Origin of the sequence: Aequorivita sp. KMM 9714 (genome assembly GCF_011065475.1) — a bacterium.
Classification (GTDB): Bacteria; Bacteroidota; Bacteroidia; order Flavobacteriales; family Flavobacteriaceae; genus Aequorivita; species Aequorivita sinensis.
Map to the genome: position 1 here is coordinate 1 of NZ_JAAGRO010000003.1, position 57,671 is coordinate 57,671.

At 35.2% G+C, this 57,671-nt stretch carries 51 protein-coding genes and 1 tRNA gene (1 of these 52 running past the window's edge); 23 read left to right on the plus strand and 29 right to left on the minus strand.

Translation table 11 applies throughout. The features are described 5' to 3' along the window. Positions 1-205 (minus strand): hypothetical protein (locus G3A46_RS14255; RefSeq protein WP_206735993.1); only part of this gene is annotated, 205 nt, incomplete at its 3' end. 10 nt (positions 206-215) lie between these two features. Then, positions 216-3,647, minus strand: coding sequence for an RHS repeat protein (locus G3A46_RS08795; RefSeq protein WP_165148968.1), 3,432 nt, complete (start codon positions 3,645-3,647; stop codon positions 216-218). A gap of 368 nt (positions 3,648-4,015) precedes the next feature. Between G3A46_RS08795 and G3A46_RS08800 the strand changes: the two genes are divergently transcribed. From G3A46_RS08800 to G3A46_RS08805, 3 genes are read left to right on the plus strand one after another with little or no spacing between them, the layout of a single operon-like run. Then, positions 4,016-4,171 (plus strand): prepilin-type N-terminal cleavage/methylation domain-containing protein, encoded by a 156-nt coding sequence (locus G3A46_RS08800; RefSeq protein ID WP_165148971.1) that lies wholly within the window; start codon positions 4,016-4,018, stop codon positions 4,169-4,171. A 28-nt stretch (positions 4,172-4,199) separates the two neighbouring features. Continuing rightward, on the plus strand, positions 4,200-4,481 hold the full coding sequence (locus G3A46_RS14350) for a transposase (RefSeq protein ID WP_241836877.1): 282 nt from the start codon (positions 4,200-4,202) through the stop codon (positions 4,479-4,481). Next, the gene (locus G3A46_RS08805; protein ID WP_241836883.1) at positions 4,439-5,362 is read left to right on the plus strand and encodes an IS3 family transposase; all 924 of its coding nucleotides are present in this window, start codon (positions 4,439-4,441) and stop codon (positions 5,360-5,362) included. Before G3A46_RS14350 ends, G3A46_RS08805 begins: the two co-directional genes overlap by 43 nt. Positions 5,363-5,422: 60 nt before the next feature. On the opposite strand, the gene G3A46_RS08810 is transcribed toward G3A46_RS08805, so the two are convergent. From G3A46_RS08810 to G3A46_RS08865, 12 genes are all read right to left on the minus strand, one after another. Continuing rightward, positions 5,423-6,619, minus strand: a complete 1,197-nt coding sequence (locus G3A46_RS08810) for an IS256 family transposase (RefSeq protein ID WP_165148977.1) — start codon at positions 6,617-6,619, stop codon at positions 5,423-5,425. Between the two features lie 113 nt (positions 6,620-6,732). Then, positions 6,733-7,653, minus strand: coding sequence for a leucine-rich repeat protein (locus G3A46_RS08815; protein WP_165148980.1), 921 nt, complete (start codon positions 7,651-7,653; stop codon positions 6,733-6,735). Positions 7,654-7,662: 9 nt separating this feature from the next. Further along, a complete protein-coding gene (locus tag G3A46_RS08820) occupies positions 7,663-8,583 on the minus strand; it encodes an RHS repeat-associated core domain-containing protein (RefSeq protein WP_165148983.1) in 921 nt (306 codons plus the stop codon). 720 nt (positions 8,584-9,303) lie between these two features. Continuing rightward, positions 9,304-10,524, minus strand: a complete 1,221-nt coding sequence (locus tag G3A46_RS08825) for a site-specific integrase (RefSeq protein ID WP_165148986.1) — start codon at positions 10,522-10,524, stop codon at positions 9,304-9,306. 230 nt (positions 10,525-10,754) lie between these two features. Next, a tRNA-Asp gene (locus G3A46_RS08830) sits at positions 10,755-10,828 on the minus strand. 258 nt (positions 10,829-11,086) lie between these two features. Next, entirely contained in the window at positions 11,087-12,016 is a 930-nt protein-coding gene (locus G3A46_RS08835) for a DUF58 domain-containing protein (protein WP_165148989.1), read from the minus strand. A gap of 183 nt (positions 12,017-12,199) precedes the next feature. Then, positions 12,200-12,655, minus strand: coding sequence for a copper resistance protein NlpE (locus G3A46_RS08840; RefSeq protein WP_165148992.1), 456 nt, complete (start codon positions 12,653-12,655; stop codon positions 12,200-12,202). A gap of 70 nt (positions 12,656-12,725) precedes the next feature. Next, on the minus strand, positions 12,726-13,271 hold the full coding sequence (locus tag G3A46_RS08845; protein ID WP_165148995.1) for an ATP-dependent Clp protease proteolytic subunit: 546 nt from the start codon (positions 13,269-13,271) through the stop codon (positions 12,726-12,728). Between the two features lie 157 nt (positions 13,272-13,428). After that, a complete protein-coding gene (trxA, locus tag G3A46_RS08850) occupies positions 13,429-13,746 on the minus strand; it encodes a thioredoxin (RefSeq protein WP_068761863.1) in 318 nt (105 codons plus the stop codon). A 150-nt stretch (positions 13,747-13,896) separates the two neighbouring features. Next, a complete protein-coding gene (gene dnaE, locus G3A46_RS08855) occupies positions 13,897-18,306 on the minus strand; it encodes a DNA polymerase III subunit alpha (RefSeq protein ID WP_165148998.1) in 4,410 nt (1,469 codons plus the stop codon). 200 nt (positions 18,307-18,506) lie between these two features. Next, positions 18,507-18,956, minus strand: coding sequence for a PA2169 family four-helix-bundle protein (locus tag G3A46_RS08860; protein WP_139854404.1), 450 nt, complete (start codon positions 18,954-18,956; stop codon positions 18,507-18,509). Between the two features lie 174 nt (positions 18,957-19,130). Then, positions 19,131-19,928, minus strand: coding sequence for a DUF6252 family protein (locus G3A46_RS08865; RefSeq protein WP_165149001.1), 798 nt, complete (start codon positions 19,926-19,928; stop codon positions 19,131-19,133). 138 nt (positions 19,929-20,066) lie between these two features. On the opposite strand from G3A46_RS08865, the gene G3A46_RS08870 reads away from it, so the two are divergent. The 5 genes from G3A46_RS08870 (at position 20,067) to G3A46_RS08890 (ending at position 24,108) form a co-directional block, all read left to right on the plus strand. After that, complete coding sequence (locus G3A46_RS08870; RefSeq protein ID WP_165149004.1) at positions 20,067-20,594, plus strand: 30S ribosomal protein S16; 528 nt, start codon at positions 20,067-20,069, stop codon at positions 20,592-20,594. Between the two features lie 11 nt (positions 20,595-20,605). After that, the gene (gene rimM / locus G3A46_RS08875; RefSeq protein ID WP_165149007.1) at positions 20,606-21,130 is read left to right on the plus strand and encodes a ribosome maturation factor RimM; all 525 of its coding nucleotides are present in this window, start codon (positions 20,606-20,608) and stop codon (positions 21,128-21,130) included. Positions 21,131-21,162: 32 nt separating this feature from the next. Continuing rightward, complete coding sequence (locus tag G3A46_RS08880) at positions 21,163-21,876, plus strand: methyltransferase (RefSeq protein ID WP_165149010.1); 714 nt, start codon at positions 21,163-21,165, stop codon at positions 21,874-21,876. A 51-nt stretch (positions 21,877-21,927) separates the two neighbouring features. Next, complete coding sequence (locus G3A46_RS08885) at positions 21,928-23,106, plus strand: acyl-CoA dehydrogenase family protein (protein ID WP_139853864.1); 1,179 nt, start codon at positions 21,928-21,930, stop codon at positions 23,104-23,106. A gap of 105 nt (positions 23,107-23,211) precedes the next feature. Next, entirely contained in the window at positions 23,212-24,108 is an 897-nt protein-coding gene (locus G3A46_RS08890) for a metallophosphoesterase (RefSeq protein WP_165149013.1), read from the plus strand. Between the two features lie 4 nt (positions 24,109-24,112). Here G3A46_RS08890 and G3A46_RS08895 read toward each other — a convergent pair whose 3' ends face one another. The 4 genes from G3A46_RS08895 to G3A46_RS08910 all read right to left on the minus strand — a co-directional run bounded on the left by G3A46_RS08895 (position 24,113) and on the right by G3A46_RS08910 (position 27,009). Continuing rightward, positions 24,113-24,442, minus strand: coding sequence for a 2Fe-2S iron-sulfur cluster-binding protein (locus tag G3A46_RS08895; protein ID WP_139853861.1), 330 nt, complete (start codon positions 24,440-24,442; stop codon positions 24,113-24,115). A 61-nt stretch (positions 24,443-24,503) separates the two neighbouring features. Next, complete coding sequence (locus G3A46_RS08900; RefSeq protein WP_139853860.1) at positions 24,504-25,556, minus strand: NAD(P)/FAD-dependent oxidoreductase; 1,053 nt, start codon at positions 25,554-25,556, stop codon at positions 24,504-24,506. A 72-nt stretch (positions 25,557-25,628) separates the two neighbouring features. Continuing rightward, on the minus strand, positions 25,629-25,868 hold the full coding sequence (locus G3A46_RS08905) for a NifU family protein (protein WP_139853859.1): 240 nt from the start codon (positions 25,866-25,868) through the stop codon (positions 25,629-25,631). A gap of 1 nt (position 25,869) precedes the next feature. Next, entirely contained in the window at positions 25,870-27,009 is a 1,140-nt protein-coding gene (locus G3A46_RS08910; protein WP_139853858.1) for an Mrp/NBP35 family ATP-binding protein, read from the minus strand. Positions 27,010-27,254: 245 nt separating this feature from the next. On the opposite strand from G3A46_RS08910, the gene gldJ reads away from it, so the two are divergent. The 6 genes from gldJ to G3A46_RS08940 all read left to right on the plus strand — a co-directional run bounded on the left by gldJ (position 27,255) and on the right by G3A46_RS08940 (position 33,521). Then, complete coding sequence (gldJ, locus tag G3A46_RS08915; RefSeq protein ID WP_165149489.1) at positions 27,255-28,934, plus strand: gliding motility lipoprotein GldJ; 1,680 nt, start codon at positions 27,255-27,257, stop codon at positions 28,932-28,934. Between the two features lie 73 nt (positions 28,935-29,007). After that, on the plus strand, positions 29,008-29,562 hold the full coding sequence (locus tag G3A46_RS08920; RefSeq protein WP_165149016.1) for a nitroreductase: 555 nt from the start codon (positions 29,008-29,010) through the stop codon (positions 29,560-29,562). 138 nt (positions 29,563-29,700) lie between these two features. Further along, on the plus strand, positions 29,701-30,069 hold the full coding sequence (locus G3A46_RS08925) for a BlaI/MecI/CopY family transcriptional regulator (RefSeq protein WP_165149019.1): 369 nt from the start codon (positions 29,701-29,703) through the stop codon (positions 30,067-30,069). After that, the gene (locus G3A46_RS08930) at positions 30,066-31,481 is read left to right on the plus strand and encodes a M56 family metallopeptidase (protein WP_165149022.1); all 1,416 of its coding nucleotides are present in this window, start codon (positions 30,066-30,068) and stop codon (positions 31,479-31,481) included. Before G3A46_RS08925 ends, G3A46_RS08930 begins: the two co-directional genes overlap by 4 nt. Before the next feature lie 66 nt (positions 31,482-31,547). After that, positions 31,548-32,687, plus strand: a complete 1,140-nt coding sequence (locus tag G3A46_RS08935) for a hypothetical protein (protein WP_165149025.1) — start codon at positions 31,548-31,550, stop codon at positions 32,685-32,687. Positions 32,688-33,041: 354 nt separating this feature from the next. Beyond that, positions 33,042-33,521 (plus strand): hypothetical protein, encoded by a 480-nt coding sequence (locus G3A46_RS08940; protein WP_165149028.1) that lies wholly within the window; start codon positions 33,042-33,044, stop codon positions 33,519-33,521. Here G3A46_RS08940 and G3A46_RS08945 read toward each other — a convergent pair whose 3' ends face one another. The 3 genes from G3A46_RS08945 to G3A46_RS08955 form a co-directional block, all read right to left on the minus strand. After that, complete coding sequence (locus G3A46_RS08945; protein ID WP_165149031.1) at positions 33,522-34,406, minus strand: hypothetical protein; 885 nt, start codon at positions 34,404-34,406, stop codon at positions 33,522-33,524. Positions 34,407-34,605: 199 nt separating this feature from the next. Then, positions 34,606-35,679, minus strand: a complete 1,074-nt coding sequence (locus tag G3A46_RS08950; RefSeq protein WP_165149034.1) for a glycosyltransferase — start codon at positions 35,677-35,679, stop codon at positions 34,606-34,608. A 41-nt stretch (positions 35,680-35,720) separates the two neighbouring features. Then, on the minus strand, positions 35,721-36,692 hold the full coding sequence (locus G3A46_RS08955) for a lysylphosphatidylglycerol synthase domain-containing protein (protein WP_165149037.1): 972 nt from the start codon (positions 36,690-36,692) through the stop codon (positions 35,721-35,723). A 111-nt stretch (positions 36,693-36,803) separates the two neighbouring features. On the opposite strand from G3A46_RS08955, the gene ruvC reads away from it, so the two are divergent. After that, positions 36,804-37,355 (plus strand): crossover junction endodeoxyribonuclease RuvC, encoded by a 552-nt coding sequence (gene ruvC / locus G3A46_RS08960; protein ID WP_165149040.1) that lies wholly within the window; start codon positions 36,804-36,806, stop codon positions 37,353-37,355. A 117-nt stretch (positions 37,356-37,472) separates the two neighbouring features. Here ruvC and G3A46_RS08965 read toward each other — a convergent pair whose 3' ends face one another. Then, a complete protein-coding gene (locus G3A46_RS08965) occupies positions 37,473-38,534 on the minus strand; it encodes a transporter substrate-binding domain-containing protein (RefSeq protein WP_165149042.1) in 1,062 nt (353 codons plus the stop codon). Positions 38,535-38,663: 129 nt separating this feature from the next. Here G3A46_RS08965 and hemW point away from each other — a divergent pair, with 129 nt between their 5' ends. The 6 genes from hemW (at position 38,664) to G3A46_RS08995 (ending at position 44,712) form a co-directional block, all read left to right on the plus strand. Then, positions 38,664-39,842, plus strand: a complete 1,179-nt coding sequence (gene hemW, locus G3A46_RS08970; RefSeq protein ID WP_165149044.1) for a radical SAM family heme chaperone HemW — start codon at positions 38,664-38,666, stop codon at positions 39,840-39,842. A 157-nt stretch (positions 39,843-39,999) separates the two neighbouring features. Then, complete coding sequence (locus G3A46_RS08975) at positions 40,000-40,746, plus strand: cyclase family protein (protein ID WP_165149046.1); 747 nt, start codon at positions 40,000-40,002, stop codon at positions 40,744-40,746. A gap of 139 nt (positions 40,747-40,885) precedes the next feature. Continuing rightward, entirely contained in the window at positions 40,886-41,497 is a 612-nt protein-coding gene (locus tag G3A46_RS08980; RefSeq protein ID WP_165149048.1) for a DUF4230 domain-containing protein, read from the plus strand. 41 nt (positions 41,498-41,538) lie between these two features. Continuing rightward, complete coding sequence (locus tag G3A46_RS08985; RefSeq protein ID WP_165149050.1) at positions 41,539-41,916, plus strand: MmcQ/YjbR family DNA-binding protein; 378 nt, start codon at positions 41,539-41,541, stop codon at positions 41,914-41,916. A 17-nt stretch (positions 41,917-41,933) separates the two neighbouring features. Continuing rightward, positions 41,934-43,706, plus strand: a complete 1,773-nt coding sequence (locus G3A46_RS08990) for a DNA mismatch repair protein MutS (protein ID WP_165149052.1) — start codon at positions 41,934-41,936, stop codon at positions 43,704-43,706. A gap of 10 nt (positions 43,707-43,716) precedes the next feature. Then, a complete protein-coding gene (locus G3A46_RS08995; RefSeq protein WP_165149054.1) occupies positions 43,717-44,712 on the plus strand; it encodes a metal-dependent hydrolase in 996 nt (331 codons plus the stop codon). Here G3A46_RS08995 and G3A46_RS09000 read toward each other — a convergent pair. After that, positions 44,709-45,137, minus strand: coding sequence for a nuclear transport factor 2 family protein (locus G3A46_RS09000; RefSeq protein WP_165149056.1), 429 nt, complete (start codon positions 45,135-45,137; stop codon positions 44,709-44,711). The two genes, G3A46_RS08995 and G3A46_RS09000, sit on opposite strands and share 4 nt — an antisense overlap. A 30-nt stretch (positions 45,138-45,167) precedes the next feature. Next, complete coding sequence (locus tag G3A46_RS09005; protein WP_165149058.1) at positions 45,168-48,194, minus strand: aminotransferase class III-fold pyridoxal phosphate-dependent enzyme; 3,027 nt, start codon at positions 48,192-48,194, stop codon at positions 45,168-45,170. Between the two features lie 246 nt (positions 48,195-48,440). Here G3A46_RS09005 and G3A46_RS09010 point away from each other — a divergent pair, with 246 nt between their 5' ends. Further along, on the plus strand, positions 48,441-50,114 hold the full coding sequence (locus G3A46_RS09010; protein ID WP_165149061.1) for a BCCT family transporter: 1,674 nt from the start codon (positions 48,441-48,443) through the stop codon (positions 50,112-50,114). A 32-nt stretch (positions 50,115-50,146) separates the two neighbouring features. Then, the gene (locus tag G3A46_RS09015) at positions 50,147-51,025 is read left to right on the plus strand and encodes a universal stress protein (protein WP_165149064.1); all 879 of its coding nucleotides are present in this window, start codon (positions 50,147-50,149) and stop codon (positions 51,023-51,025) included. A 92-nt stretch (positions 51,026-51,117) separates the two neighbouring features. Here the strand turns inward: G3A46_RS09015 and G3A46_RS09020 are convergent, their stop codons facing one another. The 5 genes from G3A46_RS09020 to G3A46_RS09040 all read right to left on the minus strand — a co-directional run. Beyond that, complete coding sequence (locus G3A46_RS09020; protein ID WP_165149067.1) at positions 51,118-52,290, minus strand: ABC transporter permease; 1,173 nt, start codon at positions 52,288-52,290, stop codon at positions 51,118-51,120. A 122-nt stretch (positions 52,291-52,412) separates the two neighbouring features. Beyond that, positions 52,413-53,369: an efflux RND transporter periplasmic adaptor subunit gene (locus G3A46_RS09025; protein WP_165149070.1), complete on the minus strand. Its 957-nt coding sequence runs from the start codon at positions 53,367-53,369 to the stop codon at positions 52,413-52,415. Between the two features lie 97 nt (positions 53,370-53,466). Then, the gene (locus tag G3A46_RS09030) at positions 53,467-54,840 is read right to left on the minus strand and encodes a TolC family protein (RefSeq protein ID WP_165149073.1); all 1,374 of its coding nucleotides are present in this window, start codon (positions 54,838-54,840) and stop codon (positions 53,467-53,469) included. Between the two features lie 205 nt (positions 54,841-55,045). Then, on the minus strand, positions 55,046-55,606 hold the full coding sequence (locus G3A46_RS09035) for a Crp/Fnr family transcriptional regulator (protein ID WP_165149076.1): 561 nt from the start codon (positions 55,604-55,606) through the stop codon (positions 55,046-55,048). Positions 55,607-55,716: 110 nt separating this feature from the next. Then, on the minus strand, positions 55,717-57,671 hold the 3' portion of the coding sequence (locus tag G3A46_RS09040) for a CHAT domain-containing tetratricopeptide repeat protein (RefSeq protein ID WP_165149079.1). 1,300 nt of this gene lie beyond the right edge of the window; only the last 1,955 of its 3,255 coding nucleotides appear in the window; its start codon lies beyond the right edge, outside the window; it ends in the stop codon at positions 55,717-55,719.

Consider the following 57,671-nt stretch of genomic DNA (forward strand, 5'->3'; position numbering starts at 1 on the left):
CGTCGTAATAAACGATGTTCTCTATCTTCTTGTCGTTGTTTGAAGGGGAATTTGCCGCGTTGATAGCCACAACCTGTGCTTCGTTAAGTTCGGTCTGGTAGCTTATCTGCCGGACGTAGTTCTGGTCATGGGTGGGGCTGGTCTGCCCGAGGGCCACCAACGGAAACAAAAAGAGAAATAGCAGGGTGTACAAAAAATATCTCATATTTGGATGGTTAGTCGTTTATATAGTGGTATTGGTTCTCGCTCAGGACGTTATTGTCCATATCTTTTACGAATTGGAGTCTGCCGAAGTCATCATATTTATAGGTCATGGTATAACCTTTAGGATCTGTAATTGAAGTCACACCTACCAATGGGCTATAGGTATAGGTGAAAACCTGGGTATTTGGCAGTAAAGCACGGAGGTTATTGAGGGCTGCTAAATTTGTTTCGTCGTATGTTAACAAGGTGGCAACCGAGATATTTAATGCAGAAGCAATTGCTTGATTCGAAGCATTTTCAATCTTTGCTATAGGATACTGCTTTCCATAACCCCATATATAAGAAGTGAACACTCCATCCTTAGATTGTATTTGTGTAGGCTTACCTTCATCAATTAAATAAGAGACTTCAAGCTTATAATCTGATGGTACATAATTAGGGCCGTTATGGGAGCCAACACCTTTGTTGTAACGGTAGGTGTTCTTTATGTTCCCCGCAGTATCATACTCATAAAACTCTCCGACCACTTTTGTGGTGCCGTTTTTAACTTCCTTGCTGATTGGGAGACCATCGGGGATGGTTACTGGTAGTGGTGGTGTAATCGAAGAGTCTCTAGTATACTTGTAGTCGGTCATAATAACCTCCCCATTGTCGTTGTTCAGCACATAGCCCGTGATCTCACCGCCGTTGACTAAAGCTGTAAAGCGAGTGTCGATAATCTCCCTTATGACCAAAAGTGGAGAAGTCTTATAAATATATTTTTTGACAGTTGTAACAGGTTTCAATTCATTATTATGCTTTAAGAATTGTGTAGTGATAGTAGAGTCCGGTACTCGCCAACCGCCCCTATAATACTGAGTTCCTGTGTTGTTGCTGTAGTCACCGTATGGCCAGTCATCTGACCATACTAAAGTTTGTCCCCCAACTTGATATATGCAAGTTTTAGTCCTATCGTTTACGTAAGGTGTGTCTTGCGTTGATGGAACTGCGAATGTTAAATTGTAATCAAATATTCCTGATGATTTAAAATCAGTTTGTTCAACGGATTGGATGTTTCCGTCCTTATCAAATACCTCTTTTCGGTATAACTCCCCTCCATAAACATTCCTAAAAGATCTGTTTGCCATATAATACTCCTTAATCATCCCTTGTGCTCCAGAGCCAAGTTTCTCTATTTCCACTTCAGAGTAGCAATATCCATTAACAACATTTGTATTTGGCATCCATTGTCTTTCAGGAGTAAAAATATCTTGTCCCCCCAATGTTTGAATATTATTAGCCGTTTGAACGGGATTTAGGATTATATCTGAATCATACTTATACTTTGTGTGATTATAGGTGTTTCCATCAACATCTACATCTTTAATTTCCTTTATACGAAGACCACCAAAATAGTGTTTTTGGAAAATCACATTCCCAGAACTATTCACCGCTTTTTTATTCCAATCAAGGTTTAATAACATTGGATAGTCATCTGATCCGTTATAGGGTGAGGCCGAACCGCCAAGTTTCATCATAATAATATATTTATCCGTATTTGGAGAAGGATTAAAGTCCATATAATTAGGCGTAGTTGAATTTGATTCTTTAATAGGTTCTTGTGCGACAATAACCCCCACTTTACTATAATCAATAGGATCATCTAATAATTCTCCAAAGTACTCATATATATACAACACTGGTTGTTCAAGGGTTCCTTGACAATCAGAACAAGGGCAATCGGGACAGATGGAACTGGGGTCTAAAATTAGTCGAATTCGACCAACAACATTATCCATTTTTACCAATTGGCTATATACATAAGGGTAAATCCCATTGTAAGGAGTACTGGTACCTTCATTAAAATGATTGGTCATCAAAAAACTACGGGTCTCAAGCAATGGTTCTTGATCATTTATTCCAATTGCATTAGCTTCATATGAAAATTCTGTTTTCCCACCAGTTGGATACTCTATCTTTATCAATGAACCTATTTTGAGAAAAGGCTCCGAATAATATCTGTCAGACAATTTTTCATATGCTGGATACTCATGTATAGTATACTGCATTGTATAAGAATATTTACGATTAAGGGTAAATTCAGTTTTTGGTAAAAGAGATGTGTTTTTTGGATAGTCTCGACCATTATAATATCCTTTATAATCCTTTCCAAATGAATTGGGGTTAGGTAAACCGAAGTAGTTGCTGGGGTCATAAGTAAACTTATAAGATGGCTTCCATTTATTGTTGTATCCTTTTTCCTGGATTTGAGTGAGTTTCAAACGTGGATCACCATCAAAAACGTCATAAGTAAAATGAAATTCCTTTTCTTTGTTTTGAATTCTGTCCCTTATGATTATCCTGTCAATGCGTTCATCCCATCCCGATACACTTTTACCATTGACGGGACCATTGGTATATACGAATTCCACTTCCACATTGTCAGTTCGAATAAAGCGCACCAATTGATTCTTGGTCTCATTGTCAATTCTGGTAGCGGTAACCCTATGATCAAACTTAAAAGCAGCACCTTCATTTATCGAACCGAAAGGAGCTCCTACTCCACATTCCCACTCTGGTGCCGACACCAATTGTTGTGAAGCAAGATTGTATCCATAATCAAAATCATACTCATCATATATAAAATTAATGGTTTTACCATTTTTGGTCGAAATACTGCTGAGCATCCATCCCACATTATCCTCAGTCCGATTACTTGTAAATTGATCCCCTCCTTCAATAAAAGTATTTGTCACGACTTTATTTTTCTCTAGGGTATTAAAATAATATTTATTTCCATATATGTCATTAAATTCAAAATTATTTTCATCCACGCTTCCCAATAGCAAATTATCTTTATAGTCTCCCTTAATAATATCCCCGTTAGGTTTAAATACAAAAGTGTTTGAGTAACTAAGAAAACTGTAATTAAAATTATCAGGGAAGTTATCGTGTGATTCTATAAAAGGTTTTAATATATTATTCCTGTTATATTTAACGCTATAATCGAAAGGATCATTTTGCTCCATCCATTCGTCAAAATGACTTTTCCCATTAGCATTATTTATCACCCATCCAAAATTTCCAGAAGCACTAAAATCATTAAGATCATTGATTGTCCTAGAAATCATACCCCCCGCATTGAGGGTCCATTTTAACCCCACAGTTGAGGATACATCATCAACTTTTATTCCTGAGGCATTATAACTGAGGGTAATAGGCACCTGAACCCCATCCTCTTCAATAGTAAAAATTGGAATGGAAATGATAGGCAGTCCAGTAGAAGCGTTTACGGGCATATTTCCATAATGCATAAAATTGGCCGCATTGGGCGTAGGAGGAACAATATTCGCATAAGGATCTGTGAAATAGGAATTAAAATTGTTGCCATCAGAATTCTGAGCGAATGCCCCTAGGAAAGAAAAGAGCATAATTACGAGGAGTGAAATAAACTGGTTTCTCATTGGGTATACTTTTTTGGTTGTTAAATATGGATGCTCCACTTGGCAACTTGAAACCAAGAGAACAATCTTATAAAATTTATTAAAAAGGGGAAAGTTTCAAATATATAAAAATTAAGATTTTATTAACAAATAAAAGAAGATTTTTTCAATGAAATGCATCCTAATAAATAATGTAGATTTTTGTTCAAAATTTCAATTTAAGATACAAATATCTGTATTTAAACTGTTTATAAAATTTTTCTTTCTTTTTAGGAGCCATTTCAATTTTTAAATTTTTTTCGAAAGAATTTTTAGTTATGAAAATTTTAATACTTTATTATAGTTATTATATATTTGGATATTATTGAATCAGTAAGATGTAATTTGAGATGAAATTTAAAAAAGTAAAAGCCTTTACCCTAAACGAAATGCTAATGGTATTGGCTATTATTGGCATTCTTTTGCTATTGGCCCTTCCTACATTTATGCCCCTCATTTCGAAGACAAAGGCACATGGAGTGTCTATATTTGTTGTGACAACTTAATTAAGCCCTAAATGATTAAATTTAACATATGGCAAGAAAACATGAAAACGATTTTAAGGTTCTAATCGTAGAATTAGTAAAATCAGGCAGACCAATTAAAGAGGTATGTACTGAGTACGATCTAAATGACAGTATGGTAAGGCGATGGAGAAGAGAATACGAAGCTAAATCAGGTGACTTTACTAAGAAAAAGGAGTTGTCTCAAGAAGAAATAGAATTGAAGGCCTTGAAAAAGGAGCTTCGAGAAATAACCATGGAACGCGATATATTAAAAAAGGCAGTAAGCATCTTCTCCAAGAACGACAGGTGAGGTATCAATTTATTTCAAATAACATTGATAACTATACAGTCGAGAGGATGTGTAAATGCATGGACGTTAGTAGAAACGCTTATTATAATTGGGAAAAAACAAAAGATCAGATTCTTGAGAAAGCATCTGGTGTTCTATTGAAAGAACACATACGTTTGATTTTTAATAGAAGCAGACAAATCTATGGTAGTTATAGAATTCAAAAAGCGCTGGAGAGAGAAAAGCTTTTCTATAGTCGTTCATATATAGCCATATTAATGAAAGAAATGGGTTTGAAGAGTGTTTTAAGAAGAAGGCACAAAATAACAACGGACTCCAATCATTCATTTGGGATTTCAGAAAACAAGCTAAATAGGGAGTTTGATAGCTCGAAACTTGGGCAGAAATGGGTCTCTGACATAACATACATTAGAGTTAACAATGATTGGAACTACTTAACGACAATAATAGATTTGGCTGATAGGAAAGTCATAGGTTGGTCATTAAGTGAGGATATGACTACCGAAAATACGATTATCAAAGCATGGCTTCACGCTAGATCAAGCAGAACTATTAGTCCTGGGCTTATTTTTCATTCGGATCGTGGAGTACAATATGCATGTAATAAAATGGTTAACCTCTTTTCTTTCAACAAAAAAGTTGTCCAGAGCATGAGTAGAAAAGGAAATTGCAGGGACAATGCTGTGGCTGAGAGCTTTTTTAAAACAATTAAAAATGAATGGTTATACCGTTTTAAATACACCACTTACTCCCAATTGCATAGTTCTGTAGAAGATTATATAAACTGGTATAATAATGAAAGACTACATTCATCTCTAGGGTATATTTCCCCTCTAGAAATGGAAATTAAATTAAGAGGGAAAACTAATAAAGTGGCTTAAAAAAAATGTCAGACACTATCCCGTAAAGTGTGTAAGTTAAAAATCGAGGGTTTGGCTTTTTTAAAGTTGAACCCTTTTTTCAAATATAGTTAAAAATTGGTTTAAAATAATGCCCCAGTTTCTAATGGGCATAGACCATTTCTTAGTTGCCTCTCTAAGGGCTAAAAAAGTAGACTTCATAACAGCCTCATCCGTTGGAAATGAGAGCTTGTTTTTAGTGTATTTCCTAATTTTTCCATTAAGGTTTTCAATAAGGTTGGTAGTGTAAATGATTTTCCTGATTTCGATAGGGAATTCATAGAAAGCGGTAAGTTCTTCCCAGTTATCATTCCAGCTTTTAATAGCATATGAGTACTTGTGCTCCCATTTTTTAGCAAAGTCCTCCAGAGCTGCTTTAGCGGCGCTCTTGGTGGGTGCATCGTAGATGCTTTTCATGTCCTTTGTAAATTCCTTCTTGTCTTTCCAAACCACATAGCGACAAGCATTTCTAATTTGATGCACCACGCAGATTTGGGTTTTAGATTCAGGAAAAACGTTTTTAATGGTATCGGTAAAGCCGTTAAGATTGTCTGTGGCCGTGATAAGCAGATCCTGAACGCCTCTGGCCTTAATATCGGTTAGCACACTCATCCAAAAGGCTGCCGATTCATTCTTGCCCAACCAAAGTCCCAAGACTTCCTTTTTACCATCTCTGCGCAGTCCTACGGCAATGTACATGGTTTTGTTGATGACCTTGGAGTTCTCCCGAACCTTAAATACAATACCATCCATCCAAGTAATTAGATATACAGGTTCCAATGGTCTGTTCTGCCAGGCAACAATATCATTGGTGACTTTATCCGTGATGCGGGATATGGTGGATGTAGACACATCAAAATTGTAAACTTCTCGGATTTGTTCTTCTATATCTGAATTACTCATGCCCTTAGCATAAAGGCTGATAATCACGTTTTCTATGCCATCAACCATGTTGGTGCGTTTTGGAACAAGCATGGGATTAAAAGAGGCTTCCCGGTCTCTGGGAACTTTAATATTAGTCTCGCCCAATGCTGTTTTTATCTTTTTGGAAGCATAGCCGTTACGGGTATTGCTGTTATCAGATTGTTGGTGTCTATCATAATCCAGATGAGCATCAAGTTCGCCTTCGAGCATCTTTTCAATATCTCGCTTTTGGATGGACTTTAGAAAGGAGGTCAGTTCGCCTCCTGTTTTGAACTGCTTTAAAAAATCGTCGTTTAGAAAATCTTCTTTCTTCATAAGTGTGTAAATTTTAAAACCTGTCTGCCGACAGGCAAGATTAAACAAAAAAATATCGAGGGTTGCAACCCTCGATATTTTATACTTTACACACTTTGTGAGATACTACCTTTTTATTTTTTACGAAAAATATTTGCTACAACATCTGGCACCTCAAACCCTAAATCCTGTGGTTTGTGAGTATAATGTCTTCTATTTTTAAATATAGCTTTTTTTAGTTTAGCCTTTTGAAATAAGTATTCTAAGTTATTCAAATTACCGTCTTTAATATTCGTATTGTCAGAGAAAAATATTTCTTCCAAATTACTGAGTGAGTTAAGATATACTATAGATGATAGACTCCCTATATTGTTGAACGATAAATGTTGTAATTTCTGTAAATTATTTACTGGTTTAAGAGTAGTCAAATTCTTACAATCATCTAAGCGTAATTCCCGTAGACTTGTTAATTCATTTATCTTTTCTATGTCTTCAAGATACACACAACCCGTGAGGTCGAGCTTTGTTAAATTTTTTAAACGACTAATTCCTTGTAAGTTAATAATAGTAGCATAATATAAGGATAGCGAGTGCAACTTCTTTAAATTGGATATTTCGATAATCTCATATTTATCATAATTGTCTATTCGTAATTTAAGCAATGACAAAGTATCAAATATTGTTTCGCTCCCCCGTATCCCCCAAACAAAAGAGCATTCCTGTAAATTTTTGAAAGATTGAAAATCTAGTTCTCCTTTTAATTTATGTTCAATGTTTAAAGTTTTTAAATTTGTTAATATCTGGATAGGGGATATGTCTTTTATGATTGAACTTATAATTGTTAATCCCTCTATAAAATCAAATTTGCGCAAAAAGTCGAGATGATTTTCTTTAAAAAAATTAGAATTAATCTCTAAATTATTAATGCTATCTTTTTTCATAATCTGGATAGCTCCATTATAATCATCAGAGTTAAGGATTAATGCGTTGTTCGACTTTCTAAATAAAAACCCTTTATACTCTATTGGAAGTCTTTCCTCTATTTTTAAATTCATATTCACTAATTAAAAAATACTACCATAATTTGTTATTCCTAAATTTAATCGTACATTTCTTGCTGGGCTTACAGGAAAAATCTTATTAGCAGTACCAAGCTTTCCACCAAGATGATTCATCATAATTGTTTCTTGTACTTCAAGAAAAATACTGTTACCAGACAAAGGTTTAAAATAAACTTGCCCCCCAATTCTACCAGCATTATAATGGCTATTAAGCCTTGAGGCAATACTTACATTTGATTTACCAACGTAAGGCAGCATTCCTCTTGTAGCATCATCAAAAACATATAAGCCACTAACTCCGTCAACATCATCTATGTGATTAAGGGCTTGAAAACCATATTTTGACAATTGATTAACGCTTTTATTGGTGGTTTGAAAGGCCGTAGAAATCGCTCTCGCTCCTCCAGAAATTCCCAATGTTCCAATTAATTGGGGTGGTTCATCATAACCCAAATCATTCCAAAGCATACCACCGTTTAGAGCCCATACTAAATTGCTCGCAACATCATAAAAAGATAATGACGTACCCTGTAATGTGCCAAGGTCTACGGCATCAAGAGCGAAACCATCATTAAGATCAAGTTCATATTCTCCTGAAAGATAATTGAATACAGTGGATTCCCCTTGATTACAAGGCGGATTAGGGCAGTCCGAACCCCCATCAGGGTCGATATTTGAAATAGGATTATTCCCCATTCCCATATAAGGCGATGCATATTGCCCATAAGGGTCAGTAGTTAACCACCTACCAATCCTCGCATCCCAGAGCCTAAGCTCGAACGCCTCCATTCCGGTCTCCGCATCTTTCTCCTGCCCTTGGTAGGCGTAGCGGTACGCGCCCTCCTGGTTTCTGTTTGGCATCGGCATCCCGAAGGGATAGTAATCTTTATACGCCAGCCTCAATAAATAAAAGAACTTTCCCATTATTAAGGAGTTATAAAGTTACACTTTTAGTTCAAAAACCGTCAAAAAAATCAGGTCTTTTATCTTATTTTTTCTCCCTAATCTCGGACATCATTATTACTCTGTTTATCTTGTTTCAAATTTTAATAGAGTATGATTTTGGTAGGAATGGATATTGACGTTTAAAATAAAGGAGTTTAATTGGTAAACAATTACTCGATTATTAAAATACTACTACCAACGTTTTTCGGCCTTATATCTCCAAAAAGCATACAACCACAGTGAATCGCTATATCATTATATAGAAAATCTCTTAATAATACATGTCTGCCAAACAGCTCAACAGAACCTGTAATGGCATCCTGCTGACAAGAAAGACCGTCCACCATAAATTCACGAAAGCTTCCGACATTACTGAAAAACAATACTGTTCCTATTAGTTTCTAAAGTAGATCCTTGAGAGCTGAATATCGGAAAATATGGATAAGGTACCCGAAAGATCATTGCCAAGGCACGGTAAATAAGAGGTGCCGGATCTCATAAATAATAAGTTTAACCAGTAAAAATCCCATCTTCTTAGAAGGTGGCTTTGGCTAGCTCCCATAGGAGGCCAATAAGGCCAGTTCTGAAAAATGAAACTTCTTGAAGGTTCAACTTATGGAGGCGCCCGTTTTTCCAACATACTGAACAAAAAGGCATAATTATCAGAACATTTCCACCTGCAAAGCAGGTGGAATTTCATTAGCCAATCTTTGACTTGAGAAGCGCCATATCATCACTAACTTTTCTCTCAACGACCCTCGCATAGATCTGAGTAGTGGACAATTTAGTATGTCCTAATAATTTAGATACAGTTTCTATTGGAACACCATTACTCAAAGTTACCGTAGTAGCAAAGGTATGACGGGCCATATGGAAAGTTAGGTTTTTTTTGATACCACACAAATCAGCTATTTCCTTTAAGTAACTGTTCAGTTTTTGATTGGATAACTTGGGCAAAAGATTCGATGTATTATTGGTTCGATAGTGGTCTTTGTATTTATCTATTAAGTTTGCAGCTTTAGGCAGAAGTGGGATTTTAAACGGCGCACCTGTTTTTACTCTTTTAGCCATTATCCAAGGGCTGCCGTCGATGCCGGTAACAATATTATTTTCAGTTAACTGAACAATATCTACGTAGGAAATACCGGTATAACAGCTAAAAACAAACAAATCTTTCACTACCGCAAGACGTTCTATAGAAGAAGACAATTCTTCAATACTCAATAATTCAAAGTTGGTAAGAAAACTGCGTTCCTTCTTTTCTATTTTCATTTTAAAATTGACAAAGGGGTCTCTTTCAATCCATTTCATTCGGTAGGCAAGAGTAACCATTCTACGTAAACGTTTAATATGCTTCATTGCAGTATTATTGCCAATTTTGGATTGACCATTCTTTGGTATATACGAACGTAGGAAATCTTCAAACCCTATTATAAAGCTGTATTCGAGATTGGAAAGTGGGAAGTCTGTCAGTTTGTATTCTTTTAAAATAAATTCCAACATATACCGCTGACTGGTCTTATATTGAGACATCGTATTCTTATGCAATTTGTGTTGCATCTTTTCATTGTAGTAGTCAACAAGGTTTTGAAAGGAAAAACGTGTTTTGTCCTCGCCCAAAAATTTGGCTTTAACCATCTGGGAAGTAAAAGGCACTTCTTCCCTCTTGAAATCTTCGTAAATCCTATATACCTTAGATTGTACTTCGTTTAAATAAAGATTGAGAATACGGGAATCTTTATCGGTTCCATTTGCTCTTTGTAATTTCTCATCCCAAGTAGAAACGTTGATTTTCCTTTTGAGACTGATATTAACACGTTTGCCGTTTAAGGTAACCCGAACGTAGATATTTGCTTTGTTGTTTACGGCACGTTTTCCGTATACCCAAAACAATATTGAAAATGTTGATGAAGTTCGCATAGTTGTCGTCTTTAATGGTTAAACATTTATTGAGACGAAAGTCAAATCAACTTTACTAATATGAGCAAGTTACGTTATTCTGTCAACATAATCGAAGATAAAAAAATATGTTGACGATTTGTGACCTTTTAGATGCAAATGATATGAAATTATATGATTGCCCTAAAAACATAAAACCTTGCAAATCATAAGATTTACAAGGTTTTGAGGGTTTTTGATAACCCCTTTAGCGGTCTGGACGAGACTCGAACTCGCGACCCCCTGCGTGACAGGCAGGTATTCTAACCAACTGAACTACCAGACCAATTTTTTCAATCTTCCTTTCGGGAGACCCTAACAACAGTTAGGCATTGTGAAAAATTGTTACCAATACATTTTGGAACTTGTTCCTTGCTGTATTAAGCGGTGGCAAATATACTACTCCAATTCGTTTTCACAAACTATTTTTTGAAAAAAATTAAAAAAATATTTCTTTTAATTGCAATTCGCTAGTTTTCAGTGAGTATCAAACGGTTTAAATTTCACAAAAAACCCACTGCTACCGATAGTAGACGATATTTTATCATCCAAACTTCTGCCGTTCTACCAAATAAGTGGTCAAAATCTTATTAAAGCTCTCGTTGGTATCTGCTAAAACGTACTTTATACGGTATTGTGCACAACGCAATTCTAGTTCTTTAAAATAATTTTGAACTGCTTCTTCGTATTGCTCCTTTATATTTTCGGCGTAAAGGTTTACATATTCGCCAGTCTCAACATCTACAAAACGTTTAGGGCGATTGGAAAAATCGAAATTTACTTCCCGCTTCTTATCGAATGTATGGAATAGAATTACTTCGTGTTTGTTGTATTTTAAATGTTGAAGTGCTTCAAATAGTTTTTCTTCTTCAGTGTCGTTTTGAAACATATCAGTAAATAGAAACACTAAAGAACGTCTCTTAAGCTTTTCAGCGATTAAATGCAGATGCTCATAGGTTTTAGTCTGTGCTTTCTCTTTAGGTGAAAGCAAGGCTTCATTTAGCTTTTGAAGCAGCATTTGATGATGGCGCTCGCTTCCTTTTTCCGATGCGTAAAATTCGTACTCATCACTATAAATACTTAACCCAACGGCATCACGTTGGCGTTTCATTAAATTCATAATAGCTGCTGAAGCTAAAACCGAAAATCCAATTTTGTTTAATGAGTTGATGTTAAACTGCTTGAGTTTTGGGTAGTGCATTGAGCTACTATTGTCTACAATTAAGTGACATCGCAAATTTGTTTCCTCCTCGTAGCGCTTAGTATAGAGTTTGTCTGTTTTAGCGAACAACTTCCAATCTATATGCTTGGTGCTTTCGCCATTATTGTAAATTTTATGCTCTGCGAATTCTGCGGAAAATCCGTGAAATGGACTCTTATGAAGTCCAGAAATAAAGCCTTCTACCACTTGTTTTGCAAGTAGCTCGAGGTTTTTAAAACCTACAATCTCGTTTATTTCTTTTTCTATATCCATATTGTCAATCAGAGCAAAGTTGAATAGGTATGTATTTTACTGAATCTGCGCTTAAAAGCAGTTTTATAATATTTGGAAATTTTAAAATTACTTAGCCATGGTTATTAATTAATAATCTTTATGACACAAGGTTTACTCGTATCATAAAGATTATAAAAAAGGACTTATTTTAAAGCTAGAATTTTATTTTTTCTTCAAAATATAAAAATCAGCTAATTCACCTTCTGCCATCTCTCCGTTAGCGTTCAGCATTGTAATTTGGTTTTCACCTACTTTATATTGTGAAGTTTCTTCACCATTCTTTAGAATTACTTTTGATCCTGCTTCATCCCAAGAGAAAGTACCGTTATTTTTAAATTCTTCGGTGTTTTCTGGGCCTTTAAGGTAGGTTTGAGAGATTGTGTAGGTATTGTCTTCTTTTAGTTCAATAACTGTTTTAATACCCTCGCAGTCTGCACATGGAAGCGTTCCTTCGTAAACACCAGACCAGTCTAGTGAGTTTTGAGAATTGTGCTCGTCCACAACATCCGAAACTACTTCATCAATGGTTTCTGCATTAATTACTTCTTTTTTTTCTTCATTTTTACAGCCAACCAATGTTATCATGGCTAAACCAAAAACGAATAATGTCTTTTTCATGTTTGTTTTTTTATGTGATTTGTATTTTCAATCTATTTTCAAGTTTTATACCGAAAATGTATTAAAAGAATTATTTTAAAATTCCATCTACTATCCCGTAAGCTACTGATTCTTCAGCGTCCATCCAATGATCACGGTTGAAGTCTTTCATTACTTTTTCAAAATCCTGTCCGCAATTATCTGCTAGAATTCTAGCGCTTATTTCTTTTGTTTTTAAAATTTCTTGAGCAGTAATTTCAATATCGCTTGCAACTCCACGAGCTCCACCGCTTGGTTGGTGAATCATAACTCTAGCGTGTGGCTGAATAAATCGCTTGCCTTTTTCACCTGCAGATAGTAAAATACTACCCATTGAAGCTGCTAATCCTGTACAAATTGTTGAAACGGGGCTATTAATTTCCTTCAGCATATCATAGATAGAAAAACCTGAAGTTACATAGCCTCCTGGGCTATTGATATAAAACTTAATTTCGTCGTGGTTTAAGGCGTCTAAGTACAATAACCTATCTACAACGTGTTTGGCACTTTTGTCGTCCACCATTCCCCAAAGGAATACTTTGCGTTCCTCTAATAGTTTATTTTCAATTTTATCCTGTACTTTATCTGTTTTTTTCATATTTATTGGTCTGTCCCCTCGAGCGCAGTCGAGAGGTTTTTGATACTTGTTTTTTTTTAATGAGGTCTCGACTGCGCTCGACCAGACATTCTACTAATATAAAAAAAGGCTTAGCGATATGCCAAGCCTTTTAGTGATTTATTTTTTTGCTTAATGATTACAAAAGTGAATCAATCGCTTCTGCATAAACATTTTTAGGAGCAACGCCTACTTGACGTCCTACTACTTCACCATTTTGGAATACCAAAACAGTTGGGATGTTTCTTACACCGTATTTTGCAGCAAACTCTTGGTTTGCATCTACGTCAACTTTTCCTACAACAGCTTTCCCGTCATATTCTTTGCTTATTTCCTCAATGATTGGTCCTACCATTCGGCAAGGTCCACACCAGGCTGCCCAAAAGTCAACCAATACAGGCTTATCGCTTTTTAAAACTGTTTCTTCGAATGTTGCGTCTGTTATTTCTAATGCCATAATCTTAATTTTTAATGAATTTCAAAAATAGTTATTTTTTTCGCTATAAAACACTTCTTAATATATGTTTAGGAAATGCAAGTATTGTTTATTTCTATTGTTGTTTTGTACTCAGACGTCAGCCTACGAAAAACCTAACAGATTCTTCTTCTAATTGAGCTTATAATGAACTTGCTCTCTGTCAAGTTCGTCTAACAACTCTTTAGAGATATTGATTTTATGTGTTCTACTTGGCATTTCAAGAAGAATCTTCTCGTTTTTTTCAAAAACCACAAAATACAATTGCTTTTCGCCCTTATGGGTTTTTACTAAATCTTTAAGTTTATCAATGCGGCCATCTTTAATATCGGTTAAAGGAAGTGTAATGGTTAGTTTTTTTCCATGTGTTTCCATTATATCGTGTAACAATTGAAAACTGTTATACTGAAGGCGAGGTTCTCCTTTTTTACCAGTTTCGCGGTTGGTCCAACCTTCTTTTACAAAAACACGTCCATAAATAAAGCTATTAGGAACCAAAAAGTGACGCCACTTTAAGTAATCTTCTCCAAAAATTTTGAATTCGTAACTGTCGTCATAATCTTCAACAGTAAAAATAGCCCATCCTTTCCCGGCCTTAGACTCTCTGTGTTGCACATCGCTAACCACACCGCCAAAAGTCATTTCTTTATTTAAGAAATTGTCGAGATTATTAAAATCCGATACTTTGCAATTGGTAAAACTGTTCATTTCTATTTTGAAATCGTCTAATGGATGACCTGAAATATATACACCAACTACTTCGCGTTCTTGTTTTAATTTTTTCATAGTACCCCATTCTTCACAAGGTGGTACTTCGGGCTCTGGAATTTGAACTTCACTTGCATCTCCAAACAAGCTTACTTGCGATGAGTTCTGTGTTTCTTGGTATTTAGCGGCATATCGCAATACTTTTTCAATAAACATTGTTCCGTCACCTGCATCGTGTAAATATTGAGCTCGATGTGTATCAAAACTGTCAAAACCACCTGCTAGGGCTAAGTTTTCAAAAGCTTTTTTATTTGCAGCGCGAAGATCTATGCGCTTCGCCAAGTCGAAAACAGATTTGTATTTACCGTCTTTTCTGTTTTCTACAATTGTAGCTACTGCACTTCCCCCAACACCTTTAATGGCACCCATCCCAAAACGAATAGCGCCTTGATCGTTTACCGTAAATTTGTGGAAAGATTCGTTTACATCTGGCTCCAATACTTTCATACCCATTCGCTTGCATTCGTCCATAAAGAAAGTAACTTGCTTTATGTCGTTCATGTTGTTTGAAAGCACGGCTGCCATATATTCAGCAGGGTAGTGGGCTTTTAAGTATGCCGTTTGGTAAGCAATCCAAGCATAGCAAGTAGAGTGCGATTTGTTAAACGCATAACTCGCAAAGGCCTCCCAGTCTTTCCAAATTTTTTCAAGTTTCTCTGCATCGTGACCTTTTTCAGAAGCTTGTGCAATAAACTGCGGCTTCATTTTGTCTAGTACTGCTTTCTGCTTTTTACCCATCGCTTTACGTAAAACGTCGGCTTCACCTTTTGTAAAGCCAGCAAGTTTTTGGGACAGCAACATCACCTGCTCTTGGTAAACAGTAATTCCGTAAGTTTCCTTTAAATACTCCTCCATTGCAGGTAGATCGTATTCAATCTCCTCTTCACCGTGTTTTCTTTTAATGAAACTAGGAATGTAGTCCATAGGTCCTGGACGATACAAAGCGTTCATTGCAATTAAATCTGCAAAAACTGTGGGTTTTAATTCCTTCATATATTTCTGCATCCCTGCAGATTCATACTGGAATATCCCTACGGTTTCACCTCTTTGGAAAAGTTCGTAGGTTTTTTCATCGTCGAGAGGAAAACTATCAGGGTCTAAATCTATGTTGTGCCTGTGCTTAACAATGTTTACGGTGTCTTTTATAAGGGTAAGTGTTTTTAACCCTAAGAAGTCCATCTTAAGCAATCCAGCGCTTTCTACTACGGAGTTGTCAAATTGGGTAACGTATAAATCACTGTCTTTTGCTGTAGAAACGGGAACGAAGTTTGTAATATCACTTGGCGTAATAATTACACCACAAGCGTGAATTCCGGTGTTTCTAACAGATCCTTCAAGAATTTTTGCTTGATTTATTGTTTGAGCTTCCAAATCACTTCCTTCGGAAAGGTTTAAAAGTTCATTCACCTTTGGGAGGTCGTCACTTCTAAAGCGAGCTTTTAACTCTGCAGGACTTAAGCCGAAAATTTTATTCAGCTTAGTCATATTAGGGATAAGTTTTGAAATCCTATCGGCATCATTTAATGGTAAATCAAGTACTCGCGCGGTATCGCGGATAGATGATTTTGCCGCCATTGTACCATAGGTGATAATTTGAGCTACTTGGTTACTTCCGTATTTATTAATTACGTAATCCATAACCTTGCTTCGACCTTCATCGTCAAAGTCAATATCGATATCGGGCATACTTACACGATCTGGATTCAAGAAACGCTCAAAAAGTAAATCGTATTCTATTGGGCAGATATTCGTAATTCCTAAGCAATAGGCAACTGCACTACCTGCAGCCGAACCACGGCCTGGACCAACCGATACCCCCATTTTTCGGGCTTCAGCAATAAAGTCTTGAACAATCAAGAAGTAACCCGGATAGCCTGTATTGGCGATTACTTCAAGTTCGAAATCTAAACGTTGTCTAATTTCTTTTATTCGGTCTGAGGCATCCTCAGGAAGTTCCTTTTCTGTCAGTTCCTCTAGCGTTACCTCAGATAATTCTGGATAACGTCTTTTTGCGCCTAAATAGGTTAAGTGGCGGAGGTATGCATTTTCACCTCTTTTACCACCATCGGCATCTTCAGGAGATAAAAATTCATCAGGGATTCCGAAATTAGGAAGAAGTACATCTCGGTGTAATGAGAAAGGTTCAATTTTTGAAACTACTTCCTCGATATTTAAAATTGCTTCAGGAAGATCCTTGAAAAGCGCTTTCATTTCTTCAGAATCTTTGAAGTAATATTCTTGATTTGGTAAACCGTAACGATAACCACGACCTCTACCAATTGGAGTAGCTTGTTTTTCACCATCTTTAACACACAATAAAATATCGTGTGCATTGGCGTCTTCTTTTTTAATATAATAGGTGTTATTGCAGGCTACAATTTTCACATTGTTTCGTCTTGCCATAGCAATCAAAACATCGTTTACGCGTCTTTCATCTTCTTGGTCGTGACGCATAACTTCAACGTAAAGATCGTCGCCAAACTGTTCTTTCCACCAAAGCAGTGCTTCTTCAGCTTGAGCTTCTCCTATATTTAAAATCTTGCCAGGGACTTCACCGTAAAGACTTCCTGTTAAAACAATAATGTCTTCTTTGTATTTTTCAACAATTTTCTTGTCGATTCTCGGTACGTAGTAAAATCCTTCAGTATAGGCTATAGAGGCCATTTTTGCTAAATTGTGATAGCCTGTTTTGTTTTTTGCAAGCAATACAATTTGATAGCCATTGTCTTTATGCGATTTGTTTAAGTGATCTTCACAAACAAAGAATTCGCAGCCCACAATTCCTTTTAAAGCCTTGTGTTTATTTTCTTCTGTTAGGTTTTTGTTGTAGTTGTTAACTGATTGCACAAAATGAAAAGCTCCCATCATATTCCCCGTATCTGTAAGGGCTACTGCAGGCATATTATTTTCTACTGCGGCATTCACTAAATCTTGAGTGCTTGATGTAGATTGAAGAATTGAAAATTGTGAATGGTTATGAAGATGTACAAATGGCACATCTTCTAAAGTGGCAATGTTTTCTTTTATTTCTTCTGAAGAAATTTCTTCAGTTTCTGATGAAGCTTGTATTTGCTCCCGAATTTTTTGTGAAGCTTTTTGAAGATTAATATGTTTTAATCCTATAAGCTCTATTGTTTGAGGGTTTTCTTTTGAAAATTTCTCAAAATAATCTGGTTGAACATCAAGTTCTTCAGCTGTAAAAACTTGTCGACGCACCAATTCGAAAAAGCAACGCGTTGTTGCCTCCACATCGGCAGTTGCGTTGTGCGCTTCAGAAAAAGGTGTGTTAAATAAAAACTCGTGAAGCTCGGTTAGTGTAGGTAGTTTAAATTTTCCACCACGTCCACCAGGAATCTGACAAAGTTGAGCTGTAGTTTCAGTACAAGTATCTAAAACTGGGAGGGTGGTCAAGGGGGTGTCAATCCCCAAGCGGTAAAATTCCGCTCCCATAATATTTACATCAAACCCAACATTCTGACCAACGACAAATTTAGTTTTTGAAAGTGCAATGTTGAATTTTTCAACTACTTCCTCTAAAGATACACCTTCGGCTTCTGCTAATTCGGTAGAAATTCCGTGAATCTTTTCTGCGTCGAATGGAATGTTGAAACCTTCAGGTTTCACCAAAAAATCTTGGTGCTCAATTACATTTCCCATGGCATCGTGGAGCTGCCAAGCAATCTGTATACAACGTGGCCAATTATCGGTGTCGCTTATTGGAGCATTAAAGCGTTTAGGTAAGCCAGTGGTTTCTGTATCGAATATTAAATACATTGAAATTGAGTGTTTTAGATTGACGAAATTAAATTTTGAATGTATTGCCTTATGCGAAGTCGAAGGATGGAATTCAAAAAAGTAAAAATAGAAAAATCAACCGCTATTGTGAAATAAAAGTCTAACGAATTGTTCACAAAAGAAAACCGTTCGAGGAAATTTCCTCGAACGGTTTCAATCTTTCTTTTTCAAAAATATTATTAAGCAATAATAGATTCAAAATTCTTAGCATTTTGCCACGCAGTATCGATGGTGTCACGCTGGTTGGTCAAAATTTTCTGCGTTGTAGGTGGTAACGTAGTGTCTTTAATTACTTCGTTGTACTCTTCAATTGCAGCTTTTTCACCTTTTTGAACTTCGCCTAAAATTGTTTTCTCGTTATTTGAAGAAAAGGCAGTTTCAATATCCATCCAAGTTCTGTGTAATGCTCCGGTTGTACTTCCACTTTTTTCAGGAGTTTCACCGTAATTTTTAATTTCGCTCTTTAATTCGTGACCAAAATTGTAACGTTTTTGAGCTTGTTCGTTAAAGAATTGCTTCAGTTTTGTGTTGTCCACTTTTTCTGCAGCTTTTTTATAACCCTTTTCGGCATCATAGTTCTTCTCTAACAATTCATTTAATTTATTCGACATCTTTTCAGTAAACTTCATCATCATTCATTTTAAATTATACAGTCATTTTATTTCTGAATTCCTAATAAAGACAACTGCTCAACTTCATTGGGATATACCCCAATATACCATGAATAAAGGTGATAAAAGAATTTTTAACCTAAGCTTAGTATCATTTAAGAAGGTTTAACGTAATAAGAGTCTTTAAGGGGTTTATTTGTATGTAATGTTAAATTTCCCCTCAGTAATAAGTGTGTTGTCCGTATTAAAACTAAATGTGCCCTTCATGGTTTTTTCTGAAGTATTATGTTCGCTTAAGCTTACTACACCTTCTCTTGTTGTCTTAGAGCCATCGGCATTTGTATAAATTGCTTGTACTGTGGAGTTAGGTAAGGCGTAATTTCCAGTTGATACGTCCGGCTTAAAGTTTAAAGTGATTTTTGAATTCACGTTGTTTGCTGAAATTGATATTCTATGAGTAGTCTTTCTAGCTGAAACTATAAAGGGAAGGAATTCATTATCATTAATCTTAGCGGAAAAGGTTCCTGCGTTAACGGGATCAAGTTCGGTGCTATTGTTATAAGGTATATCGAACAATGTGCCGTTAGAAACGTAAATTGTATCTATGCCTGGGAGAATAGCGTTAAAGTGGAATATACCCGAAATAGTTTTGTTTACTTCATTAACCTCAGATATTGTTACCATTCCCTCACCATCTGGCAGGGTGGTGTAAACACTTCCACCTGGACCTTCATACATAGCAAAGTTGGAAGAGCCTTCACCAATTGTGTAGCTGTTTTCTGCTAAACTTGATAGTTTAATCGTCATACCTTCATTTTGAGAAGAACCCAAAATGGTTAATGTGCCATCATCGTTTACTGAAGCGCGAGCATCTGCAGCCATGTAAAAATTATTATCAATATTGGCTTGCAAAGCAGAATCTGTTACCTTAGTATCTTCACAAGAAATTATAAAGAAAGCTGAAAGTAAGACAAGTAGGATTTTTTTCATTGGTGATGTTATTATGAAGTGAATTAGACAAATGTAAAAGAAAAACTTTAATTGATTGAATTTCAAAAAGAAAATATATTATCTTTGCCGTCCTTAATTATAACCGGGGTCGTGAACCCCAAAAAATAATTTTTTAAAATGTCAGTAAAAATAAGACTACAAAGACGCGGAAAGAAAGGGAAACCTTATTTCTGGATTATTGCGGCAGACAGCCGTAGCAAAAGAGATGGTAAATACCTAGAAAAAATAGGTTCTTACAATCCAACAACCAACCCAGCACAGATTGACCTTAATGTGGACCTAGCTGTAAAATGGCTTCAAAACGGAGCTCAACCTACAGATACGGCTCGTGCTATTCTTTCTTACAAAGGGGCTTTAATGAAAAATCACCTTGCTGGTGGTGTTCGTAAAGGTGCTTTAACTGAAGAGCAAGCTGAAGCTAAATTCAACGAGTGGTTGGAATCTAAAAGAGAGTCTATCGACAAGAAAAAAGCAACTCTTACTGAAGCTCAAGAAAAAGCGAAAGCTGAAAAACTTGCTGCTGAAAAGGCTGTTAGTGATAAGCGTGCTGCTGAAGCTGCCGCTGCTGCTGCTCCTGAAGAAGAGGCTACTGAAGAGGCTGAAGCAACTGCTGAAACTGAAACAGAAGACAACAAAGAAGCTTAATTTTTATAACGATGCAAAAGGAGGATTGCTTCTACTTGGGCAAAATCGTTAAGAAATACAGCTTTAAGGGTGAGTTACTCGTAAAATTAGATACGGACGAACCTGAACTCTTTACCGAAATGGAATCGGTTTTTGTGGAACAACGCAAAAACCTGATTCCATTTTTTATTGAAGAAAGTTCACTGCACAAAAGCGAATTATTGCGTGTGCGTTTTGAAGATGTTACTAACGAAGAGGAAGCCAACGCTTTAATTGGTGCTCATCTATACCTGCCTTTGGAATTTTTACCAGAGTTAACAGGAAATAAATTCTACTACCACGAGATTATCGGTTTCACCGCAGAAGATGAGTCTTTCGGGAAAATCGGTGAAATTACTGGAGTAAACGATACAACTTCGCAGGCATTATTTGAAATAGACCGCGAAGGAACAGAGATATTAATTCCTATGATCGATCATTTTATAAAAAATGTAGATCGAGAAAATAAAACTATCCTGCTAGATGTTCCTGAAGGACTAATTGAAATGTATTTATAATTCTGAATTCAGAATTTAAAATTCAGAATTAAATGAACAAGCCTTTTCAATTTAAACAATTTACTATAGAGCAAGATCGCTGTGCCATGCAAATAGGTACAGACGGAGTTTTGCTTGGAGCTTGGGTTTCAATTGAAAACAATCCATTTTCAATTTTAGATATTGGTGCAGGTACAGGAGTTATAGCTTTGCAGCTTGCACAGCGTTCTGATGCCGAAATGATTGATGCTCTTGAAGTAGACGACAACGCCTACGAACAATGCGTTGATAATTTTGAAAATTCACCTTGGGGCGATAGACTATTCTGCTACAACGCTTCCTTAGGAGAGTTTATAGAGGAAATAGAAGATAAATACGATCTTATTATTTCCAACCCGCCATTTTATTCTGAAGACTATAAAACATCCGACGAATCGCGTGACCTTGCACGATTCAACGATTCACTTCCATTTGATGAACTAATTTTTAGTGCTTCACAATTACTTTCAGAAGAAGGGATTTTTGCTGTTGTTATTCCCCGAAAAGAGGAAGAAGGTTTTTTAAAGATGGCAGAACAAGAGAATCTTTTCGCAAAGCGAATTTGTCGAGTAAAAGGAAATGAAACTTCTCAAGAAAAAAGGAGTTTGATAGAGTTTTCTTTTGAAAAATCGACACCGAAAATTGAAAATCTTACCATAGAAACTTCACGACACAAGTATACTGAAGAATACATTAGCTTAGTTAATGAATTTTACCTGAAAATGTAGGTCTATATGGTTCTGATTTCTAAATTTGTATTCCTTTAAATTTATAAATACATGAAACCAGATTTATTCGAAGCTCCAGATTATTACAATCTAGACGAATTACTTTCAGATGAACATAAACTAGTGCGTCAAGCTGCTCGCGAGTGGGTTAAGCGTGATGTATCTCCAATTATAGAGGAATACGCTCAAAAAGCAGAGTTTCCTAAACAAATTATCGGTGGACTTGCCGAAATTGGGGCTTTTGGGCCTTATATACCCGTAGAGTACGGTGGTGCCGGACTAGACCAAATTTCGTATGGATTAATAATGCAAGAAATAGAACGCGGCGATAGTGGTGTTCGTAGTACAGCATCTGTACAATCTTCATTAGTTATGTATCCAATATACAAATATGGTACTGAAGAACAACGTAAAAAATACTTACCAAAACTTGCATCAGGTGAGTGGATGGGATGTTTTGGTTTAACTGAACCAGATCACGGAAGTAATCCAGGTGGAATGACTACCAATTTTAAAGATATGGGTGACCACTATCTTTTAAATGGTGCAAAAATGTGGATTAGTAACGCTCCATTTGCTCAGGTTGCAGTTGTTTGGGCTAAAAACGAAGAAGGTCGTATTCACGGTTTAATCGTTGAGCGTGGAATGGAAGGTTTTTCTACTCCAGAAACACACAATAAATGGTCGCTTCGTGCTTCAGCAACAGGTGAGCTTATTTTTGATAATGTAAAAGTTCCAAAAGAAAATTTACTTCCAAACAAATCAGGATTAGGTGCGCCACTTGGCTGTCTTGATTCTGCGCGTTACGGTATTGCTTGGGGTGCAATTGGAGCTGCAATGGATTGTTATGACACTGCATTGCGTTATTCAAAAGAAAGAATGCAATTTGGGAAGCCAATTGGGCAATTCCAACTTCAGCAGAAAAAACTTGCCGAAATGATTACCGAAATTACAAAAGCACAATTATTAGCTTGGAGAGTAGGGGTAATGCGTGATGCTGGAACAGCAACAAGTGCACAAATTTCTATGGCAAAGCGTAATAATGTGGATATGGCTATCAATATCGCTCGCGAAGCTAGACAGATGCTTGGCGGGATGGGTATTACCGGTGAATACAGCATAATGCGTCACTCAATGAACCTTGAAAGTGTAATTACTTACGAAGGAACCCACGATATTCATTTATTGATCACAGGTCTAGACATTACAGGCTTAAATGCTTTTAAATAGACTATCTTAAAATTTACTCTAAAAAAGCTTTCCAATTTTTGGGAAGCTTTTTTATTTTTCACACCTTTCACATACTAATTGTATCTTTAAAAAAACATTTACAGTATGTCGTCAAAATCTCGAATGTACCGTGCCTATAACACCGCCCGACGGATTTCATTCAATGATGATTCAAAATTTATAATCTTTAGTGATTGCCATCGCGGGGATAATAGTTTTGCCGATGAGTTTGCAAACAACCGAAATATCTACTTTCACGCACTTCAAAATTATTACAAAAACGGATTTACTTATTGCGAGTTGGGTGATGGGGATGAACTTTGGGAAAATATTTCTTTTAAAGATATTTTCGAAGCACATCAAAACGTGTATGAATTAATGAAGCTTTTCTATAATGAAGGGAGGCTTTATAGGCTGTATGGAAACCACGATATGGTTTATCAAAATGAAAGTTATGTAGAGAAAAACCTCTTCACCTATTTTGATAAAATTACGGGAAAAGACGCTCCGTTATTCCCTGGAATTAAATTTACAGAAGGCTTAATTCTAGAACACGAAACTACCAAGCAAGAAATTTTTATGGTCCACGGGCATCAAGCCGATTGGATGAACTATGTGGGTTGGAAAATCAATAGGTTTATGGTTCGAGTGCTATGGCGGCAACTTCAAGTTTTTGGAATAGGTGATCCTACTAGTCCCGCCAAAAACTATAAAGAATTAATTAAAGTAGAAAGACGCACCAAGCGATGGATTGTAGAGAATAAGAATATCTTCACAATTATGGGTCATACCCATAGGCCGCGCTTTCCAGAGCCAGGAGATATAGCACTGTTTAACGATGGAAGTTGTGTTCATCCTCGAAGTATAACAGGCTTAGAGATAGAAAATAGCGAAATTTCACTTATCAAATGGCAAATTTCAACCACAGCCGATGGAACCTTAAAAGTTAAGAAGTTACTGCTAGAAGGACCTCAAAAACTTATTGACTATAAAACAGAATAGATGGTTAAGCTTCAGGAGCTAATTCTATTTCTAAACCGTCGAGCTCTTCATTGATAAATATCTGACATCCAAGACGGCTATTATCTTTCACGTTAAAGGCCTCTGCAAGCATAAGGTCTTCATCATAACTCATTTCTGGTAGTTCGTGATCGCTCATTACGTAGCACTGGCAAGACGCACACATTGCCATTCCTCCACAAACACCAATTGTCCCTTCAGGAGCTAGCTCGTACGATCGAACTACTTCCATAACATTCATATTCATATCGGTAGGAGCATCAACTACGTGAGTTGTTCCTTCGCGGTCTGTTATTTTAATTTTAATGTCTTTCATAAAGATAAATCAGACTTATCTGCTTAGAATAATAAAACTGCACAGATAAAAATTTTGAAGATTAGTCGAATGCTTTAATTACGGCTTTTGGGGCTTCTTTCTTACTGCCATCAAAACCTTGTACTCCACCAACTGTAGTGTATTTCATTACATAGCGCTTATCTGGAAAAATTCTTTGGTAAGCACTTTGACACATTAGTGTTGCTTCGTGAAAACCACAAAGTATTAATTTCAGTTTTCCAGGGTAAGTATTGATGTCGCCTATAGCGTAAACGCCAGGGATATTGGTTTGATAGTCTAAAGAATTATCAACTTTAATTGCGTTCTTTTCAATTTCGAGTCCCCAATCTGAAAGCGGCCCTAATTTAGGTGCTAATCCGAAAAGAGGAATAAAGTGGTCGCATTCTCTGTTGAAAACCTCATCACCACGTTTAATTACAACTTCTTCAAGTTTGTCATTTCCAACCAAGCCCACTACTTCAGCTGGGGTGATTAATTCTATTTTTCCGATGTTTTTTAGTTCTTGAACTTTCTCAACACTGTCTAAAGCTCCTCTAAATTCATTTCTTCTATGAATTAAGGTTACACTTTTTGCAACATTTGTTAGGAAAATACTCCAGTCTAAAGCAGAGTCACCTCCTCCTGAAATAACCACATTTTTATCGCGGTATAATTCAGGGTTACGAATGATGTACTCTACACCTTTATCTTCAAAATCTGCAAGATTAGAAATAGCTGGTTTTCGCGGCTCAAAACTTCCTAATCCTCCTGCAATTGCAACAATAGAAGCGTGGTGTTTCGTGCCTTTGTTAGTAGTTACTATAAAAGTGCCATCGTCTAACTTTTCAAGTTTATCAGCTCTTTCTCCAAGAGTAAAGCCTGGTTGAAAAGGTTCAATTTGTTTCATTAGATTATCCACTAAATCTCCTGCTAAGACTTCTGGAAATCCAGGAATGTCGTAGATAGGTTTTTTAGGATATATCTCAGCACACTGCCCACCTGGTTGTGGAAGTGCATCTATAAGGTGACATTTCAGTTTAAGTAATCCTGCTTCAAATACGGTAAAAAGGCCAGTAGGTCCTGCGCCAATTATAAGAATATCAGTTTTTATCATGAAAGAGGTGCTCTTAAATTTTGTTTCAAAATTAGTTCGGAAAAAATGTTTAATAAATGACTATTGTCAATCTTAAGATATGTTTATGACTTTCTCAATTTGAGGCGCATATTTTTTGATTGTCATTTCTACGCCACTTTTTAAGGTCATTTGGTTAACCGAACACCCTACGCAAGCACCCAGTAATTGGACTTTTACCACCTTATCATCTTCAATCGAAATCAGTGATATATCACCACCGTCGTTTTGCAAAAATGGTCGAATCTCGTCCAATGCCTCTTGTACTTTTGTAGTTAATTCTTGCGTTGTCATATTATTTTTTTACGGCGCTGCAACCTGCCATTGTTGTAATCTTTATAGCTTCAGTAGGAGGAAGGTTTTCGTTTCTACGAACTGTTTCTTCTACTACATTACGAGTTATTGCTTCAAATGCTTCTTCAATTGGTGTAGCCGATTGTAGTGCTGCTGGTCTTCCAACATCTCCTGCTTCACGAATACTTTGAACCAATGGAACTTCACCTAAGAAAGGAACTTTTAAGTCTTCAGCTAGATGTTTAGCACCTTCTTTTCCAAATATATAGTATTTATTGTTTGGAAGTTCGGCTGGTGTAAAATATGCCATGTTTTCAACTATACCCAATACTGGTACGTCGATATTTTCTTGTCTAAACATAGCAACACCTTTACGAGCATCTGCTAATGCTACGTTTTGAGGTGTACTAACCACAACAGCACCTGTGATAGGTAGCGATTGCATAATACTTAAATGAATATCACCAGTTCCTGGAGGAAGATCTAATAACATAAAGTCTAATTCACCCCAATCTGCATCAAAAATAAGCTGATTTAACGCTTTTGCAGCCATTGGTCCACGCCAAATTACTGCTTGGTCTGGTTGCGTGAAAAAGCCAATAGAAAGAATTTTTATTCCGTAATTTTCAACAGGCTTCATTTTACTTTTACCCTCAACATTTACAGATAGTGGTTTTTCCATTGCCACGTCAAACATAATTGGAATAGAAGGTCCGTAAATATCAGCATCTAATATTCCAACTTTGAACCCCATTTTTGAAAGAGTAACAGCTAGATTTGCAGTTACAGTAGATTTACCTACTCCTCCTTTTCCAGAGGCCACAGCAACTATATTTTGAATTCCCTTAATAGGTTTCCCCTTAATAAGATTAGGGTTTTGAGGTTTCTGAGGTGCTTCTACCTTTATGTTAACTTGTACTTTAGCATTAGCATCCACTTTTTCGTGAATGGTTTTAATTACATCTGCTTCTGCACGTTTTTTTATATGTAAAGCCGGAGTAGTTAGTTTTAAATCTACTACAACTTCGTCGGCAAACGTTACTACATTCTGAACAGCTCCGCTATCCACCATATTTTTTCCTTCGCCAGAAACTGTTATTGTCTCTAAAGCTTTAAGGATGTTTTGTTTTGAAATGCTCATAATTATTTGGAGATATTTAGATTCATTCTAAAGTGCAAATATACTCTTTATGATTTGTATTTTAAAGAGATACTCTTTCATTTTCGGTTTAATAGCTTTCTACGGTTTCAAGTGAAAAATTTATCTTGAATTATAGGAATATTTGAAGTCAATATTTTTTTTACTACCTCTTTATATAAGTTGTCAGATTAAAGCCGAATATGTAAATTGTAGTTCCCCAAGATTATAGAAATTCATTTACACACATTAATAAAACAAATATTCTAATGTATCGATTGTTACTTGTTTTTCTTTTGGCTTTACTGGTTTCCTGTTCAAGTGATACTGATTATAAAAATAGATCGCGTGCCACAGGTTGGAAAATGATAGGTGGAAAAGGAGTCTTTTCTAAGAATTATAAGGGAAAAATAAATGTGCAAGAAACAGGTCCAGGCCTAGTTTTTATTGAAGGAGGTACTTTTACAATGGGGCGAGTACAAGACGATCCAATTGGCGATTGGAATAATACACCTACCCAACATCATGTGATGTCTTTCTACATGGACGAAACAGAAGTTACCAACTTAATGTATTTAGAATATTTAGATTGGACAAAACGTGTTTTCCCTCCAAGTATCGAACTTTATAAAAATATCTACCCTAGTGCTGTTCCCGATACTATGGTATGGCGAAATCCACTTGGTTTTAATGAAGATATGGTTTACAACTATCTGCGTCATCCAGCTTATTCTGAATATCCAGTAGTGGGGGTGAATTGGTTGCAAGCAGTTAATTTCTGTAAATGGCGAACCAATAGAGTTAATGAACTTCTACTCGAAGAAGCTGGAATGATACCTAAAGATGCACGTTTGCATATAAAGGGGGATGAAACATTTGATACGGAAACCTATTTTGCAGCACCTACCTTAACCTATGGTGGAAATGACTCTATTCTTCACGGTGGTAAAAAATCTAAAGCATTATTAGAGCTTCGTAATGATAGTACATTAGTGGGTGCAGAGCGTACTCAGTTATTTGTACAACGGAAAGATGGTTTATTGCTTCCAACGTACAGACTTCCTACAGAAGCTGAATGGGAATATGCAGCTTTAGGTTTAGTTGGCATTCGAGAATACAATTCATTTAAAGGCAGAAAAAAATATCCTTGGAATGGTAGTTACACCCGTTCAGGGAAACGAAAGAGTAAAGCAGATCAACTAGCAAATTTTAAACAAGGACAAGGTGATTATGGCGGAATTGCAGGTTGGAGTGATGATAATGCAGATATTACTGCTCCCGTAAAAAGTTACCCAGCCAATGATTTTGGACTATACGATATGGCTGGAAATGTTTCGGAGTGGGTTGCTGATGTTTATAGGCCAATTATTGAAAAAGATTACAATGATTTTAATTACTACAGAGGGAATGTTTTTACAAAGCCATCTAGAAATGCCGATGGGACTTACAATGTTATTCCATTAGACTCTATTGTATATGATACGCTTCCTAATGGGAATTTGGTTCCAAAGCATTTTCCAGGGGAATTAGTTCAAGTTCCTGTCGGAATTGAGGAAACTCATCTTCGCCTTAATTTTTCACAGAGTGATTACCGAGATTTTAAAGATGGGGACTATTTGTCTAGAATTCAGAGAATTCAGGATGAATCCACACAACGTCCAATGTATAATTCCCCAAGACACCATATTCTAATTGATAGTACTGGAGCTGTGTATACAGAATATGATAAAGACAACAATAGGAGAACTTTGATAGATAATCAAACTCGTGTTTACAAGGGTGGTTCATGGAGAGATCGAGAATATTGGTTAGACCCAGCACAACGAAGATACTTACCAGAATATATGTCTAGAGATGATATTGGGTTTAGATGTGCAATGTCTAAAGTTGGATCTAAAATGCAGGGTAAGAAAAAGCGCAAAAATTAGAAACTGAATTTATTAAATTCTAAATTTTTTTATCAACTTGGCATTAGTTATCTTCCTTCACAAAAAATAATAAATGATATCAGAAATAATTAAAAATCGACGTGCTGTTTTTCCTGCGCAGTACAATTCTCAACCTATAACAAAAGAAGAAATTCTTTCAATTTTGGAAGCAGCCAATTGGGCCCCTACACATAGACGAACTGAACCTTGGCGATTTAAAGTTTTTCACGGAGAATCTCAAGCTACTCTCGGAAAATTTATGGCAGAATATTACAAGGAAACCGCAGCCAAATATTCAGAATTCACTTATGATAAGTTTTTAAACAACCCAGTAAAAGCAGGTTGCGTTATCGCTATTTGCATGCAGCGAGACGAGAAAGAGAGCATTCCTGAGTGGGAAGAAGTTGCTGCAACTGCTATGGCAGTTCAAAATATGTGGCTTACTGCTCATAGTATGAAAATAGGAGCGTATTGGTCTTCTCCAGGTGTGATAAATAGTATGGATAAACATGTAGCTATGGAAGAGGGAGAACGTTGCCTAGGCTTATTCTATTTAGGGAAATTCGACGATGAACTCCCAGAAGGAACAAGGAAAACTACTATTGAAGAAAAAACTACTTGGATGTAGGAACCTAATTTTTTAAACCTAACAGGCTTTCGGGACCTGTTAGGTTTTTTTATTTTTAAATTTTAACAACTAAAAGATTAGTTTAAACTAATTTTTTAGTTATATTTGGTTAATAATCAATCCTCATATTCTTTACCAATGAAACAATTAACAAAAGCGGAAGAAGATATAATGCAAATTTTGTGGGATTTAAAAGAGGCGAATGTTGCATCAATTATTGATGAACTGCCAGAGCCTAAACCTGCCTATAATACCGTTTCTACAATAGTTAGGATATTGGAAAGTAAGGATTTTGTCGATTACCGAAAGGAAGGGCGAGGACATATTTACTTTCCAAAAGTTAAAAAATCGGAGTACAGCAACCAGTCTCTGAAAAAGTTGATGGACGGTTATTTTCAGGGCTCTTTTAAAAGTATGGTTTCCTTTTTTATGAAGAAAAACGATATCAGTATTCAGGAAATGGAAGCTATTATGAAGGAAATAAATTCAGAAAAACCCGAGAAATGATACATACAATTCTACAAATACTCGTTTTTCAACTGCTGTTCCTCGCAGTTTATGATCTCTTTCTAAAAAAGGAAACTTTCTTTAATTTAAATAGAGCGTACCTATTACTCACCCCAACCTTGAGTATTATTTTACCCTTTGTAAGTTTGGATTTTCTTCAGGAGAATATTCCGCAGGAGTACGTTGTTCAGTTACCTGCCGTAATTCTTGGAAACACTGCTTCGGAAGCCGGGAGTAACGCAACATTTTGGATGTCAACATTAAGTAGCCTTTATTTTATAGGCGTTTTATTCACCTCTTTTATTTTCAGCTTTAAGCTTTTAAAAATAGCTAAGCTGCGCGTTTCAGGAAAAAAGAAGAACTCTAAAGGAGCGAGATTGATACTTCTTCCCAAAACCGATCTTGTTTTTTCATTTTTCAACACAATTTATCTAGGAGAAACTGTTTCCGAAGAAAACAAAGCCAGTATCATTGCACATGAAAAAGTTCACATTCAGCATAAACATTCTCTTGATTTGCTGTATTTTGAACTACTTCGCATCGTATTTTGGTTTAATCCACTGGTTTATATGTTCCAAAATAGAATCGCCACGCTTCACGAGTACATAGCCGATTCTGAAATAACACGTTATAAATACAAAAAACAATACTATCAAAACCTTCTTTCCGAAGTATTTCAAACCGAGCAAATTTCATTTGTCAATACTTTTTTCAAGCAGTCATTAATTAAAAAACGAATCATTATGTTGCAAAAATCAAAATCACAAAAAGCAGCGCAGGTAAAGTATTTACTGCTGTTGCCGATAATCTTTAGCATGTTGTTTTACACATCATGTAGCAATGAACCTAAACCAGAAGAGATACAATCTACCTCTCAATCTGATTCTGAAGTTATGACCAAAATTAATGAACTCGCCGAGGCCATTATGAAAAAAGGTGATATGACTGCCGAAGAAGAAAAAGCTCTAAAACTCCTAACAACGGAAGCGCAGCCAGGTGATAAGGTTTATACTTCGGTGAGAGAATATTTAGACGATACGAAGGGCCAGAATGGTATGGATGTTCCTTATTCCGTTATTGACCAAGTGCCGACCTATCCGGGTTGTTCTGGTGATAATGAAACCATGAGGAAATGTATGTCCACCAAAATAGCAGAATCGATAAACTCGAATTTCAATACGAGTATTGTCAATGATTTGAATATTTCAGGAAGACAGCGGATTGCTGTTCAATTTAAAATTGATAAAACTGGAAATGTTACTGATGTTCGCGCTCGAGCAAAACATCCAGAATTAGAGGCGGAAGCTATGCGCGTAGTAAATTTACTGCCACAAATGAAGCCTGGCGAGCAGAAAGGTGAAAAAGTTGGCGTTTTGTATTCCTTGCCTATTGTTTTTGATGTTGTGGAATAAATTTACAACTTTCACAAACCTAATATATTTTGGAGACCTTTTAAGTTTTACCAAACTTTTTAGCCAATGAAATTTGCTCTATTAATTTTACTAGTATTGTTTTCTTTTCTAGCCAAGGCGCAATCTGTTTCGGCTTTAACAGTTTCAAAAAAAGGAGACAGTCTTTTTACAATTGGAGAATACAATAAGGCAATTCCATACTTTCTCAAAGCAAATCGATTTTCGGAAGTCGCTAATTGCTATGAAAAGATAGGAAGCTATAGCAGTGCAGAACGCTATTATAAAAAGGCAATTTCAAAAAACAACTCCAACCTCATAACCGAATTTGAATATGCTAAAATGTTAGTAAAGATTTCAAATTTTAAACTAGCCGATAGTATCCTTCAAAACTTAAATTCTCGTTTTCCAAACAATGCCAATTTTGTATATGAAAGAGGGTTAGTGAAAGAGTTTCAAAATGATTCGACAGCAATTGATTTGTTTCTTCAAGTTTATTCAATGGATAAAGGGAATATCAATGCTAGCTATAAAATTGCAAGGAATTATGTAGAAAATAGAAAGTTTGCAGAGGCTGTTCCTTTTGTAGAGAATGGATTGTTAGTAGATCAAAACAGTTCTAGGTTTCTTACGTTACGAGCCTTAAAAGAGTTTCATACCAAAGAATACCACAAAGCAATTGACACATATACTATTTTGATTTCGAATGGAGATAGTTATGTTTCTCTTCACGAAAATCTTGCCGAGGCTTATTCTAAGACAATGCAGTTTGAAAAGGCTTTAGAACAGTATGGTGTTTTATTTAAGAAATATGACGACCAAAATCCAAAATGGCATCACGAAGTTGCGATTCTGTATAGAGCAATGAAAGAAATAGAAAAAGCAAAGAAACATTTAAATATTGCTATTGGTTTGTTGGAAACACCTTTATCAATTGAATATTTGGAGTTGGCAACCATTTATAAACGTGAAGGGGATTATAAAAACGAGATGGCGGCACTTAAAAAATCGTTGGCAAATAATCCAAATAACGAAATGGCTCTATATAATTTAGCTGTAGCTGCAGATAATTATTTTAAGGACAAAAAGACGGTTTTAAAGTATTATGAAAATTACCTAAATCAATTTGGCGAGAAAGGTATTATGCGTAATCTAGAAAAACAAAGAGTAAGTGACTTGAGAAAGGAAATTCATTTTAAAACAGACTGAACTCCTAAACACTAGATGCAAGTAGGCTAGCATAAAGGCGAAATGCTAGAGAACAATACTTCTTACTATAGTTATTGAAGTTTTAGAATAAATTTTTCAAACATAATAAACCTGACAGGTCTCAAAGACCTGTCAGGTTTTTTTACCAATTTTATACTTATTGGTAGGAGCACGAAATTAATTTATAGACATTCCATAACTACTTTAAAAATTAATCCTTTATGTTTCAGTAAATTTGTACTTTTCAAGTTGAATTTTCTCTGAAATGAAACATCCATTTTTTATTTATAAAATATAGCAATATGTCTATTTGGATGTTCCATTTGTCCTTTTAAAAAGAAATAGTAAAGACAAATGAAACACAGCTTTCTTTTAATTTTTCTTCTTCTAACGGTTACCTCATGCCAGTTTTTTGAGACTGAAAAGGTTTCTTCAGAATCTATATATAAAGAAGAAATTAAAACAATAGATTGGAAAGATGTAGATCGATATCCTTCTTTTTCTAACTGTGAAAATGAGTTGGAGAAGCCGGAGCAAAAAGATTGTTTTATAAACACTATAAGCTCACAATTATATAAGTCTATAAACCACGAAGGAATTATTGCTTCTCGGGATATTTATGATACGGTACGTGTTAATTTCCAAGTGAGTAGTGCTGGAGAACTTACTATTGTAAATATTAAAATGGACTCTTTACTTCAACGCGAATTTCCAAAATTAGAAACTTGGATATTAGAAAGTGTCGATTCACTACGTCCCGTTGCCCCTGCATTTAAAAGAGGTATTCCTGTAAGAACTCAATTTACCTTACCTGTAATTATTAAAACTAATTAATTACAAACTAAACTTATACCCAACAGTAAAGTCTATTGGAAAGTTTCCGTTATTTTCTACGTTTAGTCCTACTATATCGTTGTAGTTAAAAGTAATGTAATTCTTCCCAACTTTGTAGTCTGCTCCAATGCCAAAGGTAATAGGAGCGTTAAAATCGCTTCCAGAATTTGTTTCGTTTATAATCATTGGTGGATTAGTTTCTATTACATAAGTTATTTCTTTGGTAGAATAAGTAAATGAAGCTAGTTTACAATTCACAAAGGCGTCAAACTTTGATGTTTTTACAAACTTAAATCGGTAGTTTAATGAAAGTTGAGAAGCTGAGTATTTGTGATCGCTACTTTCAAAAGTTTGCTTAAATCGGAATACTAATGCGTGTCTTTTTAATTTCACTTCTTCAAATATTTCAAAATCAACACCTACCACAGGATGAAGGGCGTCGTTTATGTTATTTGTAAAAACACTGTTTGAAACTCCAGCAAAACCTCCAAGTCTTAACTGTATATTGGTATTTGTCTTTTCATCTGTAAAATTTGGATCAATTTTTTGATTGTATTCCACAAAAAAGTTGTGCAGGCTTGATAGGTTAAACTTTAAACTTTCGGTATCTATTCCACTTCCTTTGGTTTTTTCTGCTAAAACAACTTTGTATTCTTCTTGATAATCACCATCAACTTTAGTGTTTTTTAGTTCAACCACTTCTACATTTTGCTTTAAAAAATACCTGTAATTTCCATCAAAAGTATTCCAAAGTAAAGTCAAGGGACCTTCAACCTCAGTTTTTAAAGTATACGTTTGGCCGTCAACATTATAATTTTGTTGGGCGGATAGTGATTGTATAGAAATGAGGAAAAATAAAATGAAAATTGTAGCAAACGATTTCATACCTGGAAGTTTTAGTAATGCTAAGGTATAGAATATATTGATAATTTAAATTTTGTATTAAAATTTTTGATTATTAAAAGTTTTAGGTGAATCGCTGTTGTTTTGTCAATACTTCCTGCTTAATTATCTATATCAAAGACCTTCTTCAACGTCTAATCGAGTACAGTCTAGTGTAGTTTATATCCCTCGTAAACTAATTTTAAAACTCTCGTCCCTTCCAAGAGTAACTTCCTTTTAAACTTTTAATAACTACAATAGTCGTAACTAATGCATAAATAAATACTTGCGGAATTAGCCTCCAAAATGAAAGCTTAACATTAAAAAACTGCGCGGCTTGGTGAATTACAAAAAAATCTGTAGCAATTTTTAAGAAAATTAATATTAGATAAACTTCAAATTTTTGAGTGTTATAAACCATTAAAAACGGAATGGCTAAAATCAAAATATTTACACTAAAAACCAACAATCCCAAAAATGTTGAGGTCAAGTTTCCTTTTTTAGAAGTTTTTGAAGCCCAGCGCACACGCTGATTTATTATACCTTCCCAAGTTTGTTGAGGTTTTGTAAGTACAACACTATCTTTCGATTTCAAAAAGAGAATTTGTTCTGGAAATGCTCTTTTCATCTTTTCTAATAAAAAAACATCATCCCCACTAGCAATATGGTCGTTTCCTGAAAATCCATTTACTTGGGCAAAAGCAGTTTTGGAATACGCAAGGTTAGCTCCGTTGCTCAACAATGGATTTTTAAGTCCAAAACTTCCAATTGTAACAGCCTGTAAACTCAATCCGTCTAATTGCTGATAAACTTGGATAAGTTGCCCATCCGATTTGTAATTTACAGGTGCGCATACCATTACTGGCTTGGTTTCTTGTATAAAAGTATCAAGAGATTTTAACCAGTTTTTCGGTAACTCACAATCTGCATCAGTAGTAACAATCCATTCAAATTTAGAAGCTTCTATAGCAACCGTAATCGCGTCTTTTTTAGGGGAATTTGAAACGCGTTTATTTTGAATAAGTTTAATATCAATTTCACTTTCCTGTATAGCTTTTTGAATAATCGCTTCGGAAGAATCTTCTGATGCATCGTTTACAAATATGATTTCAAAAAGTGCTGAAGGGTAATTGAGTTTTTCTATAGAATTCAGCATTTCAACAAGGTTTTCCGCTTCATTTCTAAATGGAATAACCACACGAAAACCAGTTTTTGGAATGCCTTTCTTTTCAGAAAAAGTTTCAATTTTATTAAAACCAATTCTCAAGGCTATCATGCAAATGAAATAGCAAACAAATAAAATTATTAGCCCCCAAATCATCGGGTTGCAGGTTGATAAGTAACTACATAAAAGCTTCCTAAAAGTGAAGGCAGCACAAAATTAAAAAACCACATCGCCAGTACAGTGGGAAGTATTACAAGTTCTGATATTTCAGCAAATGAAAACAACCATACTGCCACACCACCGCGAATAACCACATCGAAAATAAAAAGTGTCGGTAGGATAGAAACTAGCAAATACATAGAAAATATTAGCAATATTGCTTCTATAAACGCAATGTCAGCGCCAAAAAAAAGCAGTAAACAATAAAACATCCCACTAAAAATAACATATCGAAAAATTGAAAAAACTATAGTTTTCAGTTTAATATGAAATGGGGTTTTTTTGAAAAACCGGATTGCCTTAGAATTGGTTAAGCGCTTATTTTTCTGTTTCTTTTTATTAAAATAATAGGCGATGGATGACAATGTAATGAGTCCTATTCCAAAATACAGAAATGAAGCAATAGAATAGTCGATTTTAAAATTCCGAAGGAAATAAAATAAACCAATCACCCCAAAAATCACCGTTGCCAACATTTGAGCGGTTCCTGACAAGAAGTTTAAAAAGAGTATTTTTTTTCTTTTTGATCTTTCAAAAAACATAGCTTTGGCACCATATTCTCCAACTCTATTAGGTGTTGCCAGTGAAACTGTTAGTGAAGCTAGACTTTGTTTCATTGCTGTTTTAAAATTAATCTCTTCTAGTGTTGAAACTAAAGTTTGCCATTTTAAGATTTCAAAAAACCAGTTTGCAGCTGTCAAACTTATAAATAAGCTTAAAAAATATATCGAGCTGCTTCCTTTCTGCTGAATTAAAGAAATAAAATCAACGAGATCTACTGTAGGGTTGTTCTTTAGTTTGTAAAAAATATATCCAAAGGTAATAACCAAGATCAAAGCTTTTGCTGAAGCAAGCAGATATTGTTTAGCTTTGTAGGATGCAGTAGTCATTAGGCTAAAATACAAAATGAATTTATTTGTCTCGTTCAGGGAGAGAGCTTATTCGTTTCTAAATATATATAAATATAGAAAGTCATCCTTATAAAGGTTAGGATTAAGATTTTCGGGATCTAACAAATGCAAACAGAAAAAATAATTTTAGGAATTGATCCAGGAACCACCATTATGGGGTTTGGGCTCATAAAGGTTGTGGGTAAAAAAATGGAGTTTCTTCAGCTTAATGAACTTCAATTAAAGAAATACGACGACCACTATGTAAAACTAAGATTGATTTTTGAACGCACTATCGAACTTATAGAAACGCATCACCCAGACGAGATAGCTATTGAAGCGCCCTTCTTTGGAAAGAACGTGCAGTCTATGTTGAAATTAGGTAGAGCTCAAGGTGTAGCAATGGCTGCAGGACTTTCAAGACAAATTCCCATTACCGAGTATTCCCCTAAAAAGATAAAAATGGCAATTACCGGAAACGGAAATGCTAGTAAAGAGCAAGTAGCTAAAATGCTTCAAAGTCTTTTAGGTTTAAAGGAACTTCCAAAAAATCTAGATAGTACCGACGGACTCGCAGCTGCAGTTTGTCATTTTTACAACTCTGGGAGAGTTGAGGTAGGAAAAAGTTATTCAGGTTGGGCCGCTTTTGTAAAACAGAATGAAGACAGAGTTAAATAGCAGCTAAGTAACTTTTACTATGCTTTTATTAGTGCTTAAGTATTTCGGCTCAACTTAAAACTTTCTAAGGCAACCTCGTTTTCCTACAAAAAACTCAATGGTTACTTTTCAGTAAAATCAATTCCTAGAAATCCAATCCTGAACAATATTTTCAATTTCTTTATTCTCTTGAAGTTTGATGATTTCGAGATCTACTTTTCTTTTTAAATCACTTTCAATAGGGAATATAAAACCATAATATTGAGGTTCGATTTTCTTCATACTTAAGATGAATTCATCTTTATCCTTCAGTTGAAAGATATATTCTAGAGGAATTTGGTCATAAATTAACGCATCAACCTTTTTGTTTAGCAACATTTCATATCCTTCAGAAACGGAATGCACGGCTATAGGAGTACCATCTACATTACTCACTCTGTCCATTATTTTTTTATAATTCGGAACGGCTACCTTTTTGCCTTCTAAATGCTGTATGCTAGTAATGGTTTTATCTTGCTGAACAGTTGTAAGGGATAGGGTAGTTGCAATTCCCGCAACAAATGAAGTAGCTAAAATCAATGAAATAATCATCCAAGCTCCCATTACAAATCGTCCTGCAGGAGTTCGAGGTGCATAATCGCCATAACCAACAGTTGTCATGGTTACAATCGCTAACCATACTCCAGAACCAATACCTTTATAAAATTTATCGCCGTAGTCTTCCTTGTATTTTCTACCTTCTACTATCCAAAATAAAAATCCAACTATGCTAAGTACCAGTAATAAACCCAGAACACCGTAAAGAAATGTTTTGGAAAAAATAGGCCTTACCTTGTCCCAAAATGTTTGCTCTATAATCGGTGCTAGAATTGCCATTTCGGTATTGTAATACGGTTGAGAAAATGATACTTCTTCAGCTCGTTCTTTATTTATGGTTGTTGGCCCAATTAGAATATCAACTTCATTGTTTTTAGTCGCTGCAATACCCTCTTCGGTTGAGGAAAACTCCTTAAATGTGTATTTCAACTGAAGATCGTAGGCTATTTCTTTCCAAATATCAAATACAATACCCTCTTCTTTTTGATCGTGCATTACAAAAGGAGTTGAACCAGTATAGCCTACTCGAATAACTTTTTCATCTGTTTGTCCAAAAGAAATTATAGAACATAAAAGAAAAATGAATAAAATAATTCGAGACATATTTTAGGTTTTTTAATGAGTTGAGGTTCGGAAATTAAAGTGATGAATGCTTATTGCGGTAAAAATAATAACTAATTTTGAGGACTTATGAAGTTTTGAGCTTTTTAATGTCGCAATCCCCTTTAAAATATGGAGAATATTTCAGAAAATGATGTAATAAGTAATAAAGGTTTTGGCATATATATACATATCCCATTTTGTAAACAAGCCTGCCATTACTGCGACTTTCACTTTTCAACTTCTTTGAAGAAAAAGGGAGAGCTAATTGCTGCGCTCTGTCAAGAATTAATACTTCGAAAAGATGAAGTGCAGGGGGTAGTAGAAACTATTTATTTTGGTGGTGGAACCCCGAGTTTACTTTCTTCGGAAGAATTGCAGCAGATTTTTGAAACGATTTTTAAAAACTACAAAGTTTCTGAAAACCCAGAAATCACCCTAGAAGCAAACCCTGATGATATGCTGTCTGTTCAATCGCAGTCGAGAACTATTTTTGAAAACTATAGAGTTCTTGGAATTAACCGCCTCAGCATAGGGATTCAATCGTTTTTTGAAGAAGATTTAAAACTAATGAACCGCGCCCACAACGCTACCGAAGCGTTAGATTGTATTAAGGAAGCTCAAAAGTATTTTGAGAATATCAGTATCGATTTAATTTATGGAATTCCAGGGATGTCTAATGAGCGTTGGATTGAAAATTTAAATATTGCTCTCGACCTCAATGTGCCACACTTGTCGTGTTATGCTCTTACGGTAGAACCACGAACTGCCCTAAAAAAGTTTATCGATAAAGGAATAATCCCAGCTGTAGATGAAGAAGTGGCAAAGCAGCATTACGAAATTTTAGTAGATGAAACAGAAAAGGCAGGATTTGATAATTATGAGTTTTCAAATTTTGGAAGAGAAGGATTTCACTCTAAAAACAATACTGCCTACTGGGAAGGAAAGCCCTATCTAGGAATCGGCCCTTCAGCACATAGCTATAACGGAAAATCTCGTAGCTGGAATGTGGCCAATAATACGAAATACATAAAAAGTATAGCGGAAGGAATTCTCCCTTTTGAAATGGAAAATCTTTCAAAAGAAGATAGATATAATGAATATATAATGACTGGCTTGCGTACCAAAAAAGGAGTTTCCTTGCCTAAGGTTGAAAATGAATATGGAAAAGAATTTGCTGAATATCTTTTAAAACAAGCCGAAGATCATTTACACAACGAACTACTTATTTTAGAGAACCAAAGCTTGAAAGTTTCAAGAAAAGGGAAGTTTTTGAGCGATGGAATTGCAAGTGATTTGTTTTGGATATAAACTCTTAATCCAAACAGAATGTCAATACCAATTAGGTTTTAAAAATTGTATCTTTAGTTGATTAAATTCTGTGAGATTTATTTTTTCGGCTTTGTGTAATTTCAAAGCTTAAGAAAAACTTGACCGAATTGAGTTTTGCAAACTTGAAATTTAAATAATGAAGACTACTATTGAAATAAATAATCAAACTATAAATGTTGATCTCTCCAAGCCATTGGATATTTCACTGCCTATACAAGCCAATGAAGAAAATCCACTAGCTTGGTACTTAACCGAACCTACTATAGAACCTGTGCAAATGGAAGACTGGGTAGGAAAAGTTTCTGAAGGAGCTTCGGTAAATTTTAATAATATTTATTTCAATCCCCACGGTCATGGAACACATACTGAAAGTTTTGGCCATATTTCAGAAGAATTCTATTCTGTAAACGATGCCTTAAAAACTTTCTTTTTTATAGCTGAAGTGATTTCTGTAAATACAACTGAAGTTGGAGAAGATGAAATAATTTTTGAAGAAACAATTCGCCAGGCTTTAAATAGGAAAACACCTGAGGCTATAGTGATTAGAACCTTACCAAACACTTCAGAAAAAAAAACGAAGCATTGGTCTAATACCAATTGGCCGTTTCTTCACGAGAAGGCAGCGCATTATCTTAGAGAAATCGGGGTAAAACACTTGTTAATAGATCTTCCTTCTGTAGATCAGGAAATGGACGAAGGGAAACTTTTGGCGCATAAAGCATTTTGGAATTATCCAGAAAACCCACGTAAAGATTGTACGATTACAGAATTAATATATGTTCCAGATTCAATTGTAGACGGTGAGTATTTGCTCAATTTACAGATGGCTTCATTTCACAACGATGCCTCCCCAAGCAAACCCGTTTTGTATAAAATCTATTAATTGAAAAAGTCATGCAATGACGCTAAGCGATTTAAATAATGCGTTATAATTATTGCTAATAATCGCTATTAACTTTAATAACTGTAATTTTGTTTTTAAACTATGTACTAGTTAAAACTTTAGATAAGTAAATAATCTTATGGAATATCTTTTTATAGGTTTGGCAGCTGGTGCCATTTTAGCTTACTTCCTTTTTGCGCGTTTTAGTGGTGTACGAAAACAAGAAAAAGTAAACACGCAATCTATAATCTTAATGGAGAAAATTCGCAGTGTTTGTAAATTCATTACAATTGAAGGCGATTTCTCTGAAATATTCTACTATGAGAATGTAAAAGACAAGTGGGTGAATCTTTTATTGGGTAAAAAGAAAGCTTTGGTCCTAATAGAAGCAAAAGCACATATTGGATTCGATCTTACCAAGGTGAAAATGAGAGCCGATACAGATAAAAAGACCATTATTTTAACAAATTTCCCACAGCCTGAACTACTTACTATTGAAACCGATTTTAAATATTACGATAAACGCGAAGGTTGGGCAAATCCATTTACAGCTAGCGATTTAACCGAAATTAATCAAGAAGCTAAAAAGCATATAGTAGACAAAATCCCTGAAACCGATTTGTTTAACGAAGCTTCTAAACAGGCTTTAGAAACTATTCAACTTATGGAAACACTAGTTGAAACAATTAACTGGAAATTGGATTACTCTGCGCTTTATGCTTTGGAAGATAAGCCTAAGCTTGAAAAATAAGTATTTAAAACTCCAAGCCTGCTAGGTTTAAAATTCCCCCTATGAATATAGAAGAGTTTAGAGAATACTGTCTCTCTAAAAAAGGAGTAACCGAATCTTTTCCTTTCGACGATAAAGCACTTGTTTTTAAAGTTATGGGGAAGATGTTTGCACTTACAGGTATCGATTCAATTCCCACTACAGCAAATTTAAAATGCGACCCCGAACGTGCTCTTGAATTACGGGAGGAATACGACGGATTAATTGTTCCTGGATATCATATGAGCAAAAAACATTGGAATACTTTGGAAATAGAAGGAAATTTGCCGCAGGATTTAATTATCGAGTTAATTGATCATTCATATAATTTAGTAGTAAAAGGACTTACCAAAAAACTTCAAGCAGAATTACAAAACCTAAAAGGTCATTCAGACTTGTAAGGTTTAAAATCCCTATAATGAACAAACCATCAGAATTTTATAAGCAACAGATTAAAATCTACACCGAGGAGTTGCAAAACTTAAAACGCAAACTCGCTATTTCCAGCAGTATTCGATTGCTGGTTTTTTTATTAGCGTGTTTTGGAGTTTATTTTTTCTTCGGAAACGGGAAAATAGTTGTTGCAATTATATTTTTTGCAATTATCACCTTTATCTATTTAGTTACTAAGCACAGCGCGTTGCAATATGAAAGAGACCTCAGAAAAGCATTGATAGCTCAAAATGAAACGGAATTAGAAGTTTTAAATAGAGCTTTTCATCATTTGCCTTCAGGAGAAAAGTATTTAAATCCTAACCATTTTTACAGTCAGGATATCGATCTTTTTGGACGTGGTTCTTTCTTTCAATATTTAAATAGAACAGCCCTTGAAAGCGGCTCAGACTATCTAGCTGAAATTTTCACCGAAAACAAGGTTGATGCTATTCCTGAAAAGCAAAAAGCTATTCAAGAAATAGCTGAGAAAGCTGAGTGGCGTCAACGTTTCTCAAGTATTGCTTCCCTAGTAAAAACTGAAGCCTCAGTAACCGATGTTACAAGTTGGTTGAAAGATTATAAAGCATTTGCGCCAAATTGGATTAAACCAGTTTCATTTGTTTTCACTGTTGTTTCTGTTGGGTTGTTTGTTTTAAATTACCTCGATTTACTCTCAGGTTATGTTACTGCTGGATGGTTTTTATTGGGTTTTATTCTTACTGGTATTTATGGGAAAAAAATAAATGAACTGTCATCTCGTACTTCCAAACTACAAAGCATTTTCGACCAATTTCATAAACTGATTTTAGAGATAGAAGATGAAGAATTTACTTCAGAAATACTTTCTAAGAAACGTAATTCTGTAATTGAGGCCGATACTAAAGCTTCAACTACCTTGAAAAAATTCTCTAGGTATTTGGATGTTTTAGAACAAGGGAATGTTATGCTTTTTGGTCCGATAATCAATGGATTTACACTTCGTAACCTTCGCCAATGCTATCATATTGAAGAATGGATTAAAGCACATAAATCGAGTGTTCCAGCTTGGTTTGAGGTTATCACGTTCTTCGATGCTTATAACAGTTTAGGGAACTTCGCGTTTAATCATCCTCATTATGTTTTCCCTGAAATTAACGATAGGGTTCCCGTTTTAAAAGTAAAAGGTGCTGGACATCCATTACTTGATGAATCGGTTATGGTTCGAAATGACATTTTAATAAATTCAGAAGAATTTTTTATTGTGACAGGAGCAAATATGGCAGGGAAAAGTACGTTTCTAAGAACGGTTTCGCTTCAAATAGTCATGGGAAATATGGGATTGCCTGTTTCTGCTGAAAAAGCTGAATACAATCCAATAAAACTCATCACAAGTATGCGAACTACCGATAGTTTAACAGATGATGAATCGTATTTCTTTAGTGAGTTAAAACGTTTAAAATTTATAGTTGACGAAATTAAAACCGACCGTTATTTTATCATTTTAGACGAGATTTTAAAAGGGACAAACAGTACAGATAAAGCTATTGGCTCTCGAAAGTTTGTTGAAAAACTTGTAGCGAGTAATTCTACAGGAATTATAGCAACCCACGATTTAAGTTTGTGTGCTGCAGCAGATGAATTGCCGGAAGTAAAAAATTACTTCTTCGATGCACGCATAGAAAACAACGAACTCTTTTTCGATTATACATTTAAACCTGGAATTTGTCAAAATATGAATGCTTCATTTTTGTTGAAGAAAATGGAGATAGTAGATTAGTTTTTTTATAATGGATTCAGTTACACAGATAGTTTTAGGAGCCGCAGTAGGTGAAGCAGTTTTAGGAAAAAAGATTGGAAACAAAGCTATGGCTTTGGGTGCAATTGCAGGTACAATACCCGATTTAGACGTGCTTTCAAGTCATTTTACCGATACAGTTAATGCTTTAGAAATCCACCGAGGGTTTACACACTCTATTATTTTTTCCATCGCTTTTGGATTGTTTTTCGCTTGGATGTGTACAAAATGGGATAAACGAGCCAGATTAAAAGAATGGTTTTTATTCTGGTTTATGTGTTTTGTTACTCATCCGTTGTTAGACGCACATACTACTTGGGGAACGCAACTTTTTTGGCCATTTGATATCCGATTGGCATTTAAAAACATATTTGTAATAGACCCGCTCTATACCTTGCCATTTCTAATATTTTTAATTTTGGCAATGCTTCAGAAAAGAGGAAGTATTAAAAGACAAAAGTTTAATAATCTAGGATTAATTGTGAGTAGTAGTTATATGGTAATTACCATAATCCTTAAAGGAATTACATATCTGAAGTTTGAAAACGCGCTGCAAGATCAAAATATTAATTACGTAGAATTGCAAACGAAGCCTAGCCCGTTTAATACAATTCTATGGACTGCAAATGTGGAAACTGAAGATGCTTTTCTAATTGGCGATTACTCTTTTTTTGATACCAAACCAATTCAATTCTTTTCGCACCCTAAAAATCACGAGGCACTTGGCGATTTAGCCAATGAAGACAAGGTAAAACAACTTATCAAAATCACCCAAGGTTGGTATACTGTTTCTGAAAAAGAAGACGGAATTTACCTTAACGATCTTCGTTTTGGGATGATGAGTGTAGATCAGAGTGTTGGGAAATTCGCTTTTAGTTTTCGTTTAGATAAGGTAGGTGATAAGGTTGTTGTTACTGAAGAGCCAAAGGATAGGAGTGAAGCTAAAAGACTTCTTTCAGATCTTTGGGAACGAATAAAGGGAAGTTAACAACTCATATCGGCTACAATTCTCCACTCGCCATCAATCTTTTTGAAGATAATTAAGAAAACACCATTTGCATTGCCCATTTTTCGAACCAAATGGTATTGTCCCATCACGTGATAGGAGTTTTCTTCAATTTTGCTGATTGCATCGATTGTGAAATTTAAGGTTCCCGTATGTTCTTTCGTAGGATAGGACTTTTTGTAGTTGCTTAATGTTTTTCGCCACCCATTTGTAAGGCCGCTACTCCCGTAAAACTTCAAAGAATCACTTATCCAATAGCCTTGCATATAACCTTCTAAGTCGAATTGATTCCAGGCTTTTTCTTGTGATTTTAATACCGAAAGAATAGCTTCTTTATCAGAAACTTCTGTTTGGGAAACAGCAGTTAATGTTGTAATTAAGCAGAAAAGTAGAAGTATTTTTTTCATAATCGAGGGTTTTGACAAAGAGTTCATTTATTAAAATTTCAATGGTTTCTGAGTGTAGCCGAAGGACATATAATCTTCACCAAAAACAGTATTCAGTCTAAAAATAAGCTCTTCTGCATTCTTTTTACTAAAAACAATTGGCGGTTTTATTTTTAAAACATTGTGGTCTGGGCCATCAATACTCATTAAAATCCCAAATTGTTTCATTCTATTTGCCAAATAAGAAGCCTGGTCAGGCAATGGGTTTTTATGTGAATCATTTAATTCGAAGCCTAAAAACAGTCCTTCCCCACGCACATCGCCAATTATTGGAAATTGTTTCTGTAATCTTTTTAATTCAGTTTTTAAAAACTCACCAACTTCCAAAGCATTTTGTTGAAGGTTTTCGTCTTCGATAATTTCTAAAACAGTGCGACCAATGGCACAAGAAACAGGATTACCACCAAAGGTGTTGAAGTATTCCATACCTGTATTAAATTTTTCTGCAACTTCTTTTGTACAAGCTACAACTGCTAAAGGGTGCCCATTTCCTGCAGGTTTTCCCATAGTAACGATATCTGGTTTAACATCGTATAGCTCAAATGCCCAAAAGGTTTTTCCCATTCGTCCGAAACCTGTTTGTACTTCATCGGCTATGCAAATACCACCAGCTTCGTGAACGTGTTTGTAAACTTCTTTGAAATAATCTTTAGGAGGAACAATTTGTCCGCCACAACTTATAAGTGTTTCCCCAATAAACCCTGCAATTCCCTTCCCTTCTGCTTTTAAAGTTTCAATAATTTCCTTGGCGTGTTGGGCATAATCTACACCGCAGTTATCTCCAGAATATTTCCCGCGGTATGAATCGGGCAGTGGTAAAATATGTGTAGTCTCAGGTTTTGGGAAACCACCTTCACCTTCAAACTTATAAGAACTCACATCCATCACAGCGTTAGTATTTCCGTGGTATCCGACTTCAATGGCTAAAATATCTTTATTGCCAGTTACCGTTTTCGCCATTCGCAGAGCAAGTTCATTTGCTTCGCTACCAGAATTTACAATATGAATCACCGATAGATGTTCTGGAAGCTTTTTCAGCAGTGCTTCAGCGTAAGCTATAATTTCTTTGTGTAGATAGCGGGTGTTTGTGTTTAAAACGGCCATTTGTCTTTGCCCCGCCGAAACTACTTTTGGATGCTGATGTCCAACGTGGTTTACATTATTTACGGTGTCTAGATATTTTCTTCCTTCAATATCTATCAAATAAACGCCTTCACCGCGTACAATATGCAATGGTTTGTCATACGAAAGACTCAAGCCTTTCCCAAGATGATCTTTTCTGAATTCAATCATACTTTCTTCTGAAAGCTCTTCCTCTAAATTCTCAAGTTCTTCTTTAAATATCAGATTCGGATTAGGGCAGATGCTTTTCCAAACATCAACTTTTGCCGGTAACGCAACGCCGTTGAAGTTTTCATTATTCCCTAAAAGATCCAAAATAATTTGAAAATGCAAGTGCGGCGCCCAGTTTCCGTTTTCACTTGGAGAGCCAATATAGGCTATAAGATCACCCTGTTTTACAATTTGTCCAGGTTTTAAAATATTAAGAGAACTCAGCGTTAAGTGCCCATAAAGTGTGTAAAATGAATCCCCTTCAAAACTATGTTCTAAGATTATCATAGGGCCATAATCCTTATCGTAATTATTGTGGTGGATTACTTTTACAATAGCGTCAAAAGGTGCGTGAACTGGTGTTTCTGCCGGCACCCAGAAATCAGTTCCCAAATGTACGGTGCGATACTCAGGGCCATTATTACCTTCACTTTTAAAAGCGTCGGTTGTGTAGAAAGGTCGAGTTTCTAAATAGCCATTTAAGAGTATGGTTTTTGGGTGGTGTTTCTGAAATTGCTTTAGTTTAAATTCTGAAACTTCAGGATCGTTGTATTCTGAAATATTTCCTAGTAAAGTACTGCCAACACTCATATCTAAGTTCACTATTTTTTCTGAAGTGACAGTGGGAAATATAGTTTTCAAGGAAATTTGATTGCTTTTCGCCCAAATTTCAAACTTTTCTTCTAATGGATGTGCTGAGTATCCACAAGCATTTCGGAAAGAATAATATGCAAAACTCTCATTTACTTTAAACCATTTCAGAAGTAAATTCTGAGCAGGTTTTTCGCTTATAACATAGTATTCATCGTCTGGAAATTCTTCTTTTTTAATGGAGGCATTGGTAAGTGTTGTAGCCAAACGCATTCCAACCAAAGTATAAAGACATTTTAATTCGTCTTCAGAAAAGCTATAGTTTTTGTTATAACCTTTCACTATATCTAAAGCTGCAGAAAGCGGGTCAGGAATTTCTGTAATCGCATAGGCTAAAGTTATGGCGAGATCATTTACGGTTTGAGTAAAAACTGAATCTCCAAAATCTATTAACCCTGAAATCTTTGGTTCTGCTAAATCAGAAGTAACCAAGATGTTGTAATCGTTTAAATCATTGTGTATAATGCTCTTCGGAATATTTTTATAAACAGGCTGAATCTCTAAAAACCTATTTTGAAAGTGTTGAATCGCTTCTTTTTCTTCTCCATGGAAACGATTAATATGTTTGTTTGTCCAATTTGAATTCGCTAAATCCCATTCCAATTCTCTATGAGCTGAGGTGTTTTTGAAGTCTTGTAAAGCTTTAGTTAAACTTCCTGCTGCTTCACCTAAATTAGTTCTTAAGTGTTCAGTTTTAGGATTGACATCCGCCCAAATACGGCCAGGAAGCCAAGAGAGTAATCGTGCGGTTTTCCCAATTGAAAGTGCTACAAGGGAATTGCCATCTTCAGAGTTAAGAACTTTTGAAGTTTTAAAAGTCAGGTTTTTGGTTGAAAGGTGGCTTAATATTTCATTCTGAAAATTTAGTAACGCATTGTTTTCTTCAGAAGAAATTTTTAAAAGATATTTCTCTTCTGTATTTGTTTCTAACAGAAAATTTTCATCCTCATAACCATCTAGCTTAAGAGCTTCAGCAGTTATTTTAAAATGTTTTTGAGCGATTTGGGAAGCTTCTTGAGCAGTGATTTTAGACATAGCTTTATTGGAGTGTTATAGTAACAAATTTACTTAAAAATGAAGTCTCTTAAAGCTCAACGGCTAGGTATAATTTTAGAATTATTTGTAATCCGAATTAATTTATGTTATAATGTCAGCTTTAAATTTTATAAAAGCAGTCTAAGGAAATCGTTTTTAGACAGCTTTTCAGAAGCACTTAAAAGATTTAAGTGAAACGAATCTTCATAAATTTAAATCTCTAATTATTTAATAAACCATTTATATATGTCGATTAAAGTTACTCGTAAGGACAGCACTTCAACATTTCTTGGTCTAGTAGTTAACAAAACAGTATTTTTTTCTGCCATTGCCGTTGTGATTTTTAGTGTTGGGTTTACTCTTATTTTTGAAGATGAAGCCGAACACTATTTTGGAATAGCTCAAACTGCAGTATCTGCACACGGTGGGTGGATTTACACTTTAGCGGTAAACTTATTTATAGTTTTTTGCTTGTACATGGCTTTTAGTAAATTCGGGAAAATCCGAATTGGAGGTAAAAAGGCGAAGCCAGAATTTAGTTTATGGGCTTGGTTCGCGATGTTGTTTAGTGCAGGGATAGGAAATGGATTAGTGCTTTTTAGCATTGCCGACCCTGTTCGAGATTATCTTTCTCCGCCGCGTTTAGCAGGAGAAGAGCCATCTCTTATTGCACAAGAAGCGATCAACTTTTCATTTTTACATCACGGAATTCACGGGTGGGCAATTTATTCGGTTGTAGGGCTTTCGTTAGCTTATTTCACCTTTAATAGAAAGATGCCCTTAACACTGCGCTCGGCATTCTATCCGCTATTAGGGAATAGAATTCACGGATGGATGGGAGATGTAATTGATATAATGGCGGTGATTACCACACTTTTTGGTCTAGCAACAACAATAGGTTTTGGTGTAGGGCAAATTAACTCCGGACTAACACACGTTTTTGGGGTTCCAAGTTCGTTGTTCTATCAAATAATTATAATTGTAGGAGTGACATTAGCAGCTACAATCTCTGCTTTTAGTGGTGTAAACAAAGGGGTGCAAATACTTAGTAAGCTTAACGTAAGAGTAGCATCGGCTATATTTTTATTGGTATTAATTTTAGGGCCAACTACATTTATCTTTAAATCATATATTCAGAACCTTGGGAGTTACTTAGTTCACTTTATCGATATGTCCACTTGGACGGAAGCACTTCGCGGAACCGATTGGCAAAAAATGCGAACTATAATGTATTGGGGTTGGTGGATATCTTGGTCGCCATTCGTAGGAACTTTTATCGCTCGTATTTCTAAAGGTAGAACTATAAAAGAATTTATTCTATGTGTTTTAATATTACCAGCACTGGTTACATTCTTGTGGTTTAGTGCATTTGGAGGAATTACAATGCGTGATATTTTGTTAGGAGACACAGCTATGATTGCCGCTGTAAACGATAATATATCGACTGCACTTTATGTGTTTTTCGATAAGTTCCCAATAGCAATTGTATTAAAGTCGCTTGGTGTAGTTCTAATTTGTAGCTTTATTATTACTTCAGCCGATTCAGGAGCAATTGTGGTAAATAGTATTACTTCAGGAGGTAAATTAAATACGCCATCTTTTCAAAGAGTAATTTGGGCGGTAGCTACTGGAGTAATTGCTGGTGTATTGATGTATGGAGGAGGTTTGGATGCGCTGCAAACGGTGGTTACAATTTCAGGGTTGCCCTTTGCAATTCTTCTTGTTATGATGTGTTTTTCATTGTATAGAGGAATAAATGAAGATTATGATAAAGCCGAGCGAAAAGAAAAACTTTTAGAAAGAGAAAGTTATCGCAAAAACATACTCAATTTGGTAAATGAAGAACGTGAAGAGAAAAACCTAGAGAAGATTGATATTGAATCTCAACCGAAGAAAAAACCACACACAACAGATTTATAAACAAATTTTCACATAATAGTTACACGAGAAAGATGACACAGAAAATAAATTTAGAGAACAACTTGAGGTTGATGGTTGCTTTGGATCTTACTGAAATGGATCCTATTTTGTTGCAATACGTGAATTTCCTTTGTGAAGTGTGGAATATTGAACATTTGTATTTTACACATAATATAAAGCAGTATAAATTATACGATTTATATGACGAATTTCTTGAAGAAGGAATAACCTTAGAAGATATTGTAGATCGAGGTTTACAAAAAACTATCGATAAGTATTATACGGCATCTGTACCTAATACCGTTTTAATAACTACTGATGATTATACTGAAAGTATCTTAAGTCACCTGGCTAAAGAATACAAAATTGATATAATGGTAGTTGGTAATAAAGATGAACTACAAGGTACTGGAGCTTTAAACCAGAAGCTAGTAAGAATGCTTGATGCTAATGTATTACTAGTTCCTGAAGAAGCTAAACACGAAATGAATAATGTGTTGGTGCCTACCGATTTTAGTTCGGCTTCTGCCCGATGTTTTGCTGTTGCAGGTAGTTTGGTGGAGCGCTCAGAGGGAAAAATTGAAGGACTACACGTTTATAATATTCCTTCATTTTTCTTTCCTTACATCAATTCGGAAAAGGCTATTGATAAAACTAAGAATCACCTAAAGGATAAAGTGAAGCAATTCAGAAAAAAATATAAAATATCAGAAAATATTCCTTTTAAATATATTGATAGAGAAGGGTATTCGGTTGTTGAAGCTATTGAACTTCACGCAGAAAAAACGGATGCAGATATCGTTGTAGTTTCTGCAAGAGGAGGAAGTAATATCACGTCATTATTTGTTGGAAGTGTCACAAATGACCTGTTAATTAGAAATAGGAAAATGCCTTTATTGGTTATAAGATAATAGTGTTAACTTCAGCAGAAGTTGTTAAAGAAAAGCCTCTCTAAGAAATTCCTTGAGAGGCTTTTTTGTTTGTGATATTTTATGTTTCCTGCCTATTCAGTTATTTGTTTTCCTTTCTTTCTATGAAGACGAATCTTCAGTTGAAGTAAAATAACCATAGCTATAAAGGAAACGGCCATAATGATAAACAACATACCTAATTCTGGTTTTATTGAAGCCAAATCTCCGTTATAAAATGCAACTTTTCTAAAGCCGCTTAAAAATTGAGTAAGAGGAATAAACTGCGCAATATTGGTAATTGCGTCTGGAATAGCCATAGTTGGCCAAGTAAAACCACTTAAAATAAATGCGGGTGTAGAAATTACCATTAAAAGTTCAGTGGCTTTTAACTGACTAGGTATTGCAATTGAAAATAACATTCCAATAAAGATCGATGCAAAAGTTAATAGTACAACTAGTACAAACATCGGAAAGTTAAATATGTTGATGTCCACATTAAAATATGGGAAAAACAATGCTACAACCAACCAGATGAAAGGAAGCATTATTAAAAATGGAGTGGTTTTTAGCGCGATGAGATAAAGAGAAGATTTACTTTCTTTTACCAAAGTTCCAAAGTAGCCATCCTCAAAATCTCTTGAGAAAACCAAAGCCATTGCTAAGAAAATAATCTGCTGCATAATACCACCCAATAAACCAGGTAGCATAAAAGTTACATAGTTACCAGTGGAGTTATACAGTTTATTGATATTAATCTTGAAGCTTTCATAAGAGGCTTTAGCTTGGGCTGGGTGCATCCCTTGTTTTTTCAAACCTTCTATTTCCATTCCGGCATTTAGCGTCAGTAAAACTGCTTGAATGTGATTACTAGCGGTGTTGGCGTTTAAGATGTTCGCCATATTTAAATCTACGCGTATTTCTGGATGTTTTTTCTGGAATACATCTGCTTCAAAATTACTTGGTAGCGTAATGACAGCTGCATATTGCTGCGTCGGCATTTCATCGATTAGATTTCCTGCGGTATAACGTACATCGCTCACCAATAAACCTTCGTTATCTCCAAATGCATCTATAATCTTGTCTGAAGTAGGGCTGCGATCTTGATCTATAATCACTATTGGTAAATCTACAACTTTGGCTTGTTGGTATACATAGCCAAATAAAATACCATATAGAACAGGGGCTCCAAAAAAGATAGCAAGCAGTACATCGTTTGCGAAAATACGCTTGAATTCAATTCGAAGAAGTCTTATAAATTTATTCATAATTTAGTTTTTCATTAGACAAAGACGATAGGACTTAAAACGTTGGATTAGTTCGTGTATATCAATCTTGTATTTGATTTATGACCTACCTTTTGGCTCTAAGTCACTCCTTGAAAAGCTTATTATTTAATAAGCATTGTTGCATTTAAATAAAACGTCTTGTCTTCAATATTTCCAGTTGGAACTACTTTCAATTCATAAATAGACTCGTCCAATCCATATAAAGGTGCTGTACTAGTAATGTTTGCATATTGAGCAAGTTGATTAATAGCAGTAATTTCAGCTTGAATAACTTCTTCAGTGTAAGGGTTTTCTATAGTTAGCTTTTGGCCTAGTCTATAATCGTATATTTTAGATTCTGGAATAGTAAATCTGAAATAAACACTATTCTTTTTATAGCCATTAAACAAAGAATATCCTGGCGTTAATAATTCACCTTCTTCTAGGCTAATGGTTTCAACAGACATATCTACAGGAGCGATTAAATATTTTTCGTTGACTGCGGAAGCTACTTCTTCTTTAGCACCCAAAGCTCTATCTAGTTGTCCTTGGGCTTGTTCTATTTGTTCGGCGCGAGCTCCTTTTCGCACTTCGGTGCGTTTAGCTTCTAATGCTTCTACTTGTGCCTGTGCCATTGAAAGTTTCATTTTTACTTCATCAAACTGCTGTTGGCTCACTAGTGAATCTTTGTACATATTTTCTAATCGGTTGTACGATTCTTGAGCAAATTTTAATTGTGCTTTCCCTGAGTTTAATTGTTGCTCTATCTGACTTAATTGTTCTGTGGTAGCCCCGTTATAGGCCATGTTTAATTGTCCCTGAGCTGCTGTAATTGCACCTTCAGCTTGCATCATTTTAGCACCTACTTCTGGAATATCGATAAAGGCTAGGGTGTCACCCTTTTTTACATCCTGGCCTTCACTAACATATATTTTTGATATTCTTCCTCCTAGTTTACTACTTAGGGAGATAGTTTCAAATTTTACTTTTCCTCTTTCTGTGGTTATTTTATCATCACCACAAGAGCTTAAAGCTAACAAGGAAACAAGTGCGACTAATATGGTTTTAGTTGATTTCATCTTTATAATTTCTTTTAATCTATAATTTTATTGTAGGTTGGTTTTGTTGTCTTAAATTCATCAATTTAATTCTAAAGAAATCCATTTCTCGACAACTTTAATATTTTAAAACTCCTTTGGCGTGAAGCAATTCTGTTACTGCTCTTCGCTGATCAAAAAGTGATTCTTGTAATTTAAAGTTCGCCTTTTCTAAATCGGTTAAAGCATCCAAAACATCATTTATAGAAGCTAAGTCGTTTTTGTATTGTTTATTTACCATTTCGTAAGTATCGGAAGCTAATTCAATTTCCTTTTCTACAATTTTTGAATTCTGTAAAGTTGATTGATAAGCTTGTTCAGCTTTTACAATACTCAAGTCGATTAACTCTTCGGCTTCTTCAATTCGTTCTCTATAAATTTCACTTTCTATTTTTGATTTCTTAGCTTTTATACTTGATTGAGTTCCGTCAAAAATATTCCATTGTATTCCAACACCTACATACCATTTAGGGTCTAAAAGCGATAGGTATTCTTCAATAAATTCGTAGTGACCTTTTAATGCAACTTTCGGAATAAAATGGCTTTTTTCCATTTTGGATTTATAAAGTGTTGCCTGCTCAGCTTCTTCTAATGCTTTAATTTCATTTCGCTTTTCAGTATTAGAAGTTGCACTCAAGCTAAAAGACTCCAGCTTTGGTCTTAATAATTTTAAATTATCTCTGCTTTCGCCTGTAAGTTGGTGTAGGGCTTCAATTAAAAGAGTTTTGTTATGTTTGAATTCTAATTTTTTACCTTCTAACTGCTGTTGTGCTAATTCAATTTTCTTTCTTCCGATAGGGGTGGCAAGACCATTTTCAATTGCTTTTCGCACATAATGCTCTTGTTCGTTTAGGTAGTTTTCGGAAGTGTTTAATACTTTCTCCGAAGCATAAACCAAAGCAAGCTTATCATAGGTTTCAATAATTTTAAGAGCGAGCTTGTCTTTTTCTGCCATTCCCAAATAGTTTAGCGAAGACTCTTTGTGTTTACTCGCTTTAATTGCGTTGCTTGCTTCAAAGCCGCTAAAGAGAACCCAATCAACGTCAACAGATGTCTTTAAAATATTTTTATCCTGAAGATTTGGGGTTTCTTTTAAAGGAATTCCATCAGGAAAAGGCGCGTTAAAAGGCAATCCCGCTCCTTCTTTAATAAGAAGTTTTTGCGTTGCAACTAAGAGGTTTTGAGTGTCTTCGTCAAAAGTGATATCATCATTCAAGCGAGTGTAGCTACCATTCAATGTAACTTTTGGAATGAATACCGATTTCGCTAGTTGTTGATCTAATTTTGCTTGCTGTGCCTCAAGTGATTTAATATTCACAGTTTGGCTTTTATCTAAACCTTTTTTAATAAGGTCTTGCAAAACAGGATCTAATTCCTGTGAAAAACTTAAATTAGAAAACAATCCAATAATACTGATACATAGGAAATTGAATATGCCTTTTTTGATTTGCATTTATAACGGTTTTATAATTTCGTTGCAAATTTATAGCAATTAGAGGAGGTTTCCTTTGACCTAAGTCAAAAAAGTATATCTAAAATATTTTAAAAATCAGAGACTTAGGGAAAAATGTTATTCGAATCTTAACTAATTACGAGCTAGAATAAAATATTTAGATTGTAATGATATGTTGTCTATTATTTAAAAAAGGTAAGGTTTCTTATCCTCTACGAATGCGGCTTAGCGTTTCTGAAGTCATTCCAAGATAAGAGGCTATATACCCTAAAGGTACGTGATGGGAAATATCTGGAAATTCTGCCAACATATATTCATAGCGTTCACGAGCGGACTGAAACTGAATAGCGTTAAGCTTGTTGACTACTTTTGTAAGCATTTCAATTGAAGCTAATCTTCCCAGCTGTTCCATTTTGTGGTATTTTGAAAACAACAGATCCATTTTTTCTTTGGGAATTGAATAAACAACAGAATCTTCTAGAGTTTCTAAATAATACAAACTCGGTCGCTGTTGGAAAAAACTATCTACGCTACTCATAAACTTACCTACACTAAAAAACCATTGCGTTATTTCCTTGCCATCTTCTTTTAGATAGTAACTTCTTACCATCCCTTTTTTTATGTAATAAAGTTTTTTACAAACCTGGCCTTGCTCAATCAAAAGTGTGTTTTTAGTAATGAATTCTTCTTCAAAATGCGATGTAATATCTTTGAGCTCGTCTGAATCGAAAGGAGTAAGTGAAAGTAAAAAGTCTGATAATTCCATTTAGGGATATAAAAGTTATTTCCAAATATATCGAAAATTGATGGAGAAAAGGAAGATGAATTATAGAGATAATGGGATATGTACGGGTGCCTTAATTTTTTAAAAATAATCTAAGTGTTGTGATTTCTGTCTTTACGATTTTTAGAGAAAAAAATGAGGAGTGCAAATGTTAATAAAATGCCACCTATCCACCACCAAATATGATTTGAGTTTCCTTGTAATTCAATAGGAGTTGTATCTCCAATTAACACTAATCCAGCCCAATATTGTGGTGCTGCACCTCGACCTTCCACGCTAAAGAGGTATTGTATTTTTGCCTTTTTTAGTGCTTCATCCTTTGGAAGTCCTTGAGCGAGATATTCATAAAAATATTCTACAATTTGGGTGCTAGATACTTCATCGATATTCCATAAACTTGTTAGGATACTTTCACTTCCGGCATAATTAAATGCGTGTGCAAGCGAAATTGCGCCTTCACCAGATTGATAGATAGATTTTCCTGTTTCACACGCTGTTAATATGGCAAGGTTCGATGAAAGATTAGTGTTGTAAATTTCATAAGCATAAAGTGAATTCTCATCTAAGGCTAGATTTTCTCCTTTACGCTTGGCAAACACTAATCTACTGAGTTCAGGGGTAATATTGTCGGATTCAGCGTGAGTTCCGATGTGTATTATTTTATGTTCTTTAGCATTATTGATAAACAAGGTTTTGCTAGCGTTTTCATTCATGAAATAATTTCCTTTGAAAACTTTCGCGTATTGCTTCACTAAATTTTCACTAAAAGGTTGAGGTAGAAGTGTTAGGTATGATTTATCCAGTTTCATCGAATCTTGTAAGCCAAGTAGATATTCTTGTTTCATATTCTTATTGAATCCTGGCGCAAAACCGACATAATTCTCGTTATAATCCATAACTTTTCTGTTGTCCTTATAGAGCAAAAGACTGAAGTTGTATGAAATATCATACTTTGCTAAAAGACTATTTGTGGTGAACTCTTTAAAGCTTTTTATAGGTGCGGGCGTCAACATTTCGAAGCTAATATTAAACAACTCCCTATCTGGAATTACAACCACTTTTTTAGTTTTAATGCTTTCTTCCAAAGGCTGCCAAAGCATTTTGTATAGATCGTGAAGCAATGCACTTTTTTTCTCCAATGAAAAATCTTCAACTTTCAATTCTTTTATCTTCGACTCAAGAGTTGAATTGTTTAAAGGGAAAATATTTTTTTTAGATCGTGAAACCACAAATGCATTTAGTTTGTCTTCAATGAAAAGGTAGCGGATTACAGTAGTGTTTTCAGGTATCTTTTCTTGTAAATCTTTTATTGGTTCTTCTAGTGTTTCATATCTCATTTTATAATATGCAGGATAGTCCTTTTGTAGTTTTTTCATAAAAAGTTCCCACTTTTCAGACGCCGAAATATAAGCGTTTACGTCTCCATTATTTTTCTCTAATGTCTTTGAAATATCACTTTTAAGTAGTTTTTCCTTTTCAATAATTTCATTCGGGACATTTTTAAAAGCAATATTATCGCGAATGTTTAATCGTGAACGAATGCGATTGTAAATTGCAGATTCATGAAGTGAAATAGCTTGATCTAGATAAGAATCATCCTTAGTGTCTTGGTAAAGCTCTAGTAGAATCTTCTTTGCGAAATTGAAGAGTTCGTTGTTTTCTTTATTCAGAATAGTTAAATCGTCATAGTTATTAACAACTTTTTTACGTTGGTCTAAAATTGATATTGCTTTGTTGAGTTCACTTGCATACTGTTTTAGGTCTGCCGTTGTTCTATTTTCTGATAGATGGTATTTAGAGGCTACGTTGGTAAGAATAGCAGTAGGTTTTCGATACTGTATAACAATAGAGTCGGTCGTGCCCATTTCTTCTGCCTTATTGAAAAGGTTAAACGCTATGGCTTTGTCGCTATACTCTAAGGATTTTTTATAATTTTTTAATTTGAAATGTACTATAGCCAAGTTTTGAATCTGGAAAAACTCTTGCAATGTGTTTTTCAAACTATTATTCTGGGAATACTCATAAGCTTCTTCTGCTGCCGAAATAG

What these genes read in the sequence shown, in the direction of transcription:
- G3A46_RS08985 (WP_165149050.1), top strand. Translation starts at nt 41,539, where the DNA reads ATGAATATAGAAGAGTTTAGAGAATACTGTCTCTCTAAAAAAGGAGTA.
- G3A46_RS08835 (WP_165148989.1), bottom strand. Translation starts at nt 12,016, where the DNA reads ATGGATATAGAAAAAGAAATAAACGAGATTGTAGGTTTTAAAAACCTC.
- G3A46_RS08990 (WP_165149052.1), top strand. Translation starts at nt 41,934, where the DNA reads ATGAACAAACCATCAGAATTTTATAAGCAACAGATTAAAATCTACACC.
- G3A46_RS09025 (WP_165149070.1), bottom strand. Translation starts at nt 53,369, where the DNA reads ATGAAATCAACTAAAACCATATTAGTCGCACTTGTTTCCTTGTTAGCT.
- G3A46_RS09020 (WP_165149067.1), bottom strand. Translation starts at nt 52,290, where the DNA reads ATGAATAAATTTATAAGACTTCTTCGAATTGAATTCAAGCGTATTTTC.
- G3A46_RS08925 (WP_165149019.1), top strand. Translation starts at nt 29,701, where the DNA reads ATGAAACAATTAACAAAAGCGGAAGAAGATATAATGCAAATTTTGTGG.
- G3A46_RS08860 (WP_139854404.1), bottom strand. Translation starts at nt 18,956, where the DNA reads ATGAAGTTTACTGAAAAGATGTCGAATAAATTAAATGAATTGTTAGAG.
- G3A46_RS08885 (WP_139853864.1), top strand. Translation starts at nt 21,928, where the DNA reads ATGAAACCAGATTTATTCGAAGCTCCAGATTATTACAATCTAGACGAA.
- G3A46_RS08845 (WP_165148995.1), bottom strand. Translation starts at nt 13,271, where the DNA reads ATGAAAAAAACAGATAAAGTACAGGATAAAATTGAAAATAAACTATTA.
- G3A46_RS08935 (WP_165149025.1), top strand. Translation starts at nt 31,548, where the DNA reads ATGAAATTTGCTCTATTAATTTTACTAGTATTGTTTTCTTTTCTAGCC.
- G3A46_RS08880 (WP_165149010.1), top strand. Translation starts at nt 21,163, where the DNA reads ATGAACAAGCCTTTTCAATTTAAACAATTTACTATAGAGCAAGATCGC.
- G3A46_RS08920 (WP_165149016.1), top strand. Translation starts at nt 29,008, where the DNA reads ATGATATCAGAAATAATTAAAAATCGACGTGCTGTTTTTCCTGCGCAG.
- G3A46_RS14350 (WP_241836877.1), top strand. Translation starts at nt 4,200, where the DNA reads ATGGCAAGAAAACATGAAAACGATTTTAAGGTTCTAATCGTAGAATTA.
- G3A46_RS08910 (WP_139853858.1), bottom strand. Translation starts at nt 27,009, where the DNA reads ATGAGCATTTCAAAACAAAACATCCTTAAAGCTTTAGAGACAATAACA.
- G3A46_RS09005 (WP_165149058.1), bottom strand. Translation starts at nt 48,194, where the DNA reads ATGTCTAAAATCACTGCTCAAGAAGCTTCCCAAATCGCTCAAAAACAT.
- G3A46_RS08905 (WP_139853859.1), bottom strand. Translation starts at nt 25,868, where the DNA reads ATGACAACGCAAGAATTAACTACAAAAGTACAAGAGGCATTGGACGAG.
- G3A46_RS08810 (WP_165148977.1), bottom strand. Translation starts at nt 6,619, where the DNA reads ATGAAGAAAGAAGATTTTCTAAACGACGATTTTTTAAAGCAGTTCAAA.
- ruvC (WP_165149040.1), top strand. Translation starts at nt 36,804, where the DNA reads ATGCAAACAGAAAAAATAATTTTAGGAATTGATCCAGGAACCACCATT.
- G3A46_RS08980 (WP_165149048.1), top strand. Translation starts at nt 40,886, where the DNA reads ATGGAATATCTTTTTATAGGTTTGGCAGCTGGTGCCATTTTAGCTTAC.
- hemW (WP_165149044.1), top strand. Translation starts at nt 38,664, where the DNA reads ATGGAGAATATTTCAGAAAATGATGTAATAAGTAATAAAGGTTTTGGC.
- G3A46_RS09010 (WP_165149061.1), top strand. Translation starts at nt 48,441, where the DNA reads ATGTCGATTAAAGTTACTCGTAAGGACAGCACTTCAACATTTCTTGGT.
- G3A46_RS09015 (WP_165149064.1), top strand. Translation starts at nt 50,147, where the DNA reads ATGACACAGAAAATAAATTTAGAGAACAACTTGAGGTTGATGGTTGCT.
- G3A46_RS08995 (WP_165149054.1), top strand. Translation starts at nt 43,717, where the DNA reads ATGGATTCAGTTACACAGATAGTTTTAGGAGCCGCAGTAGGTGAAGCA.
- G3A46_RS08870 (WP_165149004.1), top strand. Translation starts at nt 20,067, where the DNA reads ATGTCAGTAAAAATAAGACTACAAAGACGCGGAAAGAAAGGGAAACCT.
- G3A46_RS09000 (WP_165149056.1), bottom strand. Translation starts at nt 45,137, where the DNA reads ATGAAAAAAATACTTCTACTTTTCTGCTTAATTACAACATTAACTGCT.
- G3A46_RS08895 (WP_139853861.1), bottom strand. Translation starts at nt 24,442, where the DNA reads ATGAAAGACATTAAAATTAAAATAACAGACCGCGAAGGAACAACTCAC.
- G3A46_RS08890 (WP_165149013.1), top strand. Translation starts at nt 23,212, where the DNA reads ATGTCGTCAAAATCTCGAATGTACCGTGCCTATAACACCGCCCGACGG.
- G3A46_RS08900 (WP_139853860.1), bottom strand. Translation starts at nt 25,556, where the DNA reads ATGATAAAAACTGATATTCTTATAATTGGCGCAGGACCTACTGGCCTT.
- G3A46_RS08945 (WP_165149031.1), bottom strand. Translation starts at nt 34,406, where the DNA reads ATGAAATCGTTTGCTACAATTTTCATTTTATTTTTCCTCATTTCTATA.
- G3A46_RS09030 (WP_165149073.1), bottom strand. Translation starts at nt 54,840, where the DNA reads ATGCAAATCAAAAAAGGCATATTCAATTTCCTATGTATCAGTATTATT.
- G3A46_RS08795 (WP_165148968.1), bottom strand. Translation starts at nt 3,647, where the DNA reads ATGAGAAACCAGTTTATTTCACTCCTCGTAATTATGCTCTTTTCTTTC.
- G3A46_RS09035 (WP_165149076.1), bottom strand. Translation starts at nt 55,606, where the DNA reads ATGGAATTATCAGACTTTTTACTTTCACTTACTCCTTTCGATTCAGAC.
- G3A46_RS08930 (WP_165149022.1), top strand. Translation starts at nt 30,066, where the DNA reads ATGATACATACAATTCTACAAATACTCGTTTTTCAACTGCTGTTCCTC.
- trxA (WP_068761863.1), bottom strand. Translation starts at nt 13,746, where the DNA reads ATGGCATTAGAAATAACAGACGCAACATTCGAAGAAACAGTTTTAAAA.
- G3A46_RS08965 (WP_165149042.1), bottom strand. Translation starts at nt 38,534, where the DNA reads ATGTCTCGAATTATTTTATTCATTTTTCTTTTATGTTCTATAATTTCT.
- G3A46_RS08825 (WP_165148986.1), bottom strand. Translation starts at nt 10,524, where the DNA reads ATGCGAACTTCATCAACATTTTCAATATTGTTTTGGGTATACGGAAAA.
- G3A46_RS08950 (WP_165149034.1), bottom strand. Translation starts at nt 35,679, where the DNA reads ATGATAGCCTTGAGAATTGGTTTTAATAAAATTGAAACTTTTTCTGAA.
- G3A46_RS08820 (WP_165148983.1), bottom strand. Translation starts at nt 8,583, where the DNA reads ATGGGAAAGTTCTTTTATTTATTGAGGCTGGCGTATAAAGATTACTAT.
- G3A46_RS08865 (WP_165149001.1), bottom strand. Translation starts at nt 19,928, where the DNA reads ATGAAAAAAATCCTACTTGTCTTACTTTCAGCTTTCTTTATAATTTCT.
- G3A46_RS08815 (WP_165148980.1), bottom strand. Translation starts at nt 7,653, where the DNA reads ATGAATTTAAAAATAGAGGAAAGACTTCCAATAGAGTATAAAGGGTTT.
- dnaE (WP_165148998.1), bottom strand. Translation starts at nt 18,306, where the DNA reads ATGTATTTAATATTCGATACAGAAACCACTGGCTTACCTAAACGCTTT.
- G3A46_RS08840 (WP_165148992.1), bottom strand. Translation starts at nt 12,655, where the DNA reads ATGAAAAAGACATTATTCGTTTTTGGTTTAGCCATGATAACATTGGTT.
- G3A46_RS08940 (WP_165149028.1), top strand. Translation starts at nt 33,042, where the DNA reads ATGAAACACAGCTTTCTTTTAATTTTTCTTCTTCTAACGGTTACCTCA.
- G3A46_RS08800 (WP_165148971.1), top strand. Translation starts at nt 4,016, where the DNA reads ATGAAATTTAAAAAAGTAAAAGCCTTTACCCTAAACGAAATGCTAATG.
- rimM (WP_165149007.1), top strand. Translation starts at nt 20,606, where the DNA reads ATGCAAAAGGAGGATTGCTTCTACTTGGGCAAAATCGTTAAGAAATAC.
- G3A46_RS08975 (WP_165149046.1), top strand. Translation starts at nt 40,000, where the DNA reads ATGAAGACTACTATTGAAATAAATAATCAAACTATAAATGTTGATCTC.